We start from the raw sequence: 55928 nt of genomic DNA on the forward strand, positions 1-55928 counted from the left end.
ATACCTACAGCGGCGGCACGACCATCAACGCGGGCACCCTTGCGCTCACCGGTACCGGTAGTATTGCGGCGTCCGGTGGCGTCATGAACAATGGAACGTTCGATATTTCAGGCACCACCAGCGGCGCATCGATCRCSAGCCTCTCGGGGACAGGTACCGTCAGCCTCGGCGGCCGCACGCTGACGCTGACCAACGCGGCTGGCGCGTTCAGCGGGAGCATCGGCGGTGCGGGTGGCCTCACGCTCAACGGCGGCACGCAGACCCTCAGCGGCACGAATACCTACAGCGGCGGCACGACCATCAACRCGGGCACCCTTGCGCTCACCGGTACCGGTAGTATTGCGGCGTCCGGTGGCGTCATGAACAATGGAACGTTCGATATTTCAGGCACCACCAGCGGCGCATCGATCGCCAGCCTCTCGGGGACAGGTACCGTCAGCCTCGGCGGCCGCACGCTGACGCTGACCAACGCGGCTGGCGCGTTCAGCGGGAGCATCGGCGGTGCGGGTGGCCTCACGCTCAACGGCGGCACGCAGAGCCTTAGCAGCGCGAATACCTACACGGGCAACACAACGATCAATGCAGGCGTGCTCGCTCTGTCGGCCGCAGGTAGCCTTGCCTCCGGGACGAACGTGACTCTGGCGGGCTCCGGCGCACAGCTTGATCTCTCCGCAGGCGGCAACCAGTTGATCGGTAACCTGTCCGGGGTCGCAGGCAGCCGGTTGGCGCTCGGCGCCAATACCCTGACGGTGAACACCAGCGGCGCCCAGACGTTTGGCGGCAGCTTGGTCGGGACCGGCACGTTCGTGAAGCAAGGCGCGGGCAGCCTGACGCTGAATGGTGTCAGCACTAGCTTTTCTGGCACGACAACCGTCCTCGGCGGCCTGCTGGAAGTCGGCGACCTGAACGACGCCGGCGCCATGCTTGGCGGCAGCGTGACGGTCGGCTCACAAGGCACCTTGCGCGGCCATGGCACCATCTCCGGCGACGTCATCAATGGCGGCATTGTGATGCCGGGCGGCTCGATCGGCACGCTGACGGTCGGTGGCAATTACACGCAGGCCAGCAATGCCACGCTGACGATCGAGGTGAGCCCGACCGAGAGCTCGCAGCTCAGGGTAGGCGGCAGCGCCGCCCTGAACGGCACGCTCGCGGTTGTCTACGATCCGGGCACCTACACTGCGCGGCAGTACACCCTGCTCACCGCAGCCAACGGCGTGAGCGGCCGCTTTACCGGCGTCGGCAGTACGGCAGCGGTCGGAGCCAACCTTGGCACGCTGAGGCAATCCGTCAGCTATGGCACCAATGATGTCAAGCTGATACTCGATGCCGCAGCCACGCCCGATGCGCCGGTCGTCATCGCGCCGCTCGGCACCAGTATCTACACTGCGCTCGGCACAACCGCATTGATCCGCGCGCAAGCGGTCAATGCGACACTACTGGAACGGCTGAGCAGCAGCCCCGTGAAAGGTCCTGCTTCGTCTGATAGCTGGATTACCGCAATGGGCTCGCGCACGAAAGTCGGCGGCACAAATAGTCAGCCGGGCTTCCAGTCGCACCAATACGGGTTTCTTGCGGGCATCGATCATCCGATGGGCGAATCCACGCTCGGTGCCGCCGCTGGCTACATGCACACCAATTTAGGCGAGGATCGCACCGGCAGCTCGGGCATGACGGACACGCTTAGACTCGCGCTGTACGGCAACGGGTGGTACGGTCCGGTCGGCTTGGCTGCGACCGTCGGATACGGGCTCGACTTCCTGTCTCAGAAGCGGCCGTTCGGTTCGGTCGGCACCGCGGAAGGCGATCATATCGGTCAGGAGTTCACCACTGCGGCGCAGGCTAGCCTGCCGCTTACGGTGGGCGGCATCGTGTTGACGCCGAATGTGGGATTGCGCTATGCGTATTTCCACGGCAACACGTTCAGCGAAGGTGGAGCAAACGGGCAGAACCTATCCGTGGGAACGGACAACGCCCGCAGCCTGCAACCCTTTGCAGCGATCACGCTGGACAAGGCGTTTGGAGACACGGCAAAGCCGCTCAACGTAAAGCTGCGACTGGGGTACGCGCATGAGATGCTGGCGGGCGGCCGTGCTGTCACGGTGTCCGCCTTGGACGGCACGGTGTTCGTAGCCCCTGGCACGGGTCTGCCGCGCTCGTTTCTCACCACCGGCGCAAGCGTCAGCCTCCATCCGTCCAGAGCCCTGACGGTTTCCTTCGCGTTCGACGCGCTAATCAATACCGGCCATGCATCCGCACAAGCGGCAAGCGCAAAGCTCGATTACCGTTTCTGAAGCGGGATGCAGAGTTTGAGAGGGGATGAGCGCGTCCCTCCCGGGCGCCGAGTGACGTCGTGAGGGATGCTGCCCTCCACAATTGGAAGGGCCCCCTCCAGGACCGAACGGCATCGATGTGCCTAAGTGGTAGAGACTGCCGCGTCGCGGGGACATGCGGAAGACGAAGGGTGGCACGTGCGCAAGGACGGGAGCCGATTCTGGCGAATGTTGTCATTACGGCGATTCATGATGACGCCGGCACCTTGATTGGATTCGCAAAAATTACACGCGACTTGGGCCAGCGATGTAGGCTAAATGCGTTAGAGGGCGCTTGCGCAGCGTCTGCGCTCGTGCAGCAGGCACGGGAGAATGATGCAATGTCCACTTCGCTGCAGCGCATGCCAGCCTCTGCTCGCCGCAACTGACCCGCGCACTCGCTAAGTCTGCAGCCGGCGATAGGCATTGAAATGCCGGATCGCCCACATCCCGTTGCCAAGCGTTTCGTAAATTCTGGCTGCGTTGAAGTGAGCGTCGGCAAAGTCCGGTGCAAGCGTGATGCATCGCTCGTAGCTTGAGAGCGCCTCCCCTGTTCGGCTCATTTCCTCCAGGGCGACACCAAGATTGAAGTGTAGCAGCGGTTCGTCCGGCAGATATGAGACTCCGAAACGATACAGTTCCACTGCGTCGCCAAACCGGCCGGTGTCGCACAGCATGCAGCCCAGGTTGAGGTAGGGATCAAGAAATGTCGGTTCGGCCTCCAGCGCGCGACGGTATGCGGCCTCGGCTTCGATCGGCTTCTCCGTTTCCAGTTCGGCGCCGACGAGAAACCAATCTGGTGCCTCGGCTGCCGGCGCCCGCGCATCGTGCAGAGACTCCACGACTGCCGCGCCCGACTCTCCAGGCTCAAAGTCCATCAACATCTGACCCGACACGGCCTGCCATCCCCTACCCTCGCCTCTTGTCGCCACCTCGTTGCCCATCGCACGAATCCGCACACCGCTCAGCGGCTGGCCAGTGCCACGAGAGGCCTTCACCCTCGCCAGCGCGCGGATAATCAGCCGCGTTGGGATCTTGGCGCCATGCAGTGAATTGGCTGTCCGGAGAAGCACCATGTCCTGAAACGTGAACAGAAATTGGCGGCGCGGCCCGCGTGTGGGCGTGATGATTCCCTCGGAGACCAACCTAGTGGCCACCGAGCGCGGGATGCCCAGCATCGTTTCGGCGTCCTTCAGGGTGTACGTCGGCATTGGTCCGTCACTTTTTTGCCGCTGCAGCTCGCTTGGCGGGAGCCGGCGCCGGCGCCGCAGTGGCACGCTTCCCAGTCTTCTTTCTCTTGCCCTCCGCTGCAGCCGCAGAGGCCGGTGCCTTCGTTCCGCCCTGTTTCCCCCGGGCCATGCTTGCGCGCAGGGCCTCCATCAGGTCGATCACTTCGGCGCCCTCCCGTGGTTCCCGCCGCTCTTCGCTCACGGTGATCTTTTTGCCCGCGATCTTCTTGTCGATCGCTGCCAAGATGCGGTCTTTCTCCTCATCCTTGTAGGCCGTGGGGTCGTACCCGTCCACCGAGTTCTGTTCGATCAGCTGTTTAGCCAAAGCCAGCTCGGCTGGCTGAATCTCGGCTTTCTCCACGTGCAGATCCAGCATCGATCGGACCTCGGCAGCGTAGAGCAGTTGCTGGAGCACCAAGCCCTCGTCGACCGCCCGCACCTGCACCATGTACTGCTTGCCTTTCCAGACCCACCGCGCGAGCGCGCAGGTCCCCGTCTTTCGCATGGCTTCGGCCAGCAAGTTGTATGGCTTACCACCGCGCTTGTCCGGCCCCAGGTAGTAGGCTTTGTCGAAATAGATGGGGTCGACGGCTCCGGCCGGCATGAACGACACGATATCGATCGTGTGCTTCGCCTCGTCTTCTAGCGCCTTCAGTTCGTCCGGCTCAAACACAGCGTAGTGGTCAGCTTCGAACTCATAGCCTTTGACCATCTCGGACCGCTCAACCACCACATCTTCGCGGATGCACACATACTGCTGCTTGAGCCTGGAACCGCATCCCTTGTGCAGCAGATTGAAGCCGACCCCCGAGTTGCTTTCCGTGGCACTGAAGATCTTCACGGGGATCGACACAAGGCCGAAGCTGAGAGAGAGGGAAGCAATGGAACGGGCAGCCATGGCGATCTCCTTGCAGGTCGGGAGTACATCGATCTAGCTTAGATCGTGCCCGCCGAATCGGCGGTGTTCCACTGTCACTTTGCGGATAGGCGAGCACTTCCTGGAAAAACATGTGCATGTAATTTCTGTCGGACCTGCATGGCGACCAGTGCCATACCACGTGTCGGACAGCGGCCTATTGCCGCTTCCATGGGACGGGGAAATACTGCGATTACAGAAGACGAGGAAACGGAGACGATCATGGCGAACAAGAATGTGCACGTCGTTCCACACGGCGATCAATGGCATGTCCTGCGCGGGGGCGCCCACGAGCCCTCTTCTGCGCATGACGACCTAGAGGACGCCATCGCGGCCGGCACGGCGGAGGCAAAGCAGGACAAGGTGGAGTTGCTGGTCCATGGGCGAGATGGGCAGATCCGCATGCGCAACAGCTACGGGGACGATTCCCGCGGCGTGAGAGGGTAATGCCCGCGCCGCCCGGTCTGTGAACTCAGTCCATGACTAAGTCGGCCTCTTCCAACGCGCGGACCCTGGAGCGATACCGTCAGAAGCGTGATTTCGCCGCGACGACGGAGCCGAGCGGCCAGGTGTCCGCCGCGGGCGCCGCCAGCGGCGCGCTGAGCTTTGTCATGCAGAAGCATGCGGCTCGCCGGCTCCACTACGACTTTCGTCTCGAACTGGAGGGTACCCTCAAGAGTTGGGCGGTCCCCAAGGGACCCAGCCTGGATCCCGCAGAGAAGCGAATGGCCGTGCACGTCGAGGATCACCCGCTGGATTATGCGAGCTTCGAAGGCGTGATCCCGCCCAAGGCATACGGGGCCGGCACTGTCATCGTTTGGGATCGAGGGACGTGGATGCCGGTCGGTGATCCGGTGGCTGGCTACCGGAGCGGCAAGCTGAAGTTCGAGTTGCAAGGTGAGAAGCTACATGGCCATTGGACCTTGGTCAGGATGCACGGCCGCGGCGACGAGCGTCAGGATCCGTGGCTCTTGATCAAGGAGCGGGATGCGTTTGCGCGCTCTGCCGCAGAGTACGACGTCACCGAAGCCCTGCCGGACAGCGTATTGGCCCAGGGCAACAGCAAATCGGCTGCCGGCGGCAACGCAAAGATTGCCGTGCCAAAGCAGCGTCGCTCGCGGCAAGGACAGGGCCGACAGGTACTACCCGCTACGGCATGCCCTGCCCCCCTTCCGCTTGCGTTGGCCCCGCAGCTGGCGACGCTCGCTTCAACGGTGCCGCGCAACGCCGAACAATGGGCCTATGAGATCAAGTTCGACGGCTATCGGTTGTTGGCAAGGGTCGACGCCGATGACGTCCGTCTCTTCACAAGAAATGGCCATGACTGGACATCGCGCCTCAAATCGCTTGCGGCGGAGATACGCGCTCTTGGCCTCGGCTCCGCCTGGTTGGATGGGGAGATCGTGATACTCAGCGACAAGGGCACCACGGACTTCCAGGCGCTGCAGAATGCCGTTGATAGATCGAAGGTGGAGGACATCCAGTACTTCGTCTTTGACCTCCCCTTCTTCCAAGGCCACGACCTACGACAGGTTCCGTTGGCCGAGCGCGGGGCGCTGCTCAAGGCGGTGATAGCCGTGCCAGCAGCGACACGAGTCAGGTACAGCGAGGCCTTTGAGGGCACGCCTGACGACCTTCTTGCCGCAGCGTGCCAGATGGGCCTGGAAGGTCTGATTGGCAAGCGCGTCGACGCGCCCTATGTCTCCGCCCGAGCGCCCAGCTGGATCAAGCTCAGATGCAAACAGCGGCAAGAATTCGTCATCTGCGGATTCACAGCCCCGAAGGGTAGCCGACAAGGCCTCGGCGCGCTCCTGCTTGGCGTGCACGATGAAACCGGGAAACTGCACTACGCGGGCAGCGTTGGCAGCGGTCTGGATTCGCGCATGCTGACCAAGTTGCTCGCGATGTTGACCGGACTGGAAGTGCCAGTCTGCCCGTTTGGAAAGCTACCACCGCGCGTAGTCGCCCGATGGGTCAAGCCGAAGCTGGTGGCCGAGATCTCGTTCGCCGAGTGGACCAAAGAAGGCCGAATCCGGCATCCCGTCTTCCATGCCTTGCGTGCTGACAAGGCCGCGGGCACCGTGACAAGGGAGCGGCCAGTCGATGTGGAACAGCCCCGGCCTCGGCCAGCGCGCTCGGTCAAGGTATCCAACGCGGAGCGCGTGATTGATCCAGCGACCGGGCTGACGAAAGGCGACCTGGTCGGATTCTACGAAGCCATCGCGCCGCACCTGCTGCCTCATCTCCGCGGGCGCCCTGTGTCCTTGGTGCGCGGGCCAACGGGCATCGACGGCGAGCTGTTCTTTCAGAAGCACGCCGAGACCATCAAGATCCGTGGGATCAACGTCCTCGATGCCAGCCTATGGGCGGGACATCCGCCGCTCCTTGAGATCGCCAGCGAGACGGCCATCGTTGCCGCTGCGCAGCTGAATGTGATTGAGTTTCACACTTGGAATGCCACCAAGAGGACCATCGACAAGCCAGATCGGATCATCTTCGATCTGGACCTCGGCGATGACGTGCCATGGCGGCACATGCTTGACGCCGCCGTGCTGACGAAGACGTTGCTGGATGAGCTTGGACTGGTGAGCTTTCTCAAGACCAGTGGTGGCAAAGGCCTGCATGTCGTTGTTCCCATCGCGCCCAAACTGCCGTGGACCACGGTGAAGAAGTTCTCACAAGATGTCGTTCTTCATATCGCCCAGACCATTCCGCAGCGCTTCGTTTCTAAGAGCGGGTCGCGCAATCGCGTGGGTAAGATCTACATCGACTACCTGCGCAACGGCCAAGGTGCGACGACGGTGTCCGCATTCTCAGCCCGCGCACGGCCAGGTCTCGGGGTTTCGATGCCGGCATCCTGGAAGGAACTGGAGGAACTGACAGCGGGCGATCATTGGACGATCCAGACCGCCCTGCAGCGCGTGGACGCCGCCGGYTACGTGGATCCGTGGGCGGAGTACGCCGATACTAGAAAGGTGCAACAAATTGGTACGGCCATCCGCAAGCTGGCTGGCTAGTCGATTGGAGGATTTGTCATGGCAACCCTTGAGGCGTTTCCTACCGCGGAGCGCGATGCCTTTACCAGCGCTTGCCGTCGATACGGATTCATCGCGGCGGACTTCAGCGTCTGGGACATGGCTGAGAAACAGGTTCGCCTGGTCAGCGTACTGAGACCAGAGACAGGCACTCTGATGCACTATGCAGCAGGGTCTCGTGATTCTTGGTCGACCAAATTCGAGCACGACCTGGCCATCCGGGTCTTCGGAGACGCCCCCGAGTAAAACCTCGACGCTGCCCCCTCTGCGAAGTGCTCGTTATCGTGCCCTACCACCCGGCTGCCCACCGACTCTTACCGACCCACTGCGGACCTTCGACCTGCTCCGAAGGAGACATTAACCAAGAAATTGGTACTCAACAGCAGCCTTGGACAGGGCGCGCGAACAATCTCACTCCGTGCAGTTCAGCATCCACTGAACGCCGAAACGATCGGTCAACTTGCCGTAGTAGTCCCCCCAAGGCTGTATGCCCAAGGGAGTTGTGATTGTCCCGCCAGCAGCCAAGGCTTGAAAGAGCTTGTTCGTGGAATGTCGATCGTCCATCGCCAGTAAGTGCGCTGAGCCCCGCATGGGCTCAGCGTCATCGTTGTCTGAGGCATAGAAGATCAGGCCTGGCCCCTCGAATTTGGCGTGCATGACTCGTCCGCGCATGGCCTCGTTCTTTGCAGGCATGCCATCAACACCGTAGCGCAGCACCTCGACGACACGGCCGAGACCGCATCGCGTATAGAAGGCCAGTGCTTGATCACAGGTCGTGGTGAAGAATAGATAGTTCGATAGTTGCATGATGGTGTACCTAGAAGGAGCCAGGCTGCGACACTGTCGTCCTCGCTCCGAGAGATCGCCTTGCTATCCCGGCTATGTCAGGTCGCAGCAGCACCTTCGCCAAGCTGCGCATTGGTAAGGGCCATCCCAGCAATGCCCCAGGTCCCATCGACAGCGTGCACCACATTGACCCAAATGCGTTCCTTCGGATGCTGCGCACCTGACAGCTCATGGATGATGCGCGTGGCTTCGTCGATGTACCCGACTTGAACCTCGCGGTCGGCAAATGCAAAGGACGGAACCTTCCATTCGACGAAGGCCACGGAGGCCTCCTTCGATCCGGAGTACGTATGTTCTTTCGGCAATATGTGGATCGAACCTACGATGTTGGGCGTCATCGACTCATTTCCCGATAGTCCGTGCCACTTGAGCATGGCATCGGACAGGCGGCGGAACGCGACTCTTTCTTGGCCTTTGGGAAGAACGCCCTCGGTGAGGGTGAGCGTTAGCGGCATGGGCTACTCCAGGTGAAGGAATGGGCGTCGAACTCGCGCGCTGCCTGCAGCAGGGCTATTTCAAGTAACGATCGTTATCTTATAATAAATAACGATCGTGTTTTGAGCAACTACAATCGTCAGCTTCTCAAGTTGAAGGAGGGCCTCATGGTGTCAAGATCCGAGCAAAAGGTGCAAACGCGGCAGCGCATCCTGGAGGCGGCAGGGCGCGTGTTCCGAAAGGGTGGATTCGCCGGGGTCGGGGTAGACGGCTTGGCGAAGGAAGCAGGCGTGACGTCGGGAGCGTTCTATGCCCACTTCGACTCCAAAGCGGAAGCATTCCGGGAATCGGTGGCACTGGGCATGGCTGAATTGCGTGGCGGCGTGCAGTACTTCCAAGCGCGGCATGGACGCACTTGGTGGACAGAGTTCGTGCGCTTCTATCTGAGCGCCAAGCGTAAGTGCGATTTGACGGAGAGTTGCACGCTGCAGACCATGCCGACTGAATTGGCGCGATCGGATGAATCCTCTCGTGCATCGTTTGAGACGGCTTTGCGTGACGTTGCACAGGCGATCGTCGATGGTCCCAGCTCACCGGGTGCACCGCGGGACATTGGAGCGGCTTGTGCAGCACTCGCCTCGCTTGTCGGTGCCGTCACGCTGGCGCGTGCTGTGGGGAGTGAAGCCTTCGCTGATCAGATTGCTCTAGGGGCAGAACACGCATTGCTCCGGGGGGGCGGCAGGAAGCGATCAATCAAGGTCGCCTAAGCGAGGACTCGAAGACGCACGCTCGGGGTACATCGAGAGACCCGGCCGAACGTCGCTTTGTGGCCGGTTGGCGACGCTGGCGGCAGTCAGGCGGTCTCGGTCGCGGCGGCGGGCCAAGTGTGGTAGCCCCCGGTGCGGGCCTTTTTATCGATCTTGCGATGCCAGCCGTCATGTCGGAATGCCGTCATTGAAACTATCGAACCACTCCCGGATCGCGTCGGCCACAACGCTTGGATCGCAAGTGGCGGCATCCGGAACGCATGCCCGAATGAGACCTTCGACGTCAAATCTTCCTTCCACCCGTGCCGGCCAGGCATCGCGGTCGCTGGCTAGGATAGCGAGGTGCTGGTCTCGGATCGGTATGTAACGCATGGTGGAGGCAGGAAATGGAGTTACCTCGCATTGACGGCCGCCTCGCCGATATCTTGAGTTCGCGGGCTAGCCGCTTGAAACGTTCAAAACTGCGCCGGAATCGATTGAGATCGCTCACCGTTATCCAGGCGATGCTTTCTGTAATCGTCGACATGCCGGCGTTGGTGATACCGATGGAGGTGATCGCGGGAATCCCCGATAGGCCGCGCCACACCTCGTCAAGATCTGGGCTGAGGCCAAGGCCATAGGTACATTCGGAGAAGCATTTCCATGGAAGCGCCAGATCAATTTCCGAAACTGCAGCGTCGGCCGTCTCGGGTAACGGCTTATCTTCCTCGCGGTGAAAGATTACGGAAGTGAGCCGGCCATGCTTCGGGCTTAGATATCGCTGGGCGTGAGGGTTGGTGAAGACCGGATAGGTAAGAATCCGATCTGGATACACCCGTGCAAGGCGGTGCCACTGCTCCCTCGGTTGCGCTACACATACGTTTGGGTCACCAGCTCCACGCTGATAGGTCTGGAGATACAGATCGCGATACGGCGCGCCATGATCGACCCCGTGCGACAACTCAAAGGACGGGCTCAAGACCTCGCTGTTGTCGAACGTTGCAGTAATTTCCGGCATATCTTGCTGCATATCTCCTCACTTGAAAACACCTGCCTACATGGACCATTACCACCCAGGTCAGATCCTCGGCGGCATGCTTGCGTCATCTAGGCGACGATGAATTAGCGATACCAGCGTGAGCAGGTCCTCTGCGTCTCGTTGCGTCATGTCCCAGAGGATCTTGGGTGTGTGCGCGGTTGGATTGCGGAACATCCCGAATACGCCCTTCACCAGGGTCGCGAACCCGCGCTGCTCGCTCCATTGGCTTTCGTCGGCCAACTCATTGATGGCTAGCATCGGAGGATTCCCCGTGAGCCCACGGTCGACAAGTAACGCACCGTCGTCCACCAGTCCCGTTTTGTCGCGAATCTTGGCCCCGATACTCTTCGTTGCCTCCAGTACGGCCTGAAAATAGTTGTCCGCGACAAGCTCTGCTCGACAAAACGACAGGACATCCTCGTGCAGGCCGCGGGCAGCCAGATCCGTTCGAAGCGAGTCCGCCCTGCGTTTTGCATCGGCCAGTGTAGAAACACCATCGCTCTCGGTGAGCGCACCCGTGGGCTCTACCTGGAGAGCGGCAAATGCCAAGGCGCGGTTTAGATTCGCCCGCAAAGGTTCAAACCGATGGGCTTCATGTGCAAAACGCTCAGGCTTCATCGCGAACCGTATGAAAGCCAGTAGTTGCGCCGATGGCCGAGCTGGTTCTGACAGTGTGCGAACGCATTGAACAAGCGCTTCCACTTCGTCATCACCGGATCGCTGTCCGTGATGTGGGCTTTGACCAATAGATACGCGATCTCCGAGCCCGTGAGACCCTCTCCGGTGTCGCCCAAGGCCCGCGCGATCGCTTCCAATTGGCTAGCCGTGAATGTGATGTTGCCAGTCATGCCGACGGTTCACTCCCTTTTCCACTGCCCCTTCGCACGGCTGCTTGCGCATGCCAACAAAAAAGCCTCCCGAAGGAGGCTTCTGACAAACTGGTTTGAACTTAGCTAGCGCCGCGAATACGCCGGCCGACCAGCACAGACCCGTGCACCGTCGGCTCTTCAATCTTGCTGCGTCGAGCCGCCGCGGTGCGCGTGACCAGGGCGAACGCCGCCAATCGCGCACGAATTGCTTCCGGCGACTCAAACTGCCCGTTCTTGCGAACGCGGCGGGTGATGTTTGCTTTCATGGTCTGGCTCCCTCGGCTGCTGCAGACAGTTCGTCTCGCAGGTCCCGTTCAAGTCTCTCAATTTTACCTTTTTCTTGACTTCGCGGTGGAATCCAAGTTCTTTGTAGTAGGCCACCAGTTCCGGTATCGGGCGCTGCAGTGACGCGACGGTGCACCCGAACGCGGCGGCGCAAAATTCCAGATAACGAATCGCCACTTTGGCCACGTGGCCCTTGAGTGGATTAGGATCTGGCGCGCGGCTTAGTAGATGTATGGAGGCAACCACATGCCCGTTGCTGATGCGGTCCAGGATCAAGGCACACAGGCTAGGTGCCGCACCCGGCACTTCGGCATGCACCGCAGCTTCCACGCGGCGAGGCCGACGCCGTGCTCGCGTGAGTTCGCGTTCCCACGACCACCCAGGAATGAAACCGCCCACGATCCATTTGTCGGCGTCCGCCACGTCACCCCGACTGATTGGCCGAAACACGACTCGCAGACCGAGCTCAATCGACAAGGCTTCCGAAGCCGATTGTCCAGCGAGTTGGCGGCGCAATGCGCAACGCTGCTCGACATCTTCCCAGACTGCGCGGTTAGCGGCCGCCTGGGAGGTCGCGGACGTCATCGAGCCTGAGGGGGAAGCCAGTAGCGCCCAGGCGGCGACCGACAGCGAGGCCACCGCACGCGCCTTCGCCGGCCACTCGAAAGTCCGCCGCGTGACGGCCTGGCTGCGCACGGAGCTGGCCGCCGCCGCTAGCCGCGCCGAGCGTTACGGCATGGCCCGGCTGGTGCGGGTGGATTTCCGCCAAATCGCGCGCCCGGGCGAGGGCCTGCCCTCGTTGGAAGACTCGCCGCCAGCGCGGGGCTGGACGGCTTCAGCCAGGCCGAGCAGCTGGACACCTACCGCGCTCGCTTCGGCAAGGCGCTGGAACGCGAAACAAAGCGGGCCAAGTTGATGCGCCAGCGGCTGGAAGCCGTGGATTGGTTGGAAGCGAAGTGCGCACAGCCGGTCCTGATCGAGGATGGCTGCCGCGCCTGGCTAGCCGACACGCTGGCCGGCCGGCTCGAGTCGGCGGGGGTGGCCACCGTCGGCGAGCTGGTCGATCGCATCAACAGCCTGTGCCGGCTGGAGCCGCACGGTCGCTGGAATCGGAATCGGCAAGGCGCGCGCGATCGAGGCATTCCTGCAGGCCCACGCCGACCCTCTTCATGGCTATATGTGCGCGACACAGGAATAGGCGCAATGAGGGTAGCTCCCACACGACGAGAGTGCGAACAAGGAAGCGGCAGCCCGCTAGTCACCCGGCCCCTCGGGGGACGGGTCTTGATCTGTTTAAACCGGTTTCACGCTATTGCCATCTCCGGCATTCGCCGGAAAGACCTCCGGCATTGCCAGTTGCTTTCGCTCCAGCGGGATCCTTGCACGCGATCCAGTGTTCCCTATATGTGCCTTTAACCGCCATCATCGGCCCAGCGATCGTGCTACGCCCATGCGGGCCAACATATTCAAGACCGATATCGTTCTTCGCGCAATCGCTGGATTGCACCCCCGCCCCCGTAAAGCAGAAGCTGACGGCAACCCTGTACCCACATGAGTTCACGAGGAACATGAAAGTCTTGTTGCTGGTCGTGTCGAAACGGACACAATCACTGCTACTGGCCACGGAGACCCAATGCTCAGGCGCCTTACTGGCGGCGGATCCTCCGGAGCCCCCTCGCCCGTCGGCGGGGGCGACCGAAGTGAGGCCGTTGGTCGATAAGTTGGCATTGGACGTGCCCGCAGGGCCGCCGTAGCCCGCTTGCGGAGTAGCAGCGGCTGGGTTCCGAGCGGCGACCTGCCCGGTGGAGCGGTTGGATGGTACGGCGGATCCCGAGCCCTGGATCGCGCTTGACGAATTGCCTTGCAGCGCATTCCCAACCATCGCCAGGTTTGCAGAGTTCTTAGTACCCGCACCCGCCATTCCTTTGGCCACGGCGCCGAGCATTCCCAGCAGTCCATTGCCTTTCCCACTGGAATTCTCGGCTGGCTCGTCGTCAGGGGGCGCTGGCGTTGTGTAGGTCTGTTGCTGCGCCACGGATGGCGGCGCTTGCACCTTAAACGGGTCGTCCGTCAGGCTCGCGCGGTACGCTGCTGGCCCGTCGTCATTGGGTCGCGCCCAAGCCGCCTTCGTGGCGTCGCTTGCGGGCAAGTTGATGGACGCCTTAACGGACGGGATCTTGCTCTCGAACCATCGCGAGTAGATCTGAGCAATCTCACCGGAAGCCATCATCTGGCCTAGCGTCTGGTTCACGAAAGCTTCGAGTTCGCCGTCTTGGCGCATGGCAATCGCTATCGGCGTGCGGAATATGGCTTCACCGGTGTACGCGTAGCCGTCCGGCTGTGAAGATCGCGCAATCAGATTGGCCAGTGAATAGTCGTCGGCCACGATGCCCACGGCTTGGCCCTCGGCAAGCTTCTGGAACGCGTCCGGCAGTGTTTCGGAGGAAGACGACTGGAGGTTCACCGAATAGACCTTGTTAAAACGTTCGATAAGTCTTGCGTCGTCCTTGCCTGCGACCGCAACGGTTTTCCCATTCAGGTCTACAGCGAATCTCACCCCTAAGTCTCTGGGCGTGACGAAACGGGTCTCAGAAACGTAAGTAACATACGAAAATGCAAGCGCCTTGCGGGCCGCTGCCGACTGGACCATTGCACCGCAATAGAGATCCGTCTCGCCATCTACCAGGCCCGGGCCGCGAGTCTGGAGAACCGTTTTGACCGCGAGCTTCTTGAGTTCCAGCTTGCTCTGCAATGCCTGCGCAAGCCGCTTGCAAAGGGCAACCATGTAACCAGCGGCATTCCCTTTGTCGTCAACATAGGACAGTGGCGCGCTAGACTTCGCAAAGCCAATCGTGACGGCCTTCGTGCGAGCGACCTTCTCCATCGTAGATTCGTCGGCATGAGCCTGCGCCGCAAGGGTGACGAATACCACTGTTGCGACCTTGATTATGCTTTTCAAAGCACGTATTCCTGAGATGATTTTGGGTTCCGGCTCAGCTATTGCTGCCGAGCTTGGGTCTCGGGAGTATCACATTTTCACAAATCCCAAACATCCCACAAATGGGTAGTAGACGGTGAGAGGCCTGCAGTATTTCCCAATGGTTAGTGAAGACGACGCATGGCCGATGGCCATCTTGTGACTTATCGGCACATTGCACCCTCCTTGCAGTGATGAAGTTGGCACGGCGAGGCAGGTCGACAGCGGCAAGAGGTAGCGGCAGATGTGGAGCGTCACTCAACGTTGAACCAGCTGCCCTTGTCCGGCCACGGTGGAGCGCGTTCCCGCTCATTCAACTTTGAACCGGCGGTTCACCTATCTTTGAACTTTCTCGACCCTGATGAGGAATACGCCGTGCGCCTAAGGGTGAGTGACCTTGTAAGGGCGGCGGGCCGGCCGGCCCGCCATCGCCTCACGGTTTTGGCTCAACAATCGCGACAGCAGTATTGACGTTGCCCGTGGCAAACGGGCTTCCAGGAACCGGGGTCAGGCTGCCGGTTGAACCGTCGATTGCGAAACCGTAGAGGGAGCCGGACAACGACGGGGTATAGAGATAGCGGCCATTGGGCTCAATGCTCAGACGTTGCCCGTTGAAACCGACCGTCGTCGGTGCAAGTGCCGCCACCGGCAGCCCGTCTGATGACGCTGGGTCCAAGCGGTAGCCCACGATGGAATTGCTCCAGGTCCTCAACACATACGCAAAATTTCCCGACGGGGTGATCGCAATGTCCACCGGCGTAAGTGCCGTGTGCCGTCGTCGGGAAGCTGTTCACCGTCGCTGCGGCCGGCTAGGCCGCCACGGTTACCGCATAAGGCGTGGCGCCCTGCTGCGGCGTGGGCATGGTGAATCCGCCATTGGCATTGACCACCTGTGTGTCGCCGTTGGTGTCGGCCAGTTGCAGGCTCTTGCCCGAGGCCAGGCCCGAGACCGTGCCCCCGACGGTATAAGTCGGCGGCAGCGAAGCATTGCGCGACAGTGCGGCATTGGCGCACAGGCGGTCAGCCGCCGGAGCGTCGGCGCAGGCGGTCAGCACGGCCGCGCCGGCGACATAGGCCGAGGCGGGGCTCGTCACCTGGGCGCTATGGCAGTCGGCGGCCGGCGTCGCCACGAAGCTCGCGTCGTCGCACGTCCACGACCAGTTGGTCAGATCCCCTGCCCCTTCGACACCATCCGAGCGCCGCACGGCCACGGTCACGATCTGTGCGGCGCCGCCGGCCGCCACGACCACGGTCGCCGGCGTCAGTACGAGGGTGTACGACCTAGCGGGCGCGGCCTGCACCAACAGGTGCGTGACGCTGGTGATCCGTCTGCCGTCGGCCAGCGTCGCGGTGGCCGTGATGTCGGCCGCGCCCGCAGCCAGGGTCTGGACGGTGGCGTAGGTGCCGACCGGTGCCATGATCGATGCTGTGGTGGCCGGCGCCTTGTCGGAGGCGGACACGACGGTGACGATGGTCGGGTCGGAGGACTTCCAGGCAAAGCTGGCGCCCTTGATCTCGCTACCGTCGGCCGCGAGCAGCGTCGCCTTGAGCGTCAGCGTGCCGCCGGCCACCTGCGCGGCGCTGCCGGTGTCGATCATCAGGCGTGGCGGTCGGCATTTGGGGACTGTCGTCGGAACCGCAAGCGGCAAGCAGCGCTGCGGTCAACAAGGCGAGGCCAGCAGCGCGCGCGCCAGCGAGAGCGTGTGGGAACATGGACCCAAACCGTATTGATATAGAGAAGGGCCGCCTTGCCCTACTGGGTCGGCGGCCATTGGCGCCCTCCTCGGGGGCGTCTTGCGCGCGACTGTTGTGGCAGTTTTCGTATCTGATAGCTATCTAGTACCAATTTCGGGAAGCACGAGGTTTTCAGCGGCTGGCAGTGGAGTCGATTGCAATGAGTCGATGCCGCGCGCGCGATGCCGAGCACAACTGTGCAGCAACTTGCCGCACCATTCCCCACTCGTTCAAAAGAGTTTGCCGCCCCTCGAGCAGTGGCCCAGCCGTCAGATATCACAACGTTTCGCTTAGGCCCTTGCGTCGAACGCTACTGGCGTTTGAATGCAGTTCTGTGAGTGTCTTTTTCGGCATTTATCCTAATTTATTTGTAAACGATAATTTATCGTGCAAAAATAAATTAGGATAAATGCATCATGGGGCACTTATGAGAGCCTCCGCCTCCTCTGCAAGGTACACATTCCGCCGCCCGGCGCTAGCGGCGAGCTTTTGCTCTGCCCTGTCCGGTGAGGGCCTGTTGGACGCACGCTCGGGCCTATTTCTTGCCGCGGCACGGCGCATGGGCAAGTCTACGTTCGTGCGGGAAGACCTCATCCCCGCCGCCGAACAGCGCGGCTGGACGACCGTCTACGTCAACCTGTGGTCGAACAAAGCCCATGACCCCGCCAAGCTGATCGCCGATGCGATCAAGCATCGCATTGCCGATTACGACGGCGTGGCCACGAAGGCGCTTGTGGGGAGGTCCCGGCCCAGCCGCATGCCGGCCACATATGTGCCGACCGTGATTCCGGAGTCAATTGGAACCAGGGCTCGCCTGCGGGACGGCCCATTAGCGTCACACACGGAGCGTGAAGTGCGGACTGCTTAGGTTTGCTGCGAGCTCAGGACTCCATGCACCGGGCACGCGGCGCCTCGTCAGCATCCGCAGCGTCTTCGGAAATTGGCCGATTCTGCAGGCGGCTGTGCATGGCTTCGCATCGGATCAACATCGTTGCCGCGGGATCCTTTTTTCCGCCGGCAATGCCAGATTCAGCAGCGACCCGCAGATAAACTTGCCGAGAGGTAACGGCGACGATCACAAAGATGGCGCCGACGCCGACGGATCGGACTGCGATTTGGAGGTATTGCGCCATAGCGAACTTGCACCGTATAGCCGGAGATAATTGGCAGCGAGGGTGAGGCTACACGAGGATGTCTCGGGACGGTGCCACGCCGTTGCGGGATTGACACAATACTACGCTTCGCGGCGGCGAGGTTGAATAGCACGTTGAGTGACAGCACACGCTACTGGGCCAGGCCACGCGCCCTTCCCGCTGGACGGTCCCAATAGCCATGATGAGGTTTTCCCCGACGCCCGATCACGTCGTTATCGGCGTCATCGCGCGAACGCGACGCCCCCTCCTGGCCCGTGAACAGTTTCCAAAAATGGGACAACAGACTTGATTTCTTTCCAGGCGGACGCCTATAGAAGCAATCCGACCTCGAGCAAGCCGCGCACCTGCGATCGGTTGTTGCCGTCGGTACCGAAAGCCAGGCCGGGTGCGGTCTTGCGCGCGCCGACATAGGAAAACTCGGCGCGCGCAAAGACGCGCTTGTACTGATAGGTGGGTGTCACGGTGAACGACCATGCGGCGCTTCCCGGCCCGTACAGCAGGTTAGGCGCACCTCCGGTGGCACTGCCCGTTGAGCCGATGTACTCAAGTCGCACTGGCAGTTTGAAGCCCACCGCCCTCAGAGCGGCCGGGACTGCTTCGGCGCCGAAATCGTAGCTCATCAGCAACGCGCCGCCATACGTTGACGCGGACTCGTAGGCGCCGAACTGCACAAGCTTCGGCACGCGGGTGTATTGCAGGTACGGCTGGAAGGTCCAGGGGCCTTCAGTGTGCGTGTAGATCAGGTTGTAGATCTGCTGGTTGCTATAGAACAGCGGAGTCGCGGTCGTCGATACATTGGTGCGGCTGGTGTTGCCGCCCGCGATGACGGCCAGCGTGTTGGCGCTGTCGAAAGCATAGCTGGTCAACATCGATACCCAGCTGTATTGGTTCGAGTAGAAGCCATCGTTGACTGAAGCCGCAAGCGTCAGCGGCCCGGCGGCATAGTTCACCTGCGCGCCCCGGTTCACGGCATTCTCCTGATTCCACAACAGGCCGCGCTGAATGTTCATGTTCTGGAACGAGAACGTGCTCTCGGCACCGATCAGCGTTGGCAGCTTTCCGACTAACACAGAGAAATTCTCAGTGGGTGCGATCTTCAGAAAGCCCTGCGCGACGGGGCCGAAGAACGTAGGCGTGGCATCGGCGCTGCGAATGTAGGGCGCGCCGAGCATGGGAATCGAGTAGTATCCGCCCTGCAGGAAAAACTGCAGCAAGCCATCCGGCTTGTTGATGAAAACCTGTGCATTGCCAATGTCGAGTTGCCGGCTGCGGTCACTTGGCAAGGCCTTGCTTTGCACCTGGGCCAGTCCACTTGCCACACCGGTCACATAAATCGGGCCGAGACCACCCGGATTGAAGCTGGCGGCCTCGGTATTGGCACTCAGCGTGGTTGCGATGGACGGTTGGAGCGCCGGAGGCGCTGATGCCTGGACCGTGGGAGGCACACTGACGCCGACCGCCGGATCTGGCCCTTGGCTTTCTGCCCACACGTCAAAAGAAATGGCGCTCAATAGCGTGAGCGCGGTGGCGGCGCAGACGTGGACGCTTCTCTTCATCGGATGGCGTTTCGTTGGATGTTGGGGGGACGGAGCTCCGGCCTGAGCCATCTGTGCGATGCAAGTCCGGTGTCGGACATGGAATGATCCCGCTTGCGGCGCGTTTTAAGTCATGAGAAAAACGACTTGTACCCATCGTTATTAGTCGCTTTTGTCGTCGACGGCGGAGGCATACACTGCACTCTGTCAATCGGCTTATCCCTCGCCGCCTGATCGCTTTTTTCGGCTGCTGTTCTATGTGCCGCGGGGAGCAGCCAAAAGCAGGCTCCCCGATTTTCCTGGGTGCTCCTCCCGCGCCGGATCTTACGGGCGCGGGCCAACTCCCGGCGCGGGGATCCCGTTCGGCAGTCCGCACAGTCAACAACAAATAGGCCATTCCAATGAAGAGACTGATTTTGACGGGCGCCGGCCTGATGGCGTTCTCGTGCGCGCTTTCAGCCATTGCGGGTCCGGACTTCTACGTGATAGAGAAAGCGCGCGAGGCCAAGCGAGCGAAGCAGCGCGCCGCCAGCCCGCCGCAGCCCGACAGGCCGCAACCGGTGGCGACGTCCGTGTCTCCCCGCGGAGTGGTGTACAAGCGTGGCGGTTGATTCGCACCAACCATCTCGCGATTCAATTTTTCCTTGCCATGTCAATCGAAATCGAAATCGAACGCGTATCGGCCATTATCTGGGTGCGCAAGCAGATGGCCGCGCACGGCTTGTCCCTGGACGACCTGGCGGCGGCAGACTGCTTTCCAGTCTCGCAGCCGCCGGTGCTGGACGTTGCGGCTAGTTGTTACTGCAACGCCGATGGCCAGACGTGGGGCGGGCAGGGCGCAATGCCAGACTGGCTGCAACGCGCGGTGAATGCCGGCCAGACACCGGAGCATTTCCGGATCAGCCAGCCATGATGTGACGCGCCGATTGGGGCGGGGAAAGTGGGGCAACATTCCATCAGGAGAAGATAATGTTGCCTAGTAGCTCTATTGGATCGGCCTGTTCCTCCCCGGCTTGCGCCTCCACCCAGCGAGCTAAGCGCCAGACCGAGGTGAATAAACGGGCCGCAGAACAGGCCGCGACGGCAGCCTATGTCAAGCACTTGCCGGGGATGGCACCTGCCTACCTGAGCCGGCAAGGCGATAGCCCCGCTAGCGACAGCAGAACTGTGTGTACGGGTAGATTGGGACATCTGGATTCCCTTTCAGGTATTCCTTCCACAGCAACTGCAACGTCACGCCTTTGCCGCGCAGCTCGCGATGCAAGTGGGCAAAGTCCGGTGTCACCCGACCGCCCGCGCTTTCGGCCGGCTTCTACCCGCCGAACAGCCGCTGCTCCAGGGCATCCTCGTCAAGACTTTCTGCCCGCGGCCGATCCAGTCCCGACGCCTTCGCCGCATACTGCGAGACGGCGCCAACACTCACATCCGTTGCCCTGGCAATTTGCCGGTGCGACAGGCCACACGCCCACTTCAGGCGAAGCGCTTCCTTGATCTTGCGCATGATCACCTGTTTCGGCTGCTTGGCCACTCGTTTCCGGATCGTGATCACCGATCTTGCCGTCACCGCCAAGTGATCGCGTTCAGGCGAAACCGGCGATCATCTCCCGGCCGAAACAAGTGATCAGGTTGCCGAAATCGCTGATCACGCGCCCCGAAATACGCATGAAAGGAAACCCGGATGATTGTGATCGTGCCGCGGATAGAGTCGGATGACTGGCTCACCAGTCGAGATCTAGAATGGGCGCGTAGCCTCATGTGGCTCCACCCGCCCGAGCGGACGGATGCGGAGCCACCGCCGACCAAATGGCCCTGAATGTGACCTCATGAGCGCGGGTCACATGAGCGTTGCAATGAAGCAACACATCAAGAATTGAGGGCACTCGTAAGCTAGATGCGGCGCATCCTTGCCTACGGGCGGTCCCGCGACACGCCCGCTACCACTTCCAGCCCTCGACTACCCGGTCGAGGGCTTTTTTCTTGGTGAGTTGTAAAGAAGCCGGCGCTCACGGGCCTGACCAGCGTTACCGCTAACGCTGTTGAATCTGCACCTCGTTCCACATCTCCGCCAGCTTCCCCGCTATCCGAAGCAGACGCGTAGCTTCATGCGGCCCTACCCGCCCGAGTGGATGGATGCCGCGCCAGCGCAACGCACTCCCCGCTAACGAGGGGGTGAGAGCGAAGCTTTTCCTGCACCACGCTCATAGTGGCATATGCCACTATGAGCGTGGTCGCACTTCGTTTCCGGAGGAAGGCAATGGCTACATGTGTCAAAAGATACCGCAGGTCCAAGATGAGGCGCGGCCAACCATTGCAGCATGACTATGTGGCCGAGGCAACAGCAGTAGCCAAAGAGAACTATGCGCCGCTGCTCAAGATCGAAGGCCCCCTGGAAAGTGGAACTTTCACTTGGCGCGAAGAAAGGTATATCTATGTGAGTGGACTGGCCAGTACAGGCGAGCGGCGGCTCGTGGAAGTTTTCCACCTCGACGCCGGCGCCCTTACCCCGGTGTTGGCCTACGGATACCCGCCTCCCGTGCGAGATCTCTTCCCTATGGATTACGCCATCCTGCACAGCGATGATCCGTGGAATGGCGAGTTTCCTCCTGCGACAACCATGGCCAGCAGAAAGCGCTTGTCGGGGTCATCGTACTTTCCGTGAAAAAAATGGCGGTAGCGGACCGCAGGCCGGCCTGTGGCAAGGCTTCTCGGAGCAATGCATCACGCGCCGACGGAATACTTGTAAGCTCTTGATTGATAATCCCTTTCGGGTGCATACCGCCAGAAAATGCGCGGAAAGTACGATGACCCCTCCCTTGAGCAGCCGACCCGGCGCTCAAGCCTTCCCCCTAGTCCCAGCGGTCATCCTTGATCTGTACCGTGCCGCCCATGACCCGGACCGGAAAAACCGCCACTGGGTCGTAAGCCGGCGGGGACAGCGCCGCCCCCGTGATGAGGGAGAAATGCGCGCCGTGGCGCGGGCAGACGACTTCCTCACCTTCGACGTCGCCGCCACACAGAGGCTCCGACTCGTGGGAACACATGTCCTCGACGGCGTAGTAGCTGCCGCCCACATTGAATACCGCGACCTGCACGCCGTCGAGGTCAACGGTGCGGCACGTCTCGGGCTTGAATTCGTCGGCCGGAGCGACATCGATCCATTCGCTCATCTCAGAGCAACCCCAGTTCCAGTCGCGCCGCCTCGCTCATCCGCTCTCGCGACCAGGGCGGATCCCATACCAGTTCAACTTCGACTTCGTCCACGCCGCCAATTTCCATGACGGCGCTCTCGACCACGCCGGGGAAGGTCTGCGCCACCGGGCAGCCCGGCGCGGTCAGCGTCATGCGGATGCCCACCTTGCCGGCGGCTTCGTCCACGGACAGGGAATAGACCAGGCCCAGGTCGTAGATATTGACCGGAATCTCGGGGTCATAAACGGTGCGCAACGCCTCTATCACCCGTCCCTCCATAGTATCGGGGTCAGGCTCGAACTGGTCTTCGTGTGCCTTGGCCTTGCGCAGCCAATCGATCATGCTCATTGCGTCACTCCGTTGAGACCGGCTGGGTGCTGTCGCGCAAGGCGGCCTGCATGGTATGCCAGGCCAGCGTCGCGCACTTCACACGCGCCGGAAACGCCCGTACGCCGCCCAGCACCTCCAGCTTGCCCAGCGGCGCGCAGGCCTGCGCCGTGCCGGATCCGGTCACGAGCGCATGGAAGCCGGAAAACAACGCCTGCGCCTGCGCCTCGGTCTTACCCTTAAGCGCCTCGGTCATCAGTGACGCCGAGGCGGTGGAGATAGCGCAGCCGGATCCCTCGAAGCTCGCATCCTCGATCACGCCATGGTTGACCTTCAGGTACAGCGTCAGCCGGTCACCGCACAGGGGATTGAACCCCTCGGCGCTACGGTTCGCACCCGTCAGCCGCCTGAAATTGCGCGGAGAGCGGCTGTGGTCGACCACGACTTCCCGGTAAAGATCGAGCAGGTCGGACATCAGGCAAATACCTCCTGTGACTTGCGCACGGCACGGAACAGCGCATCCACTTCCTCTCGCGTGTTGTATAGCGCGAAGGACGCCCGCACCGTGGCAGGCACGCCGAACCGCTCCATCACGGGCATCGCGCAATGGTGGCCCGCACGGACCGCCACGCCTTCCAGGTCGAGGATGGTGCCGGCATCATGCGGATGTACGCCATCCAGGACAAACGAGAGAATGCTCGCCTTGCCCGCGGCCGTCCCGATGATGCGCAGGCCGGGAATCTGCGCCGCCTGCCCGGTGGCGTAGGCGAGTAGCGCGTGCTCGTGGGCCGCGATGGCATCCAGGCCCACCGCGCTCACATAGCCGATCGCGGCGCCCAGGCCGATCACGCCGGCGATATTGGGTGTGCCCGCCTCGAACTTGAAGGGCAGTTCGTTGTAAGTGGTCTTGCGGAAAGTGACCTCGCGAATCATGTTGCCCCCGCCCTGGTAAGGCGGCATGGATTCGAGTAGCGCGGCCTTGCCGTAGAGCACGCCAATGCCGGTGGGGCCGTAGAGTTTGTGCCCGGAGAATGCGTAGAAATCGCAATCCAGCGCCTGCACGTCAACGTTGAAGTGCGGCACGGCCTGGGCCCCGTCGACCAGCACCGGAATCCCCCTGGCATGTGCCAGTTCGATGAGGTACCGCACCGGGTTGACCGTGCCGAGGGCATTGGAGAGATGGGTCACGGCAACCAGCCTGGTGCGAGGGCCAAGCAGGCGCTCGAATGCCTCCAGCAGCAGTTCGCCCGCGTCGTTGATCGGCGCCACCTGCAGGATGGCGCCCGTGCGCTCGCACGCCAGTTGCCACGGCACGATATTGGAATGGTGCTCCATCGCGCTGATCAGGATCTCGTCGCCGGGACGCAGGCGCTGTCCGTAACTCGCCGCCACCAGGTTGATCGCCTCCGTGGTTCCGCGCACGAACACGATCTCCTCGCGCCGGGCCGCGTTGATCAGGCCTTGCACGGCGTCGCGCGCTGCCTCGTAGGCATCGGTCGCTAGTTGGCTCAGGGTATGCACGCCGCGGTGGATATTGGCATTGAGCGCGGCGTAGTAATGCGCCTCGCAGTCGATCACGCTCTGCGGCTTCTGGCTGGTGGCGGCGTTGTCCAGGTAAACCAGCGGCTTGCCGTTGACCGTCTGCCGCAGGATGGGGAAATCCCGGCGCAGCCGCGTGACGTCCAGGCCGGCGGCCGGTACCGCGCGCTCCAGGGCCCTGAGTTCATGCGCCGCAGTGTTCATGTCGGCGCCTCCACCGGTTCCGGCAAATGGCCGCGCAACAGCGTTTCCAGCCGCGCGCGCAGGCAGGCCAGGCCTAGCCGGTTGACCATCTCCGCGGCGAAGGCGAAGGTCAGCAGGGCCCGCGCCGAAGCATCGTCCACCCCGCGCGAACGCAGGTAGTAGATCTGGTCGGGATCAAGCTGGCCTACGGTGGCGCCGTGACTGCATTTGACGTCGTCGGCGTAGATCTCCAGCTGTGGCTTGGTGTCGACTTCGGCATTCTCCGACAAGAGCAGGTTGCGGTTGGACTGGTGGGCATCGGTATGCTGGGCATTGGGATGCACCACCACCTTGCCGTTGAACACGGCGCGCGAGGCGCCGGCCAGCACGCCTTTATAGAATTCACGGCTCTTGCCATCCGGCCTCGCGTGGTCGATGCGGGTGTGGTGGTCGATATGCTGCCGGCCGCCAGTCATGTACAGCCCATCGAGCGAGCATTCGGCGCGCTCGGCATTCAGCCCGACCTGGATGTCGGCCCGCGCCAAGCCGCCGCCCAGGGCGAATGCACTGGAGGTGAAGCGGCTGCCGTGCCCCTGATCCATATTCACGCCGGCGATGTGAAACGCCTTCAGGCTCTCCTGTTGCACCTTGTGATGTTCGACCTGCGCGTCACGCGCGGCGACGACGTCGGTGACGCAATTGGTGAAATAGCCGAGGCCCTCCACACCCACGTGGTGCTCCACAATGCAGACACGGCTGCCTTCGTCCGCCATCACGAGATTGCGCGTATGGGTGACCAGCTCGGGCTCCGTGGTGACGAACAGCAGGTGGATCGGCTTGTCGGGAGCGGTGCCGGCGGCCAGGCGGATATAGGCGCCATCGGCCATGAACGCGGTGTTCAAGGCTGCGAAGCCGGACGGGTAGTCGCTCACGCGGCGGCAAAGCAGCGCTTCCACGGGTTCCGGTGTGCGCTCCAGCATGGCGGCGAGRCTGAGCAGTTCGACCCCTGCCGGCAGCACACCGATGCGCGACCATTGCGGCTGGTGGCGGCCGTTGACGAATACCATCAGGTGCGCGCCGGGCAACGCGAGCGACTCGATCCGCGCAGCCAGGGCGGCGTCCGGTTTGCCGGACTGCGTCGGCCCCACGGTAAAGCGGCTTCTCTCGATCCCGGCCACGCTGGTGTACTTCCAGTCCTCATGGCGCAGTGTCGGAAACCCGGCTTGCGCGAAATGCTCCCGCGCCTGCTGGCGCGCGCGTGCGAGCCAGGGCAGTCGCCGGCCAGGCAATGCAGCCTCGACGCGGGCGAACTCGGCAAGATAGTGTTCCACGCCGGTTGCGCTCATGCTGAAGCCTCCTTGCTGGCGAAAGCCGGCGCCTCCATCCCGGCATAGCCATGGCGCTCCAGTTCGAGCGCCAGCGCGGGGCCGCCGGACCTAGCAATGCGGCCCTGCGCCAGCACGTGGACGCGATCCGGCACGATGTAGTTAAGTAGCCGCTGGTAATGGGTAACCAGCACGATGGCGCGTTGCGGGCCGCGCATGGAGCCGATGCCGCTGGCGACGATCTTTAGCGCGTCGATATCGAGGCCGGAGTCGGTCTCGTCGAGAATGGCGAGCCGCGGCTCCAGCACCGCCATTTGCAGGATTTCGTTGCGTTTCTTTTCGCCGCCGGAAAAGCCCTCGTTCACGGCGCGGCAAAGCAAGCTTGGGTCCATCTCCATGAGCCTGAGCTTGTCCTTGACCAGCGCGAGAAAGTCGATGGCATCCAGTTCCGGCTCGCCGCGATGCTTGCGGATCGCGTTGAGCCCCGCCTTGAGCAGATAGATGTTCGAAACGCCCGGGATTTCCACTGGATACTGGAAGGCCAGGAAGACGCCCGCGCGCGCGCGTTCTTCGGGCGGCATGCCGAGCAGGTTCGCGCCGTCGTAGAGGACTTCGCCTGCGGTCACGACGTAACGGTCACGTCCGGCCAGCACGTGGGCAAGTGTGCTCTTGCCGGAGCCGTTGGGGCCCATGATGGCATGCACTTCGCCGGCCTTCACGCTAAGGTCTATGCCGCGCAGGATGGGCTTGTCGTCGATTGAGACGTGCAGGTTGCGGATTTCAAGCATGGCTGGCCTCTTGCTCCAATGTGGCTCCAAGGCGCCGCGTCCCGCGCGCTCCCCTAGCCGATGCTTCCCTCCAGGCTGACGCCCAGCAGCTTCTGCGCTTCCACCGCGAACTCCATTGGCAGTTCCTTGAACACTTCCTTGCAAAAGCCGTTCACGATCATGGATACCGCGTCTTCGGGGCCGATGCCGCGGCTTTGGCAATAGAACAGCTGGTCCTCGCCGATGCGCGAGGTGGAGGCCTCGTGTTCGACGCGGGCGGTGGCATTCTTCACCTCGATATAGGGGAAGGTGTGGGCCGCGCATTTGTCGCCCAGCAACAACGAGTCGCACTGCGAGTAGTTGCGCGCGCCGCTGGCGCTCTTCGCCATCTTCACCAGCCCGCGGTATGCGTTCTGGCCGTGGCCGGCCGAGATGCCCTTGGAGAGAATCGTGCTCCGGGTATTCCTGCCGAGATGGGTCATCTTGGTGCCGGTGTCGGCCTGCTGGTAGTGGTTGGTCAGCGCCACGGAATAGAACTCCCCAATCGAGTCGTCGCCCTGCAAGATCACGCTTGGATACTTCCAGGTRATGGCSGAKCCKGTCTCSACCTGGGTCCACGATATCTTCGAGCGGGCGCCGCGGCAGTCGCCGCGCTTGGTCACGAAGTTATAGATGCCGCCCTTGCCTTCCTTGTCGCCGGGATACCAGTTCTGCACCGTCGCGTACCGAATCTGCGCACCTTCCAGCGCGATCAGTTCCACCACCGCGGCATGCAGCTGGTTTTCGTCGCGCATCGGCGCGGTGCAGCCTTCCAGATAGCTGACGTAGGCGCCCTCGTCGGCGATGATCAGGGTGCGCTCGAACTGTCCGGTCTTCTGGGCATTGATGCGAAAGTAAGTGGACAACTCCATCGGGCAGCGGACTCGGGGGGGGATATAGCAGAACGACCCGTCGCTGAACACAGCCGAGTTGAGCGTGGCGAAATAGTTGTCGGTGTAGGGTACGACCGTGCCGAGGTACTGCTGCACCAGCCCGGGGTGCTCCCGCACCGCCTCCGAGAACGAACAGAAAATGATGCCGAGTTCGCCCAGTTTCGCCTTGAAGGTGGTGGCTACCGAGACGCTGTCGAATACCGCATCCACGGCGACCCCCGCGAGCAACTCGCGCTCCCGCAGGGGCACGCCCAGCTTCTCGTAGGTGCGCAGCAACTCGGGATCGACCTCATCCAGCGTCTTGGGCCCGGTCTTCTGGGAGTGCGGGGCGGAATAGTAGGCGATAGCCTGGTAGTCGATGGGCGGGTGCCTGACTGTCGCCCAATGCGGCTCGGACACCGTCAGCCAGTGACGATAGGCCTTGAGGCGCCAGTCAAGCATGAATTCCGGCTCACCCTTCATGGCCGAGATCATGCGGATCACGTCCTCGTTCAGCCCGCACGGCACCGTGTCCGTTGCCACGGATGTGTAGAAGCCATGCTGATAGCCTTGGCCGATTAGTTCGTCGAGCTTGTGCGCCGGGGTTGCCATGGCCTGCCTTCGGTTTTCCCCTCTTTCATTCGAATGCCTGCTTGCGGCCCGCCACCTTCCAGGCGTGCAACGCGCCGATATCCACTGGCTGGCAATTCGGTTGCGTCATGTCCGCCAGCGTCACGCCATCCAGCGCATGAAAGATCGCTAGGCTGATTCGCTGCCAGTTCGCGCGGATGGAACATGTCCCTTCCTGCGTACACAAGCCGGCTGCAATGCTGCATTCGGTCATGCCGGCAGGGCCTTCCATGGCGTCAATCACCTGCGCGATCGAGATCTCTTGCGGCGGCCGCGCCAGCAGGTAACCGCCCTTCACCCCGCGCTGCGAATGCAGCAGCTGTTGCCGCGCGAGCATCTTGAGGATCTTACTCGCCGTCGGCATTGACACGCCAATCTCGGCGGCAACCTCGGCAGCACTGCAGATCCGGTCGGGATCCCGCGCCATGTGCGTCATGATCACCGTGCCGTAGTCGGTCAATTTGCTTAGTCTGAGCACCTTCACCCCAAAACCACGCCTCGCTAATTAGAACCAATTTAGTCCGTTATAGTTCCGGGTAGCGGTATCGATGCAAGGCGACCTGCGATCGGGTGATGTCCGCCCATGAAGAGAACCAAAGGCTATAGCGCAGCTCAACCACCGACCCGCGCCGGGCAATGCCACCCTCGCCCATACTTAAGTCATCGATCCGTCCGGCGCTACACGGCGACATCGGCGCGCATGATCAGGCCATGGGGCGTAACAAGACTATCTCGCCGATTCTCGGCAGCGTCCGCCCGTTCTATGGCATGCCAAGGCCTGCGATGTGGTTCAACCTGGTTTGTATCGATCTTGATTTGCTGCAGATTGATACGGTCCAATCGTCGCTCGATCCTTCCGATCTCCTCGTCCAACCGGTCAATGCGTGTGAGTGCTCCTGCAACGCACTGAACAGCCATCCTGGTGCCGCTTGTTCTACTTCATCAAGACGAAGCCGGATCTCGGCTAGACCCGCCTGGTGCCCAGCCTTGAAGCTGATGCCGTACTCGTATAGCACTCCTTGTAACGGATTGATCTGCATTGTGCGCATCTTATTGGCAGCGCTCTCATGCTCGGCTCCCCGGAGGGACGCGTTCATACCATCTCTTAGAACTGTCCAAGCGCCTAGCCGATATCGTCAACGATTTGTCGCGGCACGCTCGCTGCGTCAGCGAACTCAGGCCACCGTGCCACGGCCGCGCGGACGTCGGCTACGATGTCCTTTCACACGCCGAGCAGCTCGTAGCGGTCTCACAGTTAGTGGGCAAACGGAGGCGGAGTACTGCCAATGCGGGCTGGCCCTACTCGGCGACGGCCTATGACTATACGAAATTCGCCGGGCTGGCGAGGGCGGCGCGCAAGCACCGCCAGGCGGCGCTGCCTCAAGCTTGACATCGGCGATAATCGCAGCGCACCGGCATGACGAAGTATCGAACGGTCGTGCCCGTATCCCGTATTTGAATCTGGAGGACGCCATGCGTGACATCATCGACGGCTTTCTGCGCTTTCAGCGCGACGTCTATCCTCAACGAGTCGAGCTTTTCAAGCAACTCGCAACGACACAAAATCCGAAGGCGCTGTTCGTCACCTGCTCGGACAGTCGGGTTGTGCCCGAGCTCCTCACCCAGCGTGAGCCGGGAGAACTGTTCGTCATTCGCAATGCCGGGAACATTGTGCCGTCCTACGGTCCGGAACCTGGTGGCGTTTCGGCCACCGTCGAGTATGCGGTCGCGGTCCTGGGCGTGCAGGACATCGTGATCTGCGGGCACTCCGACTGTGGCGCGATGGGCGCGATCTCGCGTTGCACTTGTCTTGATCACCTGCCGGCAGTCGCGAACTGGTTGCGTCATGCAGATGCCGCGAAAGCAATCAACGCGGCATATCAGTTCGATACCCCTCGCGCTAAGCTCGACGGTCTTGTCAGAGAGAACGTGATCGCGCAGTTGGCCAATCTACGCACCCATCCGTCCGTGGCACTTGCACTCGAGCAGGGGCGCATGAATTTGCACGGATGGGTTTACGACATCGAGAAGGGTAGCATCGATGCCCTTGACGGCCCGACACGACGATTCGTACCGCTCGCCGAGTCGCCGGCCACAGTTGCCGTGGCTTCGCGCAATCACGGACAGGTGTGAGACTCGCTGAGCCATATCGAGCGAGTTGGATCGAGCGGGAAGAGCTCAAGCGTTACCTAACCCTGAAATGTTCCACCGTCTGCCCCCGCAATGGCGACGTGCATCTCGCCGCGCAGGTCCGCCCTACTAGGTGTGTCCGCTACTGTCAGACTACCTCAAACAAAGGTGAAGTCTGCTCCTAGTTCCAGCAGAAAATGCTCCAGCTCGCGCAGGATGGCGGCTTCGATGTCTCGCTCCAGATAGCGATTCAGCAAGCCCAGCAAATCGAGGACATAGGGGTTCTCTAGGCCGGGGCTCAGTTCGCCGCGTTCGCGCAGCGCTGTCAGCACTTCGGCTAAAAAGCTTATCCGACTTGCGACACAACGCGGTTCGCTCGAACAGCATCCAGTCCAGGCGATCCTGGGGGGGAGTGCTCCATCCCTCGTTGCAACGCATCTGCAGGTGCGGCAGCTCGGCTACGCGCATACCGCTGAGGAGTACTGCCTGGGCGATTATTCCATCGCTGCGGCTGTCGTCGACGATGCCGGGGTGGCCATCAATATCGCCGTGGCGGGCCCGCGCTGGCAGGCGGAGACCGACGAGAAGCGCTTTGCGGACCTACTGGTGTCCACGGTGGCGTCGATCGCCGGGCAGCGCATGCTTGGCTATTGAGGCGGGGCCGCCTTGGCCGATGGCCAAAGACGACGCGCGCGTTTGGGGTGGGAACTGCCGGTTCTTCATCCTGGGCAAGCGGGTGTGCGTTCCTCGTGATGATTCGCTCGCGGGCGCGATTTGATTTTGGTTCCACTGGATTTGCGGGAACGCGGGCACCCGGTGAATGCCGAAGTGCCGAAGGCGCTGTCGCCATATCGCCGCGAGCATATCAACCGGTTCGGCGATTACCTACTCGACTTGCAGTGGCGCGTGCCGCCACTCGGTCCATCAATCGATTTCCTATTAAAATCAGCGGCTTAGCGGAGATGTGGCGGAATTTTTGCGAATCGCGGTGAGCTCTCCTCATGATCCTGCTCACGTCCAGTGTCGAATGATGATGGAGCCATTCCTGCCTACGGGAAGATGCACCGGCCTTGCCGGTGCCTGCGAAAGACGGTTCTTCTACTTCACCGGGGTCAGGATAGGTGCGCCCTTGTTCTTGATCAGGAACACGACAAACCTGGCCGGCCGCGTGGAACTGGCATTGCGGCCGACGGTATGGATATCATTGGGGCCTTCGTGGAAGGTATCGCCCGCCTTGAGCGTCACCTCCTTGCTGCCCTTGACGCCCATGACGATGCTCCCCTCGAGCACATAGACGAAAGCGTGGGCGTCATGGCGATGCACGGGGTCGACCGCGCCGGGCGGATACTCGACGACGATCATCTGGGCTTCCTTGCCCGGATACTCAGGCAACGGCTCCGAGCGCAGCGGTGTCACACTCGCCTCCGGCGCAGCCATGGCCGGCCGCGCAACCATCAGGCACAACCACATCAGGGTTGCAGCAAAGGAAACGATCCTCTTCATGGCATCACTCCAAGCCGGCCTTGTCGAGCCCGAACGCCTTGTCGGACGAGCCGGGCACCATGCGGAACGCCACGTTCAGTCGGTTCCAGCTGTTGATCGCGCCCACGAGGAACGTGAGATCCGACAGCTCCTTCTCGGAGTACTCGGCACGTACGTTGTCATAGATATCGTCCGACACGCCCTGGGTGGGAATATTAGTCAGCACCTCGGCCCATGCCAGCGCGGCGCGTTCACGTGGCGAGAACAGCGTCGACTCGCGCCAGATCGCCACGTGATGCAGGCGCAGTTCGCGCTCGCCATGGATCTTCGCCATCTTGACATGCATGTCGACACAGAACGCGCAGCCATTGAGCTGCGACGTGCGAAGCTCGACGAGCTCGCGGATGTGGGTCTCGATCGTCGTTTTCTGGAGCAGCGCGCCGAGCTCCACGAGCTTCTTCGACAGCTCGGGCGATTGCAGAAAGTAGTTAAGGCGTTGCGCCATGATGCTCTCCTGGCAGATGACAGAGGTTGTGTTTGGCGGCATATCGTGGCGATGTCCCGCTGAACGAAAGGATGTGCTTAGCGGGACAGCAACCCGCAATCAACCTGCTTTAGCCTGAGCGAGCCACTGATCGAGACTGATACGGCCGATCCGCGCGTCGCCGATCGGCACAAGCGACAGTTCCTCGACCAGGCCACCGTAGTACCGCGCATTGCGGTCCGTCACGACCGGGCGTGCGTCGCCTACCGATTTCAGATAACGCGCGATGATCTCGGCGAAGGGCGCCCGATCCGGGCCGGCGATGTCAATGGTGTCGTTCAGCGGCGCCGCGAGCGCGACCTGCGAGAGGATCGCCGCGATGTCGTCCGCAGCGATCGGCTGAAACTGTCCGTCGCCGACGCGAATGGTGCCGCTGTCCGTGCTGAAATCCGCGATGCCGCCGATGAATTCCATGAACTGCGTGGCACGCACGATCGTGTACGGCACGCCGGCTGCCTCGATTGCCTCCTCTTGCGCGACCTTGGCGGCGAAATATGCGTTCTCCGGCATGCGGTCGGTGCCGACGATCGACAACGCTACATGATGGCGCGCGCCTGCGGCCACTTCGGCCTTGCCGAGATTGCGCGCCGAGGTGCGGAAGAAGTCGAGCACCGCCTGAGGTTCCCAAGATGGTGCGTTCGTCACATCCACGACGACATCCGCGCCGATGAGCGCATTGCTCAGACCCTCGCCCGTCACGGTATTGACGCCGGTACTTGGGGATGCGGCGAGCGCCTGATGGCCTGCCTCGCTGAGCAGGGTGACGAGACGTGAGCCGATCAGGCCCGAACCACCGATTACGACGATCTTCATGGCAGGTTCTCCAGATGAGTAAATGAACGCGTGATGGGCGTGGCGCCGCGTGAAAGTGCCGCCCTCGCCGTCGCATTGCCCAAAACCAGTATGTGACAATCATGACCTATTAATAAGGGTCAAGAATTGTCGATATGACTAGTCCAAGCCGCTCCCACTCCTCCTTCTCCGCGACACCGTTATGACCGCACGAACTCCCGCATTGGCCATCGAAATCGATCGCCAGAAGCCGTTGCCGATCTATCTGCAAATCTGCGAGCGTTTCAGGACGGCGATCGCGGCTGGGCATCTGCGTCCGGGCGACCGCGTGCCCGCGCTGCGCGGCCTCGCCACGCAATTGAGCACGGCGCGAGGCACGGTCGAACTGGCCTATACGATCCTTGTCGACGAGGGCTACCTGCAGATGCGCGGTGCTGCCGGCACGTTCGTTTCGCCTTCGCTACCGCCGTCAGTGGTGCTTTCCGCGGATGAAAAGGGTCGCCAGGACTCGCACGGCCGGCCGGCCGGCGAAGGAGCGGGCACGGCGAAGACGCCAGACGGGTCACATGGCCAGCCGATGCCGCGCCAGGTGGCAATCACCGTCGCCATGAGCGGCGACCCGCGGCCGTTGCAGCCAGGACTGCCGGCGCTGGACGCGTTTCCGCGGAAGATATGGAGCCGGCTGGTTTCGCGTCGTGTGCGCAGTGGCGAACGCAAGATGCTCGCCTACCCGGATCCGATGGGCTATCGGCCACTGCGCGAACGCATTGCCACCTATCTCGGTCTGTCGCGCGGAGTCACGTGTCTGCCCGATCAGGTGTTCATTACCGGTGGCTACCGCGCGACGCTTGAACTCGTGCTGCGCAGCCTCGCGCAGCCGAACGATCATATGTGGTTCGAGGATCCCGGCTATTTGCTCGCGCGCAACTTTCTGACCGAGACCGGCGTGCAGTTCGTACCCGTGCCGGTGGACGATGAAGGGATCGACGTAGAGCGTGGCATTCAACTGGATCCGCAGGCGCGTTTCGCACTGGTCACGCCATCGCATCAGAGCCCGCTCGGACACATGCTGTCGCTCACGAGACGCCTGGCGCTGCTGGATTGGGCGGAGACAGCGTCTCGCTGGATCATCGAGGATGACTACGACAGTGAGTTCCGGTATTTGGGCAGGCCATTACCGGCGTTGAAGAGCCTCGATCGGCATGATCGCGTGATCTATTGCGGCACGTTCAGCAAGGTGATGTTCCCCGGTCTGCGGCTCGCGTATGCCGTGGTGCCGGAGCGTGCTGTCGAGCGCGTCGGGCGGGTGGCATGCAGCATGAACGCCGGCTCGCCGGCGGTATTGCAGGCTGCCGTGGCAGATTTCATGGAGCAGGGGCATTTTGCGCGACATGTGAAGCGGGTGCGTGCGTTGTACGGCCAACGCCGCATGCTGATTGCGCACGCGCTGGAGCAGGCGTTCGGCGAGCAGCTGATCGTCGATTTGCCACCCGGTGGGATCCAGTTCGCGGTGCAATTCGCCGAAGGCCCCGATGGCCCGGTCGACGATGTCGCCGTTGCCTCGCGGGCCCGTGAGGCGGGGCTTGCGGTGTTGCCACTGTCGATTTGGTACGCGAATGGCCGTATGCGGCGCACGCCGCGCGGCCTCGTGATTGGCTTCGCCAACATCACCGATGCAGGTGAAGCGGCCCGTCTCGCTCGAACGTTACGCTCGTGCCTGGATGGCTGACGCGTGGGGCAGATGCCAAAATGCGAAGTCACGAAACGCAGTACGCCTTCGCTTGGGCATGGATGCCTGGCTGCCGAATATCGCAAGCAAGTGACGAACGTTATTTTTCGGCAGCACCTTCCTTCGTAAGTCCCAATCGGCCGCAGAGCTCAAGCCATAGAAGAAGGCCGAGCAGGCCAAGTCAAATATGGCTCTTGCGGCCTTCTTCTTGCCCGCTTGGCGAACGGCGGAAACCCCCAATGGCCGAATTACTTTCGTAGGCCGGACGACAGGTTTCAGAGCGAAGCTGTCATTTGAATGACTGTTAACTAGAGTTCACGAAGGACGGCTCCTGGCCGAACTCGGACCTCGGTCAGCTGCTTCTCTGGGGCCGGATGGCACTTCCTTCGAAGGCAGCCATCGGCTTGAGGGTTCAAGGGGGCTATTGCCAGTTTTTTGGCCACTCGAGCATTCGAAATCCAGCAATCGCGTTGAATTCTCGAACACGCAATTGACTGGCGCGTGCACCGTCTGTTCCTGCAGTCCCGCGGTGCTGATCCTGCTGGCGAGCGCTTCCCGGAGATGTCTGACCAGGTCACCGCGATAGGCCTAGAGACGTGGCGAGGCTACGTTTTTTCCAGTCCAGCCCCGAACACATCTGTACTCCAGGCGAATTGCATCATAAGGATGATTCTCTGGAACGCCTTGATGACGTCCGGTCGGCCCCGGCGCGAATGCCCGCTGCGATGAAAGTCACCAGGTACTCGGACTTGTGACGCACGTCGCCGGCCTTGAACTTGCCGCCGGAGATGCGCTCGATACGCCTGTCGAACACGCTCATCACCAGCGCTCCCACGGCAAACAGATAGGCCCAATGGGCATATCTGGCATTGCCTGGCAGAGCCTTGCGGATCGCCTTGACGAATTCCATGGCGAACGGGTCGAAATAGTCGGCAACAATACCGCGCTCGGCTTCTCTTGGATCGGAGGCCTCGCGTGCAACGAGCTTGGCATAGGCAATGCCGGCCTCAGTGTCCTGAATCCGCATTACCGGCTCCACGAATGCACGCACGATGTGCTCCACCGAGTCCTCGCCAGCGGTGAGTGGTTGGCGTAGGGCTGCCAGCCGGGCCTCGAACAGCGTCTTGCGCCGATCGAACAGCGCGCGGTACAGATTTCGCTTGGTCTCGAAGTGGTAAACGATCAGCGGCAAGCCAACGTCCGCGGCTGCGGCGATATCACGCATCGACACGCCGTCGAAGCCGCCCTCGGCGAAGAGGCGCTCCGCTGCATCGAGCACGCGTTCGCGCTTGCTCGCTTCCGGGATCGGCAGCTCCTGCGCTTCTTCTCGCGCCATGCCCCGTGCCCCGACCTCTGGCTTTCGCGCTTCCCTGCCTTCCATGCTGCCTCCATATAGATGCGCCATTGTAGCGAACCTCACTTCGCCACATCCGCACCCGCGTTTACCCTACTGTAACGTTTGACTGTACGGGCGTACAGTCCGTTCCGTTCGAGACTGCACGATCGTACAGTCAGTGCAAACGGGTGCGTCAGCAGCTTCGGCCAGGGGACGCCAAATCAGGAGACCCATCATGCCCCCCAATCCTGCCTCGCTGAAGTGGCGCGTGCTTATCGGCTGCTTCCTGAGCTATATGTTCGACGCGGTGGACATCATCATCCTTGCCATCGCCATGTCGGCCATTACCGCATCCCTTCACATCACACAGGCGCAGGCCGGCTTGCTGGTCACAGCCACGCTGCTCGGCATCGGGCTGAGCAGCGTGGTGATGGGGAGGCTGGCGGATACCATGGGCCGCCGCACGGCGCTGCTATTGTCGCTGGTGACTTTCGGCGCGCTCACGATGGCAATTTCCGGCGCCACCGACTGGCGCCAGATCCTCGTCCTGCGCTTCCTCTCAGGCCTCGGCCTGGGCGGGGTCTGGAGCACGGCCGCGGCTCATGTCAACGAGACCTGGCCGGCGCACCAGCGCGGACGGGCCACTGCCTTCGTGCTCAGTTCCTTCTCTTCGGGCGCAACCGTGGCCGCCCTGGCAGCGGCCTACCTGCTGCCGGCGCATGGCTGGCGCGTGTTGTTCTTTCTCTGCGGCGCGGCCGTGGCCATCGCCATCGGCTACGTCTGGCTGCGCGTGCCGGAATCGGAGGTCTGGCGCGCGCAACGGTCCAGCGGGCAGTCCACCAGAGCAAGCRCCGGCCGTGCCAGCCTTGCTGCGTTGTTCGCGCCCGGCCTGCTGCGCATTACCCTGCTCGGCACCGCGACCTCGGCGTTGGCGCTGTCCGCGTACTGGGGCGCTTCGACCTGGCTACCGACCTTCCTGGTCAAGGAACGGGGGCTCGATGTCACCACCATGGCAAGCTTCGTGGCCGTGCTGAATGTCGGCATGTTCCTTGGCTATAACGTCTTCGGCCTGCTCGCAGACCGCATCGGGAAACAGCGTGCCGTGATCGCGTCGCTGGTCGGCTCCGGACTGACGCTACCGGCCTATGCTTTCGCCACGGACCATGCGACCCTGCTCGTCCTCGGCCCGGTATTCGCCTTCTTCATGGCCTTCGCCGGGCTCGTGGGCTCCTACTTCGCCGAACTGTTCCCGACCCGCATCCGCGCAACCGGTGCCGGGTTCTGCTTCAACGTCGGTCGTGGCATCTCCGCCTTCGCTCCGCTGGCACTGGGCTCGGCGGCGACGGCGTTCGGCTTTGCTCCAGGCATCGCGCTGTGCGGCGGCTTGTTCCTGCTGTCCGCGGCCGTGGTTGCCTTGCTGCCACGCGAAATTGCCGAGCGGGATACCGGTGTGGGCGCCCGCAAGGCGCCGGGCACCGCGCCGTCCCTCGATGCCAGTTGAGCCCGTCTTCCCCCTTTTCACGCATCTCCAAAGAGGACCTCCCACCATGACCCGCCGCTTCGTCGATCTCTCGATCTACCTGGAAAACGATGTAGTCTCCGACCCGCCCGGCTATGGCCCCCAGATCGAGTACCTGTCGCATCGCTCCACCGCCGAGCAGGTCACGGCCTTTTTTCCGGGGCTGAAGCCGTCAGACCTGCCGGACAGCGAAGGCTGGGCGATCGAGCGCATCCAGCTCAATACGCACAATGGCACCCACCTGGATGCGCCCTATCACTTCCACAGCACCATGAACGAGTCATTGGGGCAGCGCGAGCGCGCCATCACCATTGACGAGGTGCCGCTGGAGTGGTGCTTCCAGCCAGGCGTGAAGCTCGACTTCACCGGGCTGGACGACGGCTATGTGGTGACCGCTAACGACGTTGATGCCGAACTCGACAGAATCGGGCACGTGCTCAAGCCGCTGGAGATCGTGGTGGTCAACACGCGTGCGGGCAAGCGCTACGGCCAGCCTGACTACGTCTCGTCCGGCTGCGGCATGGGGTTCGACGCCACCATGTACCTGCTTGAACGTGGCGTGCGGCTGACCGGTACCGACGCGTGGAGTTGGGACGCGCCGTTCGTGCACACGGCCCGCAAGTATGCCGAGATACAGGACGCCTCACTGATCTGGGAAGGCCACAAGGCGGGCCGCAACATCGGTTACTGCCACCTGGAGAAGCTGCACAACTTGGAGGCGCTGCCGCCGCATGGCTTCTACATCTCCTGCTTCCCGCACAAGATTCGCGGGGCCTCGGCCGGCTGGACCCGCGCCGTTGCCATCTTCGACGATGCCCTGAATGCCGCCTGATACCACCATGGAACTGAACCACACCCATGATGCCTCCCGCCACAGCTGGCTGGACTCGGCCAATGCTGCAGGCTGCGATTTTCCGCTGCAGAATCTTCCGCTCTGCATATTCCGTCGGCTTGGCCGCGCGGAGCTCTGGCGTGGCGGCGTTGCGATCGGTGACCAGATCGTCGACCTGGCCGCCTTGCATGGTAGAGGCTGCCTGCAAGACATGGCCGCCGAAGCCACGCGGGCCGCCGCAGCGCCGACGCTAAATGCACTGCTGGACCTGGGTCCGAGCACCTGGCGGGCATTGCGCCACGGCATCTTTGCGCTGCTGGAGGCAGACAGTGTGCATGAGCGTCAAGTACGCGAAACGCTGGCGCCGCAGGCGGCGGTCGAGTTTGCGGTCCCGGTACGCATTGGCGACTACACGGATTTCTATACTTCGCTCGACCACGCCGTGAACTGCTGTCGCCAGTTCGGGCTGGAGGTGAACCCCAATTTTGATTGGCTGCCGATCGCGTATCACGGCCGCGTGTCTTCCATCGGCGTCAGTGGCCAGCAGGTCTATCGCCCAATGGGGCAGTACCGCCCCGATCCGGGCGGAGTACCTGTGTATGGACCGTGCCAGCGTCTCGACTACGAACTGGAAGTGGGCGCGATGATTGGCATCGGCAATGAACGTGGTACGCCTATCCCGCTGGCAAAGGCACAGCAGCACATCTTCGGTCTATGCCTGCTCAATGATTGGTCTGCGCGCGACATCCAGACCTGGGAGATGCAACCGCTCGGGCCGTTTCTCGCTAAAAACTTCGCAACCACGCTATCGCCCTGGATTGTCACGCTCGAAGCATTGCTGCCTTACCGCGCACGCTGGACACGCGAACCAGAGCGCCCGCAGCCGCTTGACTACCTTCGTTCGGCGGAGAATGACGCGGCCGGCGCCTTTGACATCCAACTAGAGGTTTCGATACTCAGCGCGCGTCAGTTGGCACAGGGCCGGCAACCACGCACGCTGACCCGCACCAACTTCCGCCACCAATACTGGACGCTGAGCCAGATGATTGCTCACCACGCCATGGGAGGCTGCAATCTCCAGAGCGGCGACCTGCTGGGCAGCGGCACGATCTCGGGTCCCTCGCCGGGCGAGGCCGGCGCGCTGATCGAACTCACAGTATCCGGGACGCAACCGGTAGATATCGGCAACGGCGAACAACGCGGCTTCCTTGAGGACGGCGACACCGTCGTGTTCCGCGGCTGGTGTGAGCGCCAGAACTACGCTCGGATCGGTTTCGGCGTCAACTATGCGACCGTGCTGCCGGCCCCTGCGTTTGCCTGACGGTCTTTTATACCGACGCGCGCTACTTTCCGCCGATTATGGGCTGCGATGCAGTGTTGCACCGCAGTCAGCTACGGCGAATACCGGCATTCGGAATGCCGCAGGAAGGGACGACCGCCCCCGTCAGTGAGCCTGCTTATGCGCCACGGCCACGCTGTTCTTTTGAAGTGATCAAAGTAAAAAAATAACGGAGGAGATCAATTATGTACAGGAAAAGACAAGCAAGATGTGCTTTCTATGGTAAGGCCGGTAGCGATCCGGGTGGCACACGGAGGGCGCAGCCGATTGTAGGGTGGTACGCGCTGGCACTCCTTGCGCTGCCTTGCGCCGCCTGCGCGACCAGCGCACAGCTATACGGACTCGCGGACTCATATGTCGGAGTTACCCATCTCAGTGGACAGCGTTCTGCGACCGGCGTGGAGAGTGGCGGTCTGCAGACGTCCTTCTGGGGTATGACAGGAAGCGAAGACCTGGGAGCCGGTCTCAAGGCGAACTACCGCGTTGAGGGATTCTTCCAGACGGACACGGGTGCCAATGGGCGCGCGCCCACGGATGGGCTCTTTTCCAGAAACGCCTACGTTGGCTTGGAGAGCGGTCTTGGCGAAGTTCGTTTCGGGCGGCTAGCAAATCCGACGTTTCTGGCGACCGCACTGTTCGATGCGTTTTCCGGGTCGACCAAGTTTTCGCCGCTCCAGAACGTGCTGTGGACGCCCCAGCAGGGCCGATTCATTGCCGGCGATACCGCGTGGAATAACGCGATCGGCTACTACTCACCGGAATTCGCTGRGATTTYGTTCCGGGGCTTGTATAGCCTTGGCGAGCAGCCGGCCACGAATTCGCAGAACAATGCTGTCGGTATGCTGCTCTATGATCGCGGGCCATTGTCGGCAAGTATTGGCATCCAGAAAACCCGGATCGGTCCCGGACTTCCTGCGGGAAGTTGGGCGCAGACAGCGATGGTCGGGGGATTGTCCTATGACTTCAAGGCCATCAAGCTGCTGACCGAGTATGCCCACACAAGCACCAACGGGGCATCGACAACGACTGACACGCTTCAGGTAGGTGCACAGATTCCAGTCGGCAGCGGAAAGGTCCTGGCCTCCGCGGTGTCTTCACGCGTACGTAGCGATGTCATGGCGGACTATCGGCGTCACGGACTTGCCGGGGGTTATGACTATGCCCTGTCGAAGCGCACGGATGTGTACGCTGTGACGATGTTCGACAAGGTTACCGGAAAGGGCAGTGGCACCAGCTTTGCGCTGGGCATGCGCCACAAGTTTTAACCACTTACAAGATAAACCGATCAGGAGACAGACATGCAGATCGATTGGGACGTTGAAATCACGATGGACGATGGTTTGGTGCTTCGGGCCGACGTGTTTCGCCCGGAAGAGGAAGGACGCTACCCCGTTTTGATGTCGTATGGACCGTACGCCAAGGGCCTGCCATTCCAGGTGGGATTCCCCACACAATGGCAATCGCTGACTACTAAGCACCCGGAAATCTTGAAGGGTAGTAGTGGCAAGTACGCGAACTGGGAGACCGCGGATCCGGAGCGATGGGTGCCATTGGGTTACATCTGCATTCGCGTGGACTCGCGCGGCGCTGGTCGATCGCCGGGAGTCATCGATTGCTTCTCCCCGCGCGAGGCGCAGGACTTCCACGATTGCATTGAATGGGCAGCGAAACAACCGTGGAGCAATGGGAAGATCGGCTTGGCCGGCGTTTCTTACTACGGCGCCACCCAATGGCTCGTGGCGGCGAAACGTCCTCCGCATCTGGCCGCGATCTGCCCGTTCGAGGGGTTCTCCGACTACTATCGCGACGCCTGCCGGCATGGCGGCATCCTCAACACGTTCATGGTGGCCTGGTATCCGAAGCAGGTGGAAAACGTGCAGCACGGCCTCGGATGGCGTGGGCATGTGAATCCCAACACCGGGTTGCCTATCTCCGGGCCAGCCGAGCTCAGCGACGAGGAACTGCTCGCCAATCGCGTGGACATCAACGCGACGCAGTTGAGCGCCGAGCTCATCACGGATAGCTACTTCGACGGCCGCCGTGCGGACTTGGGTGCAATCGAGGTACCGGTGCTTTCCTGCGCAAACTGGGGTGGCCATGGCCTGCACCTCCGCGGCAATGTCCAAGGCTACTTGGGGGCCGGCTCGAACCAGAAGTGGCTCGAATTCCACGGGCTCGAGCATTGGACGGAATTCTATACGGACTACGGCGTAGCGCTCCAGAAGCGGTTTTTCGATCACTTCCTTAAGGGTGAGGACAACGGCTGGGATCGGCAGCCGCCCATCAAGATGCAGGTGCGCCACGTGGACCATTTCCAGGAGCGGGACGAGCATGAATGGCCCTTGGCGCGCACCGCATGGACGCCCGCGTACCTGGATGCTGGCACGCAGAGCCTGCAATCGGAGCCGGCCGAGACTGCTTCGTGCCTCTCGTTTGATGGCATGGCAGGCAAGGCAAGCTTCAGCACTGCACCCTTCGAGCGCGACACCGAGGTGACCGGCCCGCTGGCTGCCACGCTCTGGATCTCCACGACAGCCCGGGATGCGGACCTGTTCCTAACGCTGCGGGCTTTCGCTCCGGACGGCAAGGAGCACCTGATCTTGGGGGCGGTCGAACCCAATGCACCCCTCGCGCAAGGCTGGCTTAGAGCATCTCACCGAAAGCTGGATCCTCAAGCCTCCAAGCGGTATCAGCCCGTGCACACGCACCAGGAGATCCAACTTCTCGAACCGAACGAGATCTACGAGCTGCAGGTCGAGATCTGGCCCATGTGCTTCGTCTTCCCGAAGGGCTACCGGCTGGTGTTGACTGTCGGCAGCTCGGACTTCGAGCACGACCTGCCCGGACCCTATCCGCAGATTTATGGCAAGTCGATGCGCGGCTCGTCGGTGCTGCTGCACGATCACCCCGAGGACCGCAGTTCTGAACGATTCGCCGGACAGACGACCGTTCACACGGGCGGTAAGTACGCGTCATTCTTGCTTCTGCCCGTCATTCCCGCAACATGCTGACCCGAAGCACCATGAGCACTACGCGTCGAGAGTTCCTCGCCCGCACCGCTGGTGCATTTGCGGCCGCCGGCCTCCTGCCGTGGCAGGCCGCCAACGCACAACAGGCATGGCCTGCCAAGCCCATCAAACTGGTCAACATGGGGCCTCCGGGTTCCCCGCCAGACACCTACGCGCGGATTTACGCGGACAGGCTCGCAAAAGCCTTCGGCGTGCCCGTCGTCGTCGACAACAGGCCCGGCGCGGGCGCGAACCTCGCCTCCGAGGCCGTCGCGAAGTCGCCGCCGGATGGCTATACGCTGCTGTACACCGTGTCGAGCGCGTTCGTGGTCAACCCGTTCATCTATCGAAAGCTGCCATTCGATGTGAACAAGGATCTCAAGCCCGTGTCGCCGCTCCTCGCCCAGGGCTCCTTCATCGTCGTGAACAACGACCTGCTGGTGAAATCACTCCAGGAACTGGTCGCGTATGCGAAGGAGCATCCCCGGCAAGCTCGCCTACGCGTCCTACGGGATCGGGGGATTCCCGCACCTCATCATGGAGCTGCTCTCGCAAGCCGCGAAGATCCAGATGCTCCACGTGCCGTACAAGGCTGCGCCGATGACAGACGTGATCTCCGGGCAGGTCCAGCTGATGGCGGAACCGGCGGCCTCCGCCATTCCGATGATCAAGGCTGGCAAGGTGCGTGCCATCGCGTTTACCGGTCCGAAGCGCCATGCCCAGTTCCCTGACTTGCCAGCCGTCGTCGAAAGGTACCCCGAGGTCGTCAGCTTCGGTTGGCATGGCCTCTGGGCGCCCGCGGGCGTGCCTGGCGAAATTGTCCAGCGCCTCAACGCCGAGTTGACCCGAATCACGCGTTCTCCCGAGGTCACGATGAAAATCCAGGAGCTCGGGAGCGAACCTCTCTCCGCCACCCCGGAAGCCATGTCGTCCATGGTCCGGGCCGAGACCAAGAAGTGGGGCGAGCTGATCCGCGCGAAGAGCATCACGGTGGACTGAGGCCATGGCCCGTCCTGCACGCAAAGTCATCATCACCAGCGCGATCACCGGCGCCATCCACACGCCATCGATGTCGCCTCACTCGCCGCTGTCGCCCGACGAGATCGCGCAGCACCCGATCGATGCGGCCGATGCCGGCGCAGCGATACTGCACCTCCATGCCCGCGACCCGAAAGATGGGCGGCCGACGGCCGAGCGGGACGTCTTCGCCCAGTTCCTGCCGGTCATCCGGTCGAAGACCAGTGCGGTCATCAACATAACGAGCGGAGGTTCCACCAAGATGACGCTGAAAGAGCGGTTTGCACCCCCGCTGCGTTTCAGGTCCGAGATGGCGTCGCTCAACAGTGGCTCGATGAACTTCTCGATCCATCCAGAAGCTCGGGCGATGCATCAGCTCAAAAGCAGCGACGCGGTCAGCTTCTGACTCATCTTCAATGTTCGAAAGGAGCCATCATGCTCGAGTACTTTCCCACCAACTACGTGTGGAACCTACTGGACGCCGCCTGCAGCCCGGACGAGGCGGCCACCCAGAACGAGGTGCATGAGGTCGTCAGCAAATTGCTTGCGCAGCTGCCCAACCAGTGGCGTCGAACCGTGCTGCTGGCACGCGTGGACGACGTTCCGGTGAGCAAGATTGCCCGCTTGCTGAACGCCCCGGAAGGCGAAGTTCGGAGCTGGCTGGATCACGCGGATATCCGACGACGCACAGAATGTCCTCGTCACGCATGACCAGCACCTCCTCGCCTACAAGCTTGACTGTGGTGCCCGTATACTTGCCAAATAGCACGCGCTCGCCGATCTTCACGCTCGGCGCGCTGACACGGCCATCGCTCAGGCGCTTGCCGGGGCCGATGGCCAGGACTTCGCCCTGGTCCGGCATTTCGGCGGCAGTTTCGGGGATGACAATACCGCCGGCCGTCTTGTGTTCTGCGTCCAGACGTCTGACGATGACGCGATCGTGTAGTGGACGGATGTTCATAGCCTTGCTCCTCATCCAATCACTGTGATTATGAGCTTGACGGGACGACCAGTCCTGACACTGTTCGTGCTTGAGAGCCTTAACGCCGGTGCCTGGATTCGCAACACAAGCGTCACTGGCCCAGAAGCCGGATTCTGGCGCTTCACTGAATGGGCGGCACGGCACCGAGCTTCTCTGCCAGCATCCGCTCATACACGCCAAAATGCGTATCCACCTCTGTTTGACTGACGACGACAACGTCAATCGTGACTTGCTCAAGCGCCAAGCCGAACATCGTGACAAGGGCCACTTCCAGGTGGGGCGCCGCCTCTCTGTCCTTTTCGAACGTCGTGCCGATGCCGATCACGTAAGCATCGCCTTGCGCCGTGACGTCCACCAACCGGGCCCGCGCGCTGAGGTTGTTATCGATCGCGATTGTGACCAACTCTGCCAAGCGCCGCGTCCGCTCGGTAGGAAAGCCGCGCGTGCACTTAAGCCGCACCCGATGCCTGCCTAGCGTCACCCACTCAGAATCGAATTCCATCGAAGCCTCCATCTCGGGAAGTTGTTTGTCGCGAAAATAGTGGCCGGTCCGGCGATCTCAAGACCTCAGCGTCGCACGTGGATTAGCTGCAGGGTTGCAAGCCAGCACCGCATGTTCCGAGCGCCGCGTATGCCAGAAAGGGACCGCGGAGGCGCTACCTTGCATGGCCAGCAGGAATGTCCAGGCGGAGCGCAGCAGGCTCACGCGAGTCTATGCCCTTGAGGCGGTTCGCCGTCTCCCGCTCACTTCACCTCGATCTTCCTCACCGCAGACTGCGACGCGCCGGTCTTGGGCAGACGCAGCGTCAATACACCGCGGTCGAAGTTCGCCTCGACGTGATCAAGGTCGACGCCATCTGGCAGCGGAATACTGCGCATGAAGGCGCCGTATGCCCGCTCCAGCCGGTAGCAGCCGTTCTCCTCGCTCCGAATGTCCTGCCTCTTCTCACCCCGCAATACCAGTGCGCCATCTTCGATGGTGGTCTGCAGGTCCTCGCGATCCATGCCGGGCAGCTCCGCCGTGATTCTCAGCGCCGCGCCATCATCGACCACATCGATCCGCGGCTGGAAGCGCGACGAACTGAAGTCACCGAACCATCGATCCAGTCCCCCGAAGCCCGCGAAGGGTTCATGCAGAAACTCGCCCATCGCACGCCATGGATCGCTTGAAAACAGCCGCGAAACGTCAGGCCAGTCCGGTGTCCAGTGCCTTGGCGCGGGAACATTTGATGACTCGCCCGTCGGTTGCCTATCCTCTGTCGATTTGCGTAGGAACTTGAAGGGGTTCCATTTGCCCAGATCAGTTTTCATCTTGTCCTCACCGAATGTCCAGCCAATTTCCGCGGGCACTGCGGTGGCGCCCTTGCGGATGCCACCGGTACCCGGCGGGCGACGGCAACTCACGCGACGTTGACTGCAATGCGGCGTGGACGCGCTTCGTCGCGACGCGGGATCGTTAGCTTGAGCACGCCGTCCTGCAGGTTCGCCTCGATCTTTGACGCGTCAAGGTCCGCACTCAACGAGAAAGCGCGTGCGAAGTGCGGCTGGCGAATTTCCGCGTGTTGCACACGCAGTCCTTGGGGGGTGGGCACGACCGCTTCCGCCTCGATATGGAGGTTGCCGTCGTGAACATTCACCTCAAGCTTGTCCCTGGTCACACCTGGAAGGTCGGCCCAGAGGGTGACGCCATTGCTGTCCTCGACGATGTCGACCGCGGGAAGCAGCGTCATCGTCGGCGTCGACCTGTCCTCCTGAGCTTTTGTCACCGCGTTCTGGTTGCGTTCAACCATTTGGGTGGTATCGTTCATGGCATTCTCCTCGCGTTATTGGACCGTGATCGCCCGGGGCTTCGAGGCTTCGCGCTTACCGACACTGATAGACAGGCAGCCGTTGGCATAACGCGCCTGAACTTTGTCCGGGTCGGCGCTCTGCGGCAATTCGACCACACGCCGGAACGTGCCTGTGAATCGCTCTTGCGCGTACAGCCGGACCTCCGGATCATCCTCCGCTTGCGCCGTTTCGCGCTCGCCGCTGATGGTCAGCAAGCCCTTGTCGATCGACACCTCGAACTTGTCTGGCTTGAGCCCCGGTGCGAACGCGACGATCTCGATGGAATCGTCCGTGGCGCCGATATTGACGGGGGGAAATTCCCCGAAGCGGCCGGAGCGGATGCTGGATGGGAAGCCGCCGAACAAGCTCGCCATCTGCCTTTGCATGCGGTCGAGCTCGCTGAAGAGGTCAGTTCCAAAGAAAAGATCGCTCATGGTCGTATCCTCCTTCGACGCAGCAAGGAGGCGAAGGGGCAACGCGCTCCCATCCACCTGCCAAGCCGCTGGCAAACAAACAGAAACACGCAGCGCGCAATGGTCGCGACTGCCTGAGCAAAAATAAAATAGTAATTGGCCGCCCAAATTTCAAGGGGAGCAAGCCTGCGCCGTTCCGCGAAAGGACGTCGGGAGATTCGTGCCGGTCACGTTTAGTCACATTTGCTTGCGTTGCATCCGCGGCTGGTGCTCCCGGTTGCACGCCGCTCAAACAGGCGGGACAGGCTCATCGCTTAATCGATAAGCCGCGGGCATTCAAAGTCAATCGCCCCATGCAATCCGAACGCCACTCGCCGGAGCATGCCCTCGACGGCAGCGCCGGCTTGCTTCTCATTGAGCAGAATCGGGCTGGTCATAGGATGCCGGCCGACGAACGTGGGTGCACAGTTTTATATGCCGATCGAGGCGGTGCGCCGACGCGGATCCACTCTTCACCCCTCTAGCGCCGGATGCCTCTTAAGACTCGAGGCCTTGCGCTCGATAAGCCGCTGGGCAGGCGATTCCAGGTTGGAGGGTGCTAGGAGTGGGGGTACGAGCAGACCGACGACGCGGTAACCAGCGTGGAAGGGGCGAACTCCTTGGTCAGATCCTCGGGGCGGCGACCCGCAGGCCTGTGCCTCCGCAGCGACACCGCGGGTGGCTCGGAAGTGAAGGGATTACAGTATCTCCGAATCCTACGGATCCAGCCTTCGTCGCCCGGTAGCTGGCGCCCAGCGGTGTGCTCGTAATCGCTTAGCGTGCAATCTTTTCCGTTCTGAAGCGATCCCGAAAAGGACGATTACCCATTGATGCGCGGCTGCGGTTCAATGCCGAGTCGCTGAGGCTGCAACCGGCAAGGAGGACGTCGACGCCACGGTCGATGCCGGTCCGGCCGCGCCAGAGAGTTTCCAGTTGTAGGGCGCCAATTCCTCGATCGGGTTAATCGGATGCGGCCCGGAGGGAAGCACTGCGTCCGCTGCGCAGCAATTCTATTCTCCAGCCGCCTAACCTGATCCACCTGTAGACCCAGTAGCCTCTTGACGTCTCTTACTGCGACACCAATATACGAGGGGCGCCTCCCGTGCCCGATGCCTCATCACGACGCGTGCGTTGGGGCATGGTCAACTGATCACGGGTAACTCTCGGTTTGACGAGAAGTCCTTTGCCTGCCGCATCGACCCCATGAACGGCAAACGCGTCTTTGGCCAGATCGTCCCGGAGGCTGCGGTGGAAGCCGCAAGTCGGCATCGAGGTGCCATGATGGCGTGTCGAAACGCCATCACGACCACAGGAGGGGAAGCCCCATGCCCATTTATTGTGGAAGTCCTCCTCCATTCGATGACCCCTATCAGGACCCAGGACATCTTCAAGCGTTGATTTCTCAGGGCTGCTGACCAAGTTTGTAGCACCTTCCTTGTCTTGACGGCGCCCCGTCGTGACACTTGCTAGGTCGTGACGGAGAAGTGGCTATACGGCCTCACCCGGATCGGGCTCCATAGCTACACCATGCGTCCATCCCGGCACGTTGATGTAATAGCGCACCGCTTTGCCCACACCGTGGCTCCACAATTGCCCGCCCGTGACCATCTCCGAAAGGTCGCGTGTAGCCGTGGCCTTTGAGACGCCGGTCATCTTCATGTACTTCTCAGCGTTCAGGCCGCCCAGGAAGCCACCGTCCCCGTCGTCGAGAAGCCGCTGCAGCACCTTGCGCTGCCGCTCATGAATCCCGCTGCCCTCATACTTCTCCCAAAAGCGCCTCTTCTCGATCGCTTGGTCGATGACTTGGCTCGCGGCATGACATGCCGCCGTGCATTGGCGCGCAAACCACCGCACCCACGATGTCACGTCGGCGTCACCACGTTGAGCTTGATTGAGGGCGTCGTAATACGCCGAGCGCGAGGTCAGTAGCTGCCGCGAAAGACTGTAGAAGCGCACCGGTTGTCGCAGATGCTGTGCCATGGCCATATCAACGATGGCCCTCCCAATACGGCCGTTGCCGTCCTCAAACGGGTGAATGCTCTCGAACCATAGGTGCGCAATAGCAGCCCTAGCGAAGCCATCGATCAGCTTACTGTCCGACGTCAACGGCGAGGCCTGCGCCGGCGAGGACTCAGCAAACCATGCGAGGAAGCGCGTCATCTGCGCTGGCACGTCCTTTGATGGGGGTGCCTCGTAATGCACCACCTCACGGCCTGGCGGACCGCTTACGATTTGCATCGGATCGTCATGGTCGCGGTATCGGCCGACGGCGATTCGGTGGATGCCGGACGTGCCGCCAGGGAATAGCGCGGATTGCCAGCGGTACAAGCGGTCCTTATCCAGGGGCAGATCAAACGCTGTTGTGGCATCGCTGATGACCCCAACCAGACCATCGACATGGCGGTCGGTGGGCCCCGACGTCGGCAAGCCAAGCCGCCTCATCACTGACGACCGGACAACATCGAGCGACAGGCGCTCCCCTTCAATGGCGGCCGTGGCCACCACCTCATCGGATAGCGCATCCAGCGCGACCTGGCTGGTACTTCCAAGGCCAATGGCCATGGCCTTGCCTTCGACGACACCGTGCATCCGGTAGGCCTCCGCCAAGTCAGGCGCGATCATCTGCGCGTCATAAATGAAGTCAGGCCATTCTGCGCGGCGCCAGATCCAGGAAGAATTCGTGCTCATGAGCCGCATTTTGCCATATTCGGCTCACATAGTGCGCCGCTTTTCAAGCTTTACGGCTCACGTTCGACGCCACATGTGTGTTGTTTGTTGTGTCCGAGACCGCTTATTATGTCAAATAATGAACATGTGAACGAATTGTGGTCGAGCGGGGCACCTGATCGCGTTGAGGCCATCGACTGGCTGCAGGGCCAGGCGGAGCGCCTGCGCCTCGGCGATCCCGACGCCAACCTGCTGTGTTGCTGCGCGTCGGCCAACTGCTGATCCTCGCCTGCGGCGCCGAGGCGCTGACCACCAACCAGGGCCTCGCGCATGACGCAAGCAGCGCGCGCGAGCGCGATCGCAACCTAGCCGGGCTAATCGGCGCGCCCTCTGACTTACTTCGGAGCCTTGCGGCCGGGACATCGCGATTGCGCGCGAGCGTACTGCCCAACACACCTGTCAGCGTGGCGCCAGCAATCTTCCGCTATAAGTTCCTTGCCAATGATTAATGGCCCGCAATGGCCTACCCAAAAATGCAATTGCCGCCCATTTCCACCCGCTCACGACGCGCGGTTCTGGCCAGTTCTGCCCTCGCACTGATCCTGCTCGGCACACCGGGCCTGTTCCAGCGCAGCCAGTCGAGTCATTCGCCCGACCTCGCAGCGCCGCCCCCGCCCGTTCCCGTACTGCTTTCACGCGTGGAGGCGCGGGATGTGCCACGCCAGGCGGAGAGCGTCGGCACAGTACGTTCGTTGCGCGACGTCGTGGTGCGGGCGCAGATCGATGGCCATCTCACACGCCTTTATGTGGTTGAAGGCCAGCAAGTCACGAAGGGAGAATTGTTAGCGTCCCTGGACGACCGCCCCATCCAGGCGGCACTCAACCAAGCCCGCGCCACGCTGGATATGACCCAGGCTCAACTGCGGATAGCCGAACTGGATCTGAAGCGCTACAAGACCTTGATAGGCGAAGACGCGATCCCGCGCCAGACACTCGAGCGGCAAGTAGCCTTGGTGGAACAGCTACGCGCGACCGCGCAAGGCAACCGCGCCACGATCGCCGCCGAGGAAGTGCGGCTGCCTTACACGCGGATACGCTCGCCCATTTCTGGGCGGGTCGGTCTGCGCAATGTCGACGAAGGCAATCTGGTCCGTATGAATGACACCGAGGGGCTGTTTACAGTGACGCAGATCGCACCGATAACGGTGGAGTTCGCCATGCCGCAGTCGGCGCTGCCCGTATTACAGAGCCTGATTCGCGCCGACACGCCGGCCGCTGTGCAAGCGATATCTCGCGAGGCTGGAACGTCCGTGGCGCAGGGACGACTGCTGGTGATCGACAACCGCGTGGGTACCGGCAATGGCGCGGTACGTATCGAGGCGGAGTTCGATAACCGTGCTGGTCAGCTCTGGCCCGGCCAGTTTGTCACTGTGCATCTACAGACAGGGCTGCCGCACGACGCTCTGGTTTCCACACCTGCGGTGCTCCGCTATGGCGAGCAGGACAAACCGTTTGTGTTCCGCCTGAAGGCGGACAGCACAGTGGAAATCATACCCGTCAACGTCCTCTACCAGGACCGGCAGCAAGTCGTGATCGATGGCGTGACTGCCGGCGACCAGCTGATATCCGACGGAGTTCCGCCTGCCACCACGAAGGCGAGAATCTGACGTGACAGAACGAGCCCCCCTCTATCGCTGGTTCGTCGATCACCCGATCGGCACCGTCTTGCTCGCCAGCCCTGGGCACGGATCTGCCGCGCTCGTTTCTCACGACCGGCGCAAGCGTCAGCCTCCATCCGTCCAAAGCCCTGACCGTTTCCTTCGCAATCGACACGCTAATCAATACCGGCCATGCATTCGCACAAGTGGCAAGCGCAAAGCTCGATCACCGTTTCTGAGGCGGGATGCAGAGTTTGAGAGGGTATGAATGCGTCCCTCCTGGGCGCCGAGTGACGTCGTGAGGGATGCTGCCCTCCACAAATAGAAGGAGGCCCTCCAGGACAGAACGGCATCGAGGTACCAAAGTGGTAGAGACTGCCGCGTCGCGGGGACATGCGGAAGACGAAGGGTGGCACGTGCACAAGGACGGGAGCCGATTCTGGGCGAATGTTGTCATTACGGCGATTCACGATGACGCCGGCACCTTGATTGGATTCGCAAAAATTACACGCGACTTGAGCCAGCGATGTAGGCTAAATGCGTTAGAGGGAGCTTGCGCAGCGTCTGCGCTCGTGCAGCAGGCACGGGAGAATGATGCAATGGCCACTTCGCTGCAGCGCATGCCAGCCTCTGCTCGCCGCAACTGACCCGCGCACTCGCTAAGTCTGCAGCCGGTGATAGGCATTGAAAGGCCGGATCGCCCACATCCCGTCGCCAAGCGTTTCGTAAATACGGGCTGCGTTGAAGTGAGCATCAGCAAAGTCCGGTGCAAGTGTGACGCATCGTTCGTAACTTGATTGAAGTGGAGCAGCGGCTCGTTCGGCAGATGTGAGACTCCGAAACGGTACAGTTCCACCGCGTCGCCAAACCGGCCAGCGTCGCGCAGCATGCAACCCAGGTTGAGATACGGATCCAGGAATGTTGGATCCTCCGCCAAGGCCCCCCGGTATGCGGCCTCGGCGTCGATCGGCTTCTCCGTTTCCAGCTCGGCACCGATGAGAAACCAATCCTGCGCGTCGGCCGCCGGCGCCCGTGCATCGTGCAGAGACTCCACGACCGCCGCGCCCGGTTCACCTGGCTCAAAGTCCATCAGCATCTGGCCCGACACGGCCTGCCATCCCCTATCCTCGTCCTTTGTCGCCACCTCGTTGCCCAACGCTCGAATCCGCACGCCGGTCAGCGGCTGGCCAGTGCCGCGAGAGGCCTTCACCCTCGCCAGCGCGCGGACAATCAGCCGCGTTGGGATCTTGGCGCCACGCAGCGAATTGGCAGTCCGGAGAAGCACCATGTCCTGAAACGTGAAGAGGAGTTGCCGGCGCGGCCCGCGTGTGGGCGTGATGATCCCCTCGGTGACCAACCTGGTGGCCACCGTACGCGGGATGCCCAGCATCGTCTCGGCGTCCTTCAGGGTGTATGTCGGCATCGGCCCGTCACTTCTTCGCCGCTGAAGCTCGCTTCGCGGGAGCGGGCGCTGGCGCCGCAGTGGCACGCTTCCCAGTCTTCTTTCTCTTGCCCTCCGCTGCCGCCGCAGAGGCCGGTGCCTTCGTTCCGCCCTGTTTGCGCTGGGCCATGCTTGCGCGCAGGGCCTCCATCAGGTCTATCACTTCCGCGCCCTGCCGCGGTTCGCTTCGCTCCTCACTCACGGTGATCTTCTTGCCCGCGATCTTCTTATCGATCGCTGCCAAGATACGGTCTTTCTCCTCATCCTTGTAGGCCGTCGGGTCGTACCCGTCCACCGAGTTCTGCTCGATCAGCTGTTTAGCCAAAGCCAGCTCGACTGGCTGGACCTCAGCTTTCTCCACGTGCAGATCCAGCATCGATCGGACCTCGTCGGCGTAGAGCAGTTGCTGGAGCACCAGGCCCTCGTCGATCGCACGCACCTGCACCATGTACTGCTTGCCTTTCCAGACCCACTGCGCGAGCGCGCAGGTCCCGGTCTTTCGCATGGCTTCGGCCAACAAGTTGTATGGCTTACCACTGCGCTTGTCCGACCCCAGGTGGTAGGCCTTGTCGAAATAGATGGGGTCGACGGCTCCGGCCGGCATGAACGACACGATATCGATCGTGTGCTTTGCCTCGTCTTCCAACGCCTTCAGCTCGTCCGGCTCAAACACAGCATAGTGATCCGGCTCGAACTCGTATCCCTTGACCATCTCGGACCGCTCGACCACTACATCCTCTCGGATGCACACATACTGCTGCTTGAGCCGAGAGCCGCATCCCTTGTGCAGCAGATTGAAGCCGACCCCCGAGTTGCTTTCCGTGGCACTGAAGATCTTCACGGGGATCGACACGAGGCCGAAGCTGAGAGAGTGGGAAGCAATGGAACGGGCAGCCATGGCGATCACCGTACAGGTGGGGGAGTACACCGATCTAGCTTAGATCGTGCCCGCCGAATCGGCGGAGTTCCACTGTCACTTTGCGGATAGGCGAGCAATTCCTGGAAGAACATGTGCATGTAATTTCTGTCGGACCTACATGGCAACCAGTGCCATACCACATGTCGGACAGCGGCTTATTGCTGCATCCATAGGACTTGGAAATACTGCGATTACAGCAGACGGCATACGGAGACGGTCATGGCGAACAAGAAAGTGCACGTCGTTCCACACGGCGCCCGGTTTGTGAACCCAGTCCATGGCTAAGTCGGCCTCTTCCAACGCGCGCAGCCTCGAGCGATACCGTCAGAAGCGTGACTTCGCCGCGACGACGGAGCCGATCGGCCAGGTGTCCGCCCCTGGCGTTGCCAGCGGCGCACTGAGCTTTGTCGTGCAGAAGCATGCGGCTCGCCGGCTCCACTACGACTTTCGTCTCGAGCTGGAGGGTACCCTCAAGAGTTGGGCGGTCCCCAGGGGACCCAGCTTGGATCCCACAGAGAAGCGGATGGCCGTGCACGTCGAGGATCACCCGCTGGATTATGCGAGCTTCGAAGGCGTGATCCCGCCCAAGGCATACGGGGCCGGCACTGTCATCGTTTGGGATCGAGGGACATGGATGCCGGTCGGCGATCCGGTGGCCGGCTACCAGAGCGGCAAGCTGAAGTTCGAGTTGCAAGGTGCGAAGCTACATGGCCATTGGACCTTGGTCAGGATGCGCGGCCGCGGCGATGAGCGTCAGGATCCGTGGCTCTTGATCAAGGAGCGGGACGCGTTCGCGCGCTCTGCCGCAGAGTACGACGTCACCGAAGCCATGCCGGACAGCGTACTGGCCCAGGGCAATAGCAAATCGGCTGCTGGCGGTAACGCAAAGATTGCCGTGCCAAAGCAGCGTCGCTCGCGCCCGTGCCAGGGCCGACAGGGACTACCCGCTGCAGCACGCCCGGCCCCCCTTCCGCTTGCGTTAGCCCCGCAACTGGCAACGCTCGCTTCAACGGTGCCGCGCAACGCCAACCAGTGGGCCTATGAGATCAAGTTCGACGGCAATCGGTTGTTGGCAAGGGTCGACGGCGATGACGTCCGTCTCTTCACAAGAAATGGCCATGACTGGACATCGCGCCTCAAATCGCTTGCGGCGGAGATTCGCGCTCTTGGCCTCGGCTCCGCCTGGTTGGATGGGGAGATCGTGATACTCAGCGACAAGGGCACCACGGACTTCCAGGCGCTGCAGAATGCCTTTGATAGATCGAAGGTGGAGGACATCCAGTACTTCGTCTTTGACCTCCCCTTCTTCCAAGGCCACGACCTACGACTGGTTCCGTTGGCCGAGCGCAGGGCGCTGCTCAAGGAGGTGATAGCCGTGCCAGCTGGGACACGAGTCAGATACAGCGAGGCCTTTGAGGGCACGCCTGACGACCTTCTTGCCGCAGCGTGCCAGATGGGCCTGGAAGGTTTGATTGGCAAGCGCGTCGACGCGCCCTATGTCTCCACCAGAGCGCCCTGCTGGATCAAGCTCAAATGCAAACAGCGACAAGAATTCGTCATCTGCGGATTCACGGCCCCGAAGGGAAGCCGACAAGGCATCGGCGCGCTCCTGCTTGGCCTACACGACGAAACCGGGAAACTGCACTACGCCGGCAGCGTTGGCAGCGGTCTGGATTCGCGCATGCTGACCAAGTTGCTCGCCATGCTGTCCGAACTGGAAGTGCCAGTCTGCCCGTTTGGAAAGCTACCACCGCGCGTAGTCGCCCGGTGGGTCAAGCCGAAGCTGGTGGCCGAGATCTCGTTCGCCGAGTGGACCAAAGAAGGCCGAATCCGGCATCCCGTCTTCCATGCCTTGCGCGCTGACAAGGCTGCGGGCACCGTGACAAGGGAGCGGCCGGTCGATGTGGAACAGCCCCGGCCTCGGCCAGCGCGCTCGGTCAAGGTATCCAACGCGGAGCGCGTGATTGATCCAACGACCGGGCTGACGAAAGGCGACCTGGTCGGATTCTACGAAGCCATTGCGCCGCACATGCTGCCTCATCTCCGCGGGCGCCCTGTCTCCTTGGTACGCGGGCCAACGGGCATCGACGGCGAGCTGTTCTTTCAGAAGCACGCCGAGACCATCAAGATCCCTGGGATCAACGTCCTCGATGCCAGCCTATGGGCGGGACATCCGCCGCTCCTTGAGATCGCCAGCGAGACGGCCATCGTTGCCGCTGCGCAGCTGAATGTGATTGAGTTTCACACTTGGAATGCCACCAAGAGGAC

General features: G+C 61.9%; 56 protein-coding genes and 7 pseudogenes. 28 read left to right on the forward strand and 35 right to left on the reverse strand.

Annotation, left to right across the window (positions count from 1 at the left end; translation table 11 throughout):
- Positions 1 to 2294: autotransporter outer membrane beta-barrel domain-containing protein (locus AC1DQR_RS33350; protein WP_477134544.1), on the forward strand; the 2294-nt coding region annotated here is incomplete at its 5' end.
- Positions 2295 to 2423: 129 nt separating this feature from the next.
- Positions 2424 to 2650 (forward strand): annotated as a pseudogene (locus AC1DQR_RS33355) (PAS domain S-box protein); the annotation flags it as partial.
- Positions 2651 to 2713: 63 nt separating this feature from the next.
- On the opposite strand, the gene AC1DQR_RS33360 reads toward AC1DQR_RS33355, so the two are convergent.
- Together AC1DQR_RS33360 and ku (AC1DQR_RS33365) are read right to left on the reverse strand one after the other, a co-directional pair.
- On the reverse strand, positions 2714 to 3523 hold the full coding sequence (locus AC1DQR_RS33360; RefSeq protein WP_477134545.1) for a tetratricopeptide repeat protein: 810 nt from the start codon (positions 3521 to 3523) through the stop codon (positions 2714 to 2716).
- 7 nt (positions 3524 to 3530) lie between these two features.
- Complete coding sequence (gene ku, locus AC1DQR_RS33365) at positions 3531 to 4439, reverse strand: non-homologous end joining protein Ku (protein WP_477134546.1); 909 nt, start codon at positions 4437 to 4439, stop codon at positions 3531 to 3533.
- Positions 4440 to 4679: 240 nt separating this feature from the next.
- Between ku (AC1DQR_RS33365) and AC1DQR_RS33370 the strand changes: the two genes are divergently transcribed.
- The 3 genes from AC1DQR_RS33370 to AC1DQR_RS33380 are packed head-to-tail and all read left to right on the forward strand — an operon-like array spanning position 4680 to position 7738.
- Positions 4680 to 4904, forward strand: coding sequence for a DUF2188 domain-containing protein (locus AC1DQR_RS33370; RefSeq protein ID WP_477134547.1), 225 nt, complete (start codon positions 4680 to 4682; stop codon positions 4902 to 4904).
- A gap of 32 nt (positions 4905 to 4936) precedes the next feature.
- Positions 4937 to 7474 (forward strand): DNA ligase D, encoded by a 2538-nt coding sequence (gene ligD, locus AC1DQR_RS33375; protein ID WP_477134548.1) that lies wholly within the window; start codon positions 4937 to 4939, stop codon positions 7472 to 7474.
- Between the two features lie 18 nt (positions 7475 to 7492).
- Entirely contained in the window at positions 7493 to 7738 is a 246-nt protein-coding gene (locus tag AC1DQR_RS33380) for a hypothetical protein (protein ID WP_416047007.1), read from the forward strand.
- Between the two features lie 165 nt (positions 7739 to 7903).
- Here AC1DQR_RS33380 and AC1DQR_RS33385 read toward each other — a convergent pair whose 3' ends face one another.
- The gene (locus AC1DQR_RS33385) at positions 7904 to 8299 is read right to left on the reverse strand and encodes a VOC family protein (protein ID WP_416047008.1); all 396 of its coding nucleotides are present in this window, start codon (positions 8297 to 8299) and stop codon (positions 7904 to 7906) included.
- 77 nt (positions 8300 to 8376) lie between these two features.
- Positions 8377 to 8793, reverse strand: coding sequence for a 4-oxalocrotonate tautomerase (locus AC1DQR_RS33390; protein ID WP_416047009.1), 417 nt, complete (start codon positions 8791 to 8793; stop codon positions 8377 to 8379).
- A 102-nt stretch (positions 8794 to 8895) separates the two neighbouring features.
- On the opposite strand from AC1DQR_RS33390, the gene AC1DQR_RS33395 reads away from it, so the two are divergent.
- The gene (locus tag AC1DQR_RS33395) at positions 8896 to 9540 is read left to right on the forward strand and encodes a TetR/AcrR family transcriptional regulator (RefSeq protein WP_477134549.1); all 645 of its coding nucleotides are present in this window, start codon (positions 8896 to 8898) and stop codon (positions 9538 to 9540) included.
- Between the two features lie 283 nt (positions 9541 to 9823).
- Here the strand turns inward: AC1DQR_RS33395 and AC1DQR_RS33400 are convergent, their stop codons facing one another.
- The 4 genes from AC1DQR_RS33400 to AC1DQR_RS33415 all read right to left on the reverse strand — a co-directional run bounded on the left by AC1DQR_RS33400 (position 9824) and on the right by AC1DQR_RS33415 (position 11693).
- Entirely contained in the window at positions 9824 to 10549 is a 726-nt protein-coding gene (locus tag AC1DQR_RS33400; RefSeq protein WP_477134550.1) for a hypothetical protein, read from the reverse strand.
- Positions 10550 to 10597: 48 nt separating this feature from the next.
- Entirely contained in the window at positions 10598 to 11176 is a 579-nt protein-coding gene (locus tag AC1DQR_RS33405; RefSeq protein ID WP_477134551.1) for a TIGR02391 family protein, read from the reverse strand.
- Positions 11173 to 11406, reverse strand: a complete 234-nt coding sequence (locus AC1DQR_RS33410; RefSeq protein WP_416047012.1) for a hypothetical protein — start codon at positions 11404 to 11406, stop codon at positions 11173 to 11175. Before AC1DQR_RS33410 ends, AC1DQR_RS33405 begins: the two co-directional genes overlap by 4 nt.
- 101 nt (positions 11407 to 11507) lie before the next feature.
- Positions 11508 to 11693 (reverse strand): hypothetical protein, encoded by a 186-nt coding sequence (locus AC1DQR_RS33415; protein WP_416047013.1) that lies wholly within the window; start codon positions 11691 to 11693, stop codon positions 11508 to 11510.
- 1082 nt (positions 11694 to 12775) lie between these two features.
- Here AC1DQR_RS33415 and AC1DQR_RS33420 point away from each other — a divergent pair.
- The gene (locus AC1DQR_RS33420; RefSeq protein WP_416047262.1) at positions 12776 to 12910 is read left to right on the forward strand and encodes a phage integrase family protein; all 135 of its coding nucleotides are present in this window, start codon (positions 12776 to 12778) and stop codon (positions 12908 to 12910) included.
- A 111-nt stretch (positions 12911 to 13021) separates the two neighbouring features.
- Here AC1DQR_RS33420 and AC1DQR_RS33425 read toward each other — a convergent pair whose 3' ends face one another.
- The 3 genes from AC1DQR_RS33425 to AC1DQR_RS33435 all read right to left on the reverse strand — a co-directional run bounded on the left by AC1DQR_RS33425 (position 13022) and on the right by AC1DQR_RS33435 (position 16287).
- Positions 13022 to 14671, reverse strand: a complete 1650-nt coding sequence (locus AC1DQR_RS33425) for a transporter substrate-binding domain-containing protein (RefSeq protein ID WP_477134552.1) — start codon at positions 14669 to 14671, stop codon at positions 13022 to 13024.
- Between the two features lie 451 nt (positions 14672 to 15122).
- Positions 15123 to 15443, reverse strand: a complete 321-nt coding sequence (locus AC1DQR_RS33430; protein ID WP_477134553.1) for a beta-propeller fold lactonase family protein — start codon at positions 15441 to 15443, stop codon at positions 15123 to 15125.
- Between the two features lie 55 nt (positions 15444 to 15498).
- A complete protein-coding gene (locus AC1DQR_RS33435) occupies positions 15499 to 16287 on the reverse strand; it encodes a hypothetical protein (RefSeq protein WP_416047016.1) in 789 nt (262 codons plus the stop codon).
- A gap of 695 nt (positions 16288 to 16982) precedes the next feature.
- On the opposite strand from AC1DQR_RS33435, the gene AC1DQR_RS33440 reads away from it, so the two are divergent.
- Positions 16983 to 17291 carry a hypothetical protein gene (locus AC1DQR_RS33440; protein ID WP_477134554.1) on the forward strand — a complete coding sequence of 103 codons (309 nt, stop codon included), beginning with the start codon at positions 16983 to 16985 and terminating at the stop codon, positions 17289 to 17291.
- Between the two features lie 13 nt (positions 17292 to 17304).
- On the opposite strand, the gene AC1DQR_RS33445 is transcribed toward AC1DQR_RS33440, so the two are convergent.
- Positions 17305 to 17556 carry a hypothetical protein gene (locus tag AC1DQR_RS33445; protein ID WP_477134555.1) on the reverse strand — a complete coding sequence of 84 codons (252 nt, stop codon included), beginning with the start codon at positions 17554 to 17556 and terminating at the stop codon, positions 17305 to 17307.
- Positions 17557 to 17885: 329 nt separating this feature from the next.
- Positions 17886 to 19133, reverse strand: a complete 1248-nt coding sequence (locus AC1DQR_RS33450) for an outer membrane beta-barrel protein (RefSeq protein WP_477134556.1) — start codon at positions 19131 to 19133, stop codon at positions 17886 to 17888.
- A 380-nt stretch (positions 19134 to 19513) separates the two neighbouring features.
- Here AC1DQR_RS33450 and AC1DQR_RS33455 point away from each other — a divergent pair, with 380 nt between their 5' ends.
- Together AC1DQR_RS33455 and AC1DQR_RS33460 are read left to right on the forward strand one after the other, a co-directional pair.
- The gene (locus AC1DQR_RS33455; protein WP_477134557.1) at positions 19514 to 19723 is read left to right on the forward strand and encodes a hypothetical protein; all 210 of its coding nucleotides are present in this window, start codon (positions 19514 to 19516) and stop codon (positions 19721 to 19723) included.
- Complete coding sequence (locus AC1DQR_RS33460; protein WP_416047020.1) at positions 19720 to 20025, forward strand: H-NS histone family protein; 306 nt, start codon at positions 19720 to 19722, stop codon at positions 20023 to 20025. Before AC1DQR_RS33455 ends, AC1DQR_RS33460 begins: the two co-directional genes overlap by 4 nt.
- 240 nt (positions 20026 to 20265) lie before the next feature.
- On the opposite strand, the pseudogene AC1DQR_RS33465 reads toward AC1DQR_RS33460, so the two are convergent.
- Positions 20266 to 20613 (reverse strand): annotated as a pseudogene (locus AC1DQR_RS33465) (IS21 family transposase); the annotation flags it as partial.
- Between the two features lie 789 nt (positions 20614 to 21402).
- Here AC1DQR_RS33465 and AC1DQR_RS33470 point away from each other — a divergent pair.
- Positions 21403 to 21771 carry a hypothetical protein gene (locus tag AC1DQR_RS33470; RefSeq protein ID WP_416047021.1) on the forward strand — a complete coding sequence of 123 codons (369 nt, stop codon included), beginning with the start codon at positions 21403 to 21405 and terminating at the stop codon, positions 21769 to 21771.
- A gap of 187 nt (positions 21772 to 21958) precedes the next feature.
- Here AC1DQR_RS33470 and AC1DQR_RS33475 read toward each other — a convergent pair whose 3' ends face one another.
- Genes AC1DQR_RS33475 through AC1DQR_RS33510 form a run of 8 tightly spaced genes read right to left on the reverse strand, consistent with a single transcriptional unit; the run spans position 21959 to position 28443 of the window.
- Positions 21959 to 22279, reverse strand: coding sequence for a Rieske (2Fe-2S) protein (locus AC1DQR_RS33475; RefSeq protein WP_416047022.1), 321 nt, complete (start codon positions 22277 to 22279; stop codon positions 21959 to 21961).
- 1 nt (position 22280) lies between these two features.
- A complete protein-coding gene (locus AC1DQR_RS33480; RefSeq protein ID WP_416047023.1) occupies positions 22281 to 22649 on the reverse strand; it encodes an SUF system Fe-S cluster assembly protein in 369 nt (122 codons plus the stop codon).
- Positions 22650 to 22653: 4 nt separating this feature from the next.
- Positions 22654 to 23103 (reverse strand): Fe-S cluster assembly sulfur transfer protein SufU, encoded by a 450-nt coding sequence (sufU, locus tag AC1DQR_RS33485; protein ID WP_416047024.1) that lies wholly within the window; start codon positions 23101 to 23103, stop codon positions 22654 to 22656.
- Positions 23103 to 24371, reverse strand: a complete 1269-nt coding sequence (locus AC1DQR_RS33490; protein ID WP_416047025.1) for a SufS family cysteine desulfurase — start codon at positions 24369 to 24371, stop codon at positions 23103 to 23105. The genes sufU and AC1DQR_RS33490 overlap by 1 nt, the downstream gene beginning before the upstream one ends.
- Positions 24368 to 25696 carry a Fe-S cluster assembly protein SufD gene (gene sufD / locus AC1DQR_RS33495; protein WP_477134558.1) on the reverse strand — a complete coding sequence of 443 codons (1329 nt, stop codon included), beginning with the start codon at positions 25694 to 25696 and terminating at the stop codon, positions 24368 to 24370. Before sufD ends, AC1DQR_RS33490 begins: the two co-directional genes overlap by 4 nt.
- Positions 25693 to 26463: a Fe-S cluster assembly ATPase SufC gene (sufC, locus tag AC1DQR_RS33500; protein ID WP_477134559.1), complete on the reverse strand. Its 771-nt coding sequence runs from the start codon at positions 26461 to 26463 to the stop codon at positions 25693 to 25695. The genes sufD and sufC overlap by 4 nt, the downstream gene beginning before the upstream one ends.
- A 53-nt stretch (positions 26464 to 26516) precedes the next feature.
- Positions 26517 to 27965: a Fe-S cluster assembly protein SufB gene (sufB, locus tag AC1DQR_RS33505; protein ID WP_477134560.1), complete on the reverse strand. Its 1449-nt coding sequence runs from the start codon at positions 27963 to 27965 to the stop codon at positions 26517 to 26519.
- Between the two features lie 25 nt (positions 27966 to 27990).
- On the reverse strand, positions 27991 to 28443 hold the full coding sequence (locus tag AC1DQR_RS33510) for an SUF system Fe-S cluster assembly regulator (protein WP_477134561.1): 453 nt from the start codon (positions 28441 to 28443) through the stop codon (positions 27991 to 27993).
- A 1013-nt stretch (positions 28444 to 29456) separates the two neighbouring features.
- Here AC1DQR_RS33510 and AC1DQR_RS33515 point away from each other — a divergent pair.
- The gene (locus tag AC1DQR_RS33515; protein WP_183035862.1) at positions 29457 to 30116 is read left to right on the forward strand and encodes a carbonic anhydrase; all 660 of its coding nucleotides are present in this window, start codon (positions 29457 to 29459) and stop codon (positions 30114 to 30116) included.
- Between the two features lie 155 nt (positions 30117 to 30271).
- On the opposite strand, the gene AC1DQR_RS33520 is transcribed toward AC1DQR_RS33515, so the two are convergent.
- Positions 30272 to 30445, reverse strand: coding sequence for a PDDEXK nuclease domain-containing protein (locus AC1DQR_RS33520; protein WP_416047029.1), 174 nt, complete (start codon positions 30443 to 30445; stop codon positions 30272 to 30274).
- 112 nt (positions 30446 to 30557) lie between these two features.
- Here AC1DQR_RS33520 and AC1DQR_RS33525 point away from each other — a divergent pair, with 112 nt between their 5' ends.
- Positions 30558 to 30767 carry an IclR family transcriptional regulator gene (locus AC1DQR_RS33525; RefSeq protein ID WP_416047030.1) on the forward strand — a complete coding sequence of 70 codons (210 nt, stop codon included), beginning with the start codon at positions 30558 to 30560 and terminating at the stop codon, positions 30765 to 30767.
- 444 nt (positions 30768 to 31211) lie between these two features.
- Here AC1DQR_RS33525 and AC1DQR_RS33530 read toward each other — a convergent pair whose 3' ends face one another.
- The 3 genes from AC1DQR_RS33530 to AC1DQR_RS33540 all read right to left on the reverse strand — a co-directional run bounded on the left by AC1DQR_RS33530 (position 31212) and on the right by AC1DQR_RS33540 (position 32952).
- Entirely contained in the window at positions 31212 to 31616 is a 405-nt protein-coding gene (locus tag AC1DQR_RS33530; RefSeq protein WP_416047031.1) for a cupin domain-containing protein, read from the reverse strand.
- Positions 31617 to 31620: 4 nt separating this feature from the next.
- Positions 31621 to 32100 (reverse strand): carboxymuconolactone decarboxylase family protein, encoded by a 480-nt coding sequence (locus tag AC1DQR_RS33535; RefSeq protein WP_477134562.1) that lies wholly within the window; start codon positions 32098 to 32100, stop codon positions 31621 to 31623.
- Between the two features lie 99 nt (positions 32101 to 32199).
- Entirely contained in the window at positions 32200 to 32952 is a 753-nt protein-coding gene (locus AC1DQR_RS33540) for an SDR family oxidoreductase (protein WP_416047032.1), read from the reverse strand.
- Between the two features lie 181 nt (positions 32953 to 33133).
- Here AC1DQR_RS33540 and pdxR point away from each other — a divergent pair, with 181 nt between their 5' ends.
- Positions 33134 to 34660 (forward strand): MocR-like pyridoxine biosynthesis transcription factor PdxR, encoded by a 1527-nt coding sequence (pdxR, locus tag AC1DQR_RS33545; RefSeq protein WP_477134563.1) that lies wholly within the window; start codon positions 33134 to 33136, stop codon positions 34658 to 34660.
- 658 nt (positions 34661 to 35318) lie between these two features.
- Here the strand turns inward: pdxR and AC1DQR_RS33550 are convergent.
- Positions 35319 to 36041, reverse strand: coding sequence for a TetR/AcrR family transcriptional regulator (locus AC1DQR_RS33550; protein WP_416047034.1), 723 nt, complete (start codon positions 36039 to 36041; stop codon positions 35319 to 35321).
- Positions 36042 to 36231: 190 nt separating this feature from the next.
- Here AC1DQR_RS33550 and AC1DQR_RS33555 point away from each other — a divergent pair, with 190 nt between their 5' ends.
- The 9 genes and pseudogenes from AC1DQR_RS33555 (at position 36232) to AC1DQR_RS33595 (ending at position 44422) form a co-directional block, all read left to right on the forward strand.
- A complete protein-coding gene (locus AC1DQR_RS33555; protein WP_477134564.1) occupies positions 36232 to 37497 on the forward strand; it encodes an MFS transporter in 1266 nt (421 codons plus the stop codon).
- A gap of 46 nt (positions 37498 to 37543) precedes the next feature.
- Positions 37544 to 38347, forward strand: a complete 804-nt coding sequence (locus AC1DQR_RS33560; RefSeq protein ID WP_416047036.1) for a cyclase family protein — start codon at positions 37544 to 37546, stop codon at positions 38345 to 38347.
- Between the two features lie 7 nt (positions 38348 to 38354).
- Complete coding sequence (fahA, locus tag AC1DQR_RS33565) at positions 38355 to 39668, forward strand: fumarylacetoacetase (RefSeq protein WP_477134565.1); 1314 nt, start codon at positions 38355 to 38357, stop codon at positions 39666 to 39668.
- A 203-nt stretch (positions 39669 to 39871) separates the two neighbouring features.
- Entirely contained in the window at positions 39872 to 40951 is a 1080-nt protein-coding gene (locus tag AC1DQR_RS33570; protein WP_477134566.1) for a porin, read from the forward strand.
- A 33-nt stretch (positions 40952 to 40984) separates the two neighbouring features.
- Entirely contained in the window at positions 40985 to 42697 is a 1713-nt protein-coding gene (locus AC1DQR_RS33575; protein ID WP_477134567.1) for a CocE/NonD family hydrolase, read from the forward strand.
- Between the two features lie 137 nt (positions 42698 to 42834).
- Positions 42835 to 43107: pseudogene (locus AC1DQR_RS33580) on the forward strand (Bug family tripartite tricarboxylate transporter substrate binding protein); the annotation flags it as partial.
- Between the two features lie 55 nt (positions 43108 to 43162).
- Positions 43163 to 43693, forward strand: a complete 531-nt coding sequence (locus AC1DQR_RS33585; RefSeq protein ID WP_416047040.1) for a tripartite tricarboxylate transporter substrate-binding protein — start codon at positions 43163 to 43165, stop codon at positions 43691 to 43693.
- A 4-nt stretch (positions 43694 to 43697) separates the two neighbouring features.
- Positions 43698 to 44093 (forward strand): annotated as a pseudogene (locus AC1DQR_RS33590) (3-keto-5-aminohexanoate cleavage protein); the annotation flags it as partial.
- A gap of 53 nt (positions 44094 to 44146) precedes the next feature.
- On the forward strand, positions 44147 to 44422 hold the full coding sequence (locus tag AC1DQR_RS33595; protein ID WP_477134568.1) for an RNA polymerase sigma factor: 276 nt from the start codon (positions 44147 to 44149) through the stop codon (positions 44420 to 44422).
- Here the strand turns inward: AC1DQR_RS33595 and AC1DQR_RS33600 are convergent.
- The 7 genes and pseudogenes from AC1DQR_RS33600 to AC1DQR_RS33630 form a co-directional block, all read right to left on the reverse strand.
- Positions 44391 to 44672 (reverse strand): annotated as a pseudogene (locus tag AC1DQR_RS33600) (co-chaperone GroES); the annotation flags it as partial. The gene AC1DQR_RS33595 and the pseudogene AC1DQR_RS33600 sit on opposite strands and share 32 nt — an antisense overlap.
- A gap of 142 nt (positions 44673 to 44814) precedes the next feature.
- On the reverse strand, positions 44815 to 45195 hold the full coding sequence (locus AC1DQR_RS33605; RefSeq protein ID WP_477134569.1) for a hypothetical protein: 381 nt from the start codon (positions 45193 to 45195) through the stop codon (positions 44815 to 44817).
- Positions 45196 to 45437: 242 nt separating this feature from the next.
- Entirely contained in the window at positions 45438 to 46004 is a 567-nt protein-coding gene (locus AC1DQR_RS33610) for an Hsp20/alpha crystallin family protein (RefSeq protein WP_477134570.1), read from the reverse strand.
- 89 nt (positions 46005 to 46093) lie between these two features.
- Positions 46094 to 46501: an Hsp20/alpha crystallin family protein gene (locus AC1DQR_RS33615; protein WP_416047044.1), complete on the reverse strand. Its 408-nt coding sequence runs from the start codon at positions 46499 to 46501 to the stop codon at positions 46094 to 46096.
- Positions 46502 to 46516: 15 nt separating this feature from the next.
- Positions 46517 to 46957: an Hsp20/alpha crystallin family protein gene (locus AC1DQR_RS33620; protein ID WP_416047045.1), complete on the reverse strand. Its 441-nt coding sequence runs from the start codon at positions 46955 to 46957 to the stop codon at positions 46517 to 46519.
- 302 nt (positions 46958 to 47259) lie between these two features.
- Positions 47260 to 47448, reverse strand: a pseudogene (locus AC1DQR_RS33625) (hypothetical protein); the annotation flags it as partial.
- Positions 47449 to 48463: 1015 nt separating this feature from the next.
- Positions 48464 to 49663 carry a Fic family protein gene (locus AC1DQR_RS33630; RefSeq protein ID WP_477134571.1) on the reverse strand — a complete coding sequence of 400 codons (1200 nt, stop codon included), beginning with the start codon at positions 49661 to 49663 and terminating at the stop codon, positions 48464 to 48466.
- A 108-nt stretch (positions 49664 to 49771) separates the two neighbouring features.
- Here AC1DQR_RS33630 and AC1DQR_RS33635 point away from each other — a divergent pair, with 108 nt between their 5' ends.
- From AC1DQR_RS33635 to AC1DQR_RS33650, 4 genes and pseudogenes are all read left to right on the forward strand, one after another.
- Positions 49772 to 49924: a hypothetical protein gene (locus tag AC1DQR_RS33635; RefSeq protein WP_477134572.1), complete on the forward strand. Its 153-nt coding sequence runs from the start codon at positions 49772 to 49774 to the stop codon at positions 49922 to 49924.
- Complete coding sequence (locus AC1DQR_RS33640) at positions 49897 to 50151, forward strand: hypothetical protein (protein ID WP_477134573.1); 255 nt, start codon at positions 49897 to 49899, stop codon at positions 50149 to 50151. The genes AC1DQR_RS33635 and AC1DQR_RS33640 overlap by 28 nt, the downstream gene beginning before the upstream one ends.
- 9 nt (positions 50152 to 50160) lie before the next feature.
- A complete protein-coding gene (locus AC1DQR_RS33645) occupies positions 50161 to 51309 on the forward strand; it encodes an efflux RND transporter periplasmic adaptor subunit (protein ID WP_477134574.1) in 1149 nt (382 codons plus the stop codon).
- Positions 51310 to 51668: 359 nt separating this feature from the next.
- Positions 51669 to 51896, forward strand: a pseudogene (locus AC1DQR_RS33650) (PAS domain S-box protein); the annotation flags it as partial.
- Between the two features lie 834 nt (positions 51897 to 52730).
- Here the strand turns inward: AC1DQR_RS33650 and ku (AC1DQR_RS33655) are convergent.
- Positions 52731 to 53639: a non-homologous end joining protein Ku gene (ku, locus tag AC1DQR_RS33655; protein WP_477134575.1), complete on the reverse strand. Its 909-nt coding sequence runs from the start codon at positions 53637 to 53639 to the stop codon at positions 52731 to 52733.
- Between the two features lie 298 nt (positions 53640 to 53937).
- On the opposite strand from ku (AC1DQR_RS33655), the gene ligD (AC1DQR_RS33660) reads away from it, so the two are divergent.
- Positions 53938 to 55928 (forward strand): DNA ligase D (gene ligD / locus AC1DQR_RS33660; RefSeq protein ID WP_477134576.1); only part of this gene is annotated, 1991 nt, incomplete at its 3' end.

It is taken from the genome of Cupriavidus sp. 05L411 (assembly GCF_056398045.1).

Excerpts from the sequence above, each read along its gene's own strand:
- AC1DQR_RS33360 (WP_477134545.1), bottom strand. The coding sequence starts at position 3,523 with ATGCCGACGTACACCCTGAAGGACGCCGAAACGATGCTGGGCATCCCG.
- ku (WP_477134546.1), bottom strand. The coding sequence starts at position 4,439 with ATGGCTGCCCGTTCCATTGCTTCCCTCTCTCTCAGCTTCGGCCTTGTG.
- AC1DQR_RS33370 (WP_477134547.1), top strand. The coding sequence starts at position 4,680 with ATGGCGAACAAGAATGTGCACGTCGTTCCACACGGCGATCAATGGCAT.
- AC1DQR_RS33380 (WP_416047007.1), top strand. The coding sequence starts at position 7,493 with ATGGCAACCCTTGAGGCGTTTCCTACCGCGGAGCGCGATGCCTTTACC.
- AC1DQR_RS33385 (WP_416047008.1), bottom strand. The coding sequence starts at position 8,299 with ATGCAACTATCGAACTATCTATTCTTCACCACGACCTGTGATCAAGCA.
- AC1DQR_RS33390 (WP_416047009.1), bottom strand. The coding sequence starts at position 8,793 with ATGCCGCTAACGCTCACCCTCACCGAGGGCGTTCTTCCCAAAGGCCAA.
- AC1DQR_RS33400 (WP_477134550.1), bottom strand. The coding sequence starts at position 10,549 with ATGCAGCAAGATATGCCGGAAATTACTGCAACGTTCGACAACAGCGAG.
- AC1DQR_RS33405 (WP_477134551.1), bottom strand. The coding sequence starts at position 11,176 with ATGAAGCCTGAGCGTTTTGCACATGAAGCCCATCGGTTTGAACCTTTG.
- AC1DQR_RS33410 (WP_416047012.1), bottom strand. The coding sequence starts at position 11,406 with ATGACTGGCAACATCACATTCACGGCTAGCCAATTGGAAGCGATCGCG.
- AC1DQR_RS33415 (WP_416047013.1), bottom strand. The coding sequence starts at position 11,693 with ATGAAAGCAAACATCACCCGCCGCGTTCGCAAGAACGGGCAGTTTGAG.
- AC1DQR_RS33435 (WP_416047016.1), bottom strand. The coding sequence starts at position 16,287 with ATGATCGACACCGGCAGCGCCGCGCAGGTGGCCGGCGGCACGCTGACG.
- AC1DQR_RS33440 (WP_477134554.1), top strand. The coding sequence starts at position 16,983 with ATGGGCAAGTCTACGTTCGTGCGGGAAGACCTCATCCCCGCCGCCGAA.
- AC1DQR_RS33445 (WP_477134555.1), bottom strand. The coding sequence starts at position 17,556 with ATGGCGCAATACCTCCAAATCGCAGTCCGATCCGTCGGCGTCGGCGCC.
- AC1DQR_RS33450 (WP_477134556.1), bottom strand. The coding sequence starts at position 19,133 with ATGAAGAGAAGCGTCCACGTCTGCGCCGCCACCGCGCTCACGCTATTG.
- AC1DQR_RS33455 (WP_477134557.1), top strand. The coding sequence starts at position 19,514 with ATGAAGAGACTGATTTTGACGGGCGCCGGCCTGATGGCGTTCTCGTGC.
- AC1DQR_RS33470 (WP_416047021.1), top strand. The coding sequence starts at position 21,403 with ATGAGGCGCGGCCAACCATTGCAGCATGACTATGTGGCCGAGGCAACA.
- AC1DQR_RS33475 (WP_416047022.1), bottom strand. The coding sequence starts at position 22,279 with ATGAGCGAATGGATCGATGTCGCTCCGGCCGACGAATTCAAGCCCGAG.
- AC1DQR_RS33480 (WP_416047023.1), bottom strand. The coding sequence starts at position 22,649 with ATGAGCATGATCGATTGGCTGCGCAAGGCCAAGGCACACGAAGACCAG.
- sufU (WP_416047024.1), bottom strand. The coding sequence starts at position 23,103 with ATGTCCGACCTGCTCGATCTTTACCGGGAAGTCGTGGTCGACCACAGC.
- AC1DQR_RS33490 (WP_416047025.1), bottom strand. The coding sequence starts at position 24,371 with ATGAACACTGCGGCGCATGAACTCAGGGCCCTGGAGCGCGCGGTACCG.
- sufC (WP_477134559.1), bottom strand. The coding sequence starts at position 26,463 with ATGCTTGAAATCCGCAACCTGCACGTCTCAATCGACGACAAGCCCATC.
- AC1DQR_RS33515 (WP_183035862.1), top strand. The coding sequence starts at position 29,457 with ATGCGTGACATCATCGACGGCTTTCTGCGCTTTCAGCGCGACGTCTAT.
- AC1DQR_RS33530 (WP_416047031.1), bottom strand. The coding sequence starts at position 31,616 with ATGAAGAGGATCGTTTCCTTTGCTGCAACCCTGATGTGGTTGTGCCTG.
- AC1DQR_RS33535 (WP_477134562.1), bottom strand. The coding sequence starts at position 32,100 with ATGGCGCAACGCCTTAACTACTTTCTGCAATCGCCCGAGCTGTCGAAG.
- AC1DQR_RS33540 (WP_416047032.1), bottom strand. The coding sequence starts at position 32,952 with ATGAAGATCGTCGTAATCGGTGGTTCGGGCCTGATCGGCTCACGTCTC.
- pdxR (WP_477134563.1), top strand. The coding sequence starts at position 33,134 with ATGACCGCACGAACTCCCGCATTGGCCATCGAAATCGATCGCCAGAAG.
- AC1DQR_RS33550 (WP_416047034.1), bottom strand. The coding sequence starts at position 36,041 with ATGGAAGGCAGGGAAGCGCGAAAGCCAGAGGTCGGGGCACGGGGCATG.
- AC1DQR_RS33560 (WP_416047036.1), top strand. The coding sequence starts at position 37,544 with ATGACCCGCCGCTTCGTCGATCTCTCGATCTACCTGGAAAACGATGTA.
- fahA (WP_477134565.1), top strand. The coding sequence starts at position 38,355 with ATGGAACTGAACCACACCCATGATGCCTCCCGCCACAGCTGGCTGGAC.
- AC1DQR_RS33575 (WP_477134567.1), top strand. The coding sequence starts at position 40,985 with ATGCAGATCGATTGGGACGTTGAAATCACGATGGACGATGGTTTGGTG.
- AC1DQR_RS33585 (WP_416047040.1), top strand. The coding sequence starts at position 43,163 with ATGCGAAGGAGCATCCCCGGCAAGCTCGCCTACGCGTCCTACGGGATC.
- AC1DQR_RS33595 (WP_477134568.1), top strand. The coding sequence starts at position 44,147 with ATGCTCGAGTACTTTCCCACCAACTACGTGTGGAACCTACTGGACGCC.
- AC1DQR_RS33605 (WP_477134569.1), bottom strand. The coding sequence starts at position 45,195 with ATGGAATTCGATTCTGAGTGGGTGACGCTAGGCAGGCATCGGGTGCGG.
- AC1DQR_RS33610 (WP_477134570.1), bottom strand. The coding sequence starts at position 46,004 with ATGAAAACTGATCTGGGCAAATGGAACCCCTTCAAGTTCCTACGCAAA.
- AC1DQR_RS33615 (WP_416047044.1), bottom strand. The coding sequence starts at position 46,501 with ATGAACGATACCACCCAAATGGTTGAACGCAACCAGAACGCGGTGACA.
- AC1DQR_RS33620 (WP_416047045.1), bottom strand. The coding sequence starts at position 46,957 with ATGAGCGATCTTTTCTTTGGAACTGACCTCTTCAGCGAGCTCGACCGC.
- AC1DQR_RS33630 (WP_477134571.1), bottom strand. The coding sequence starts at position 49,663 with ATGAGCACGAATTCTTCCTGGATCTGGCGCCGCGCAGAATGGCCTGAC.
- AC1DQR_RS33635 (WP_477134572.1), top strand. The coding sequence starts at position 49,772 with ATGTCAAATAATGAACATGTGAACGAATTGTGGTCGAGCGGGGCACCT.
- AC1DQR_RS33645 (WP_477134574.1), top strand. The coding sequence starts at position 50,161 with ATGGCCTACCCAAAAATGCAATTGCCGCCCATTTCCACCCGCTCACGA.
- ku (WP_477134575.1), bottom strand. The coding sequence starts at position 53,639 with ATGGCTGCCCGTTCCATTGCTTCCCACTCTCTCAGCTTCGGCCTCGTG.